General features: G+C 64.6%; 52 protein-coding genes. 28 read left to right on the top strand and 24 right to left on the bottom strand.

Annotation, left to right across the window (positions count from 1 at the left end):
• On the top strand, positions 1-954 hold a 954-nt coding region (locus tag J1M46_RS00365; RefSeq protein ID WP_206445784.1), incomplete at its 5' end, for a TetR/AcrR family transcriptional regulator.
• A 52-nt stretch (positions 955-1,006) separates the two neighbouring features.
• On the opposite strand, the gene J1M46_RS00360 is transcribed toward J1M46_RS00365, so the two are convergent.
• The 6 genes from J1M46_RS00360 to J1M46_RS00335 all read right to left on the bottom strand — a co-directional run bounded on the left by J1M46_RS00360 (position 1,007) and on the right by J1M46_RS00335 (position 4,402).
• Positions 1,007-1,198 carry a hypothetical protein gene (locus J1M46_RS00360; protein ID WP_206445774.1) on the bottom strand — a complete coding sequence of 64 codons (192 nt, stop codon included), beginning with the start codon at positions 1,196-1,198 and terminating at the stop codon, positions 1,007-1,009.
• 49 nt (positions 1,199-1,247) lie between these two features.
• Positions 1,248-1,400, bottom strand: a complete 153-nt coding sequence (locus tag J1M46_RS00355) for a hypothetical protein (RefSeq protein WP_206445772.1) — start codon at positions 1,398-1,400, stop codon at positions 1,248-1,250.
• A 37-nt stretch (positions 1,401-1,437) separates the two neighbouring features.
• A complete protein-coding gene (locus tag J1M46_RS00350; protein ID WP_206445770.1) occupies positions 1,438-1,992 on the bottom strand; it encodes a hypothetical protein in 555 nt (184 codons plus the stop codon).
• A gap of 180 nt (positions 1,993-2,172) precedes the next feature.
• On the bottom strand, positions 2,173-2,457 hold the full coding sequence (locus tag J1M46_RS00345; RefSeq protein ID WP_206445768.1) for a type II toxin-antitoxin system VapB family antitoxin: 285 nt from the start codon (positions 2,455-2,457) through the stop codon (positions 2,173-2,175).
• A gap of 293 nt (positions 2,458-2,750) precedes the next feature.
• Complete coding sequence (locus J1M46_RS00340) at positions 2,751-3,794, bottom strand: helix-turn-helix domain-containing protein (protein ID WP_206445766.1); 1,044 nt, start codon at positions 3,792-3,794, stop codon at positions 2,751-2,753.
• Complete coding sequence (locus J1M46_RS00335; protein ID WP_206445764.1) at positions 3,791-4,402, bottom strand: hypothetical protein; 612 nt, start codon at positions 4,400-4,402, stop codon at positions 3,791-3,793. The genes J1M46_RS00340 and J1M46_RS00335 overlap by 4 nt, the downstream gene beginning before the upstream one ends.
• Positions 4,403-4,538: 136 nt before the next feature.
• Between J1M46_RS00335 and J1M46_RS00330 the strand changes: the two genes are divergently transcribed.
• On the top strand, positions 4,539-5,516 hold the full coding sequence (locus J1M46_RS00330) for a DUF4349 domain-containing protein (RefSeq protein ID WP_206445762.1): 978 nt from the start codon (positions 4,539-4,541) through the stop codon (positions 5,514-5,516).
• Between the two features lie 335 nt (positions 5,517-5,851).
• On the opposite strand, the gene J1M46_RS00325 is transcribed toward J1M46_RS00330, so the two are convergent.
• Genes J1M46_RS00325 through J1M46_RS00315 form a run of 3 tightly spaced genes read right to left on the bottom strand, consistent with a single transcriptional unit; the run spans position 5,852 to position 7,046 of the window.
• Positions 5,852-6,265 (bottom strand): DUF6941 family protein, encoded by a 414-nt coding sequence (locus J1M46_RS00325; protein ID WP_206445752.1) that lies wholly within the window; start codon positions 6,263-6,265, stop codon positions 5,852-5,854.
• Positions 6,262-6,648 carry a hypothetical protein gene (locus J1M46_RS00320; RefSeq protein ID WP_206445750.1) on the bottom strand — a complete coding sequence of 129 codons (387 nt, stop codon included), beginning with the start codon at positions 6,646-6,648 and terminating at the stop codon, positions 6,262-6,264. The genes J1M46_RS00325 and J1M46_RS00320 overlap by 4 nt, the downstream gene beginning before the upstream one ends.
• Positions 6,645-7,046, bottom strand: coding sequence for a hypothetical protein (locus J1M46_RS00315; protein WP_206445748.1), 402 nt, complete (start codon positions 7,044-7,046; stop codon positions 6,645-6,647). The genes J1M46_RS00320 and J1M46_RS00315 overlap by 4 nt, the downstream gene beginning before the upstream one ends.
• A 14-nt stretch (positions 7,047-7,060) precedes the next feature.
• On the opposite strand from J1M46_RS00315, the gene J1M46_RS00310 reads away from it, so the two are divergent.
• The 3 genes from J1M46_RS00310 to J1M46_RS00300 all read left to right on the top strand — a co-directional run bounded on the left by J1M46_RS00310 (position 7,061) and on the right by J1M46_RS00300 (position 9,180).
• Positions 7,061-7,435 (top strand): DUF4349 domain-containing protein, encoded by a 375-nt coding sequence (locus J1M46_RS00310; protein ID WP_206448494.1) that lies wholly within the window; start codon positions 7,061-7,063, stop codon positions 7,433-7,435.
• A gap of 129 nt (positions 7,436-7,564) precedes the next feature.
• On the top strand, positions 7,565-7,789 hold the full coding sequence (locus J1M46_RS00305) for a helix-turn-helix transcriptional regulator (protein ID WP_206445746.1): 225 nt from the start codon (positions 7,565-7,567) through the stop codon (positions 7,787-7,789).
• A complete protein-coding gene (locus J1M46_RS00300; protein ID WP_206445744.1) occupies positions 7,786-9,180 on the top strand; it encodes a HipA domain-containing protein in 1,395 nt (464 codons plus the stop codon). Before J1M46_RS00305 ends, J1M46_RS00300 begins: the two co-directional genes overlap by 4 nt.
• Positions 9,181-9,520: 340 nt before the next feature.
• Here J1M46_RS00300 and J1M46_RS00295 read toward each other — a convergent pair whose 3' ends face one another.
• Positions 9,521-10,459 carry a hypothetical protein gene (locus J1M46_RS00295; RefSeq protein ID WP_206445735.1) on the bottom strand — a complete coding sequence of 313 codons (939 nt, stop codon included), beginning with the start codon at positions 10,457-10,459 and terminating at the stop codon, positions 9,521-9,523.
• Entirely contained in the window at positions 10,381-10,788 is a 408-nt protein-coding gene (locus tag J1M46_RS00290) for a hypothetical protein (protein ID WP_206445734.1), read from the bottom strand. Before J1M46_RS00290 ends, J1M46_RS00295 begins: the two co-directional genes overlap by 79 nt.
• 129 nt (positions 10,789-10,917) lie before the next feature.
• Between J1M46_RS00290 and J1M46_RS00285 the strand changes: the two genes are divergently transcribed.
• The 6 genes from J1M46_RS00285 (at position 10,918) to J1M46_RS00260 (ending at position 17,322) form a co-directional block, all read left to right on the top strand.
• Entirely contained in the window at positions 10,918-11,163 is a 246-nt protein-coding gene (locus J1M46_RS00285; protein WP_206445733.1) for a hypothetical protein, read from the top strand.
• A 114-nt stretch (positions 11,164-11,277) separates the two neighbouring features.
• Entirely contained in the window at positions 11,278-12,576 is a 1,299-nt protein-coding gene (locus J1M46_RS00280) for a trypsin-like serine protease (protein WP_206445732.1), read from the top strand.
• 309 nt (positions 12,577-12,885) lie between these two features.
• Positions 12,886-14,784, top strand: a complete 1,899-nt coding sequence (locus J1M46_RS15715) for an AAA family ATPase (RefSeq protein WP_206445731.1) — start codon at positions 12,886-12,888, stop codon at positions 14,782-14,784.
• 45 nt (positions 14,785-14,829) lie between these two features.
• The gene (locus tag J1M46_RS00270; RefSeq protein ID WP_206445730.1) at positions 14,830-15,309 is read left to right on the top strand and encodes a trypsin-like serine protease; all 480 of its coding nucleotides are present in this window, start codon (positions 14,830-14,832) and stop codon (positions 15,307-15,309) included.
• A gap of 334 nt (positions 15,310-15,643) precedes the next feature.
• On the top strand, positions 15,644-16,402 hold the full coding sequence (locus J1M46_RS00265) for an LCP family protein (protein ID WP_206445729.1): 759 nt from the start codon (positions 15,644-15,646) through the stop codon (positions 16,400-16,402).
• Between the two features lie 41 nt (positions 16,403-16,443).
• Positions 16,444-17,322, top strand: a complete 879-nt coding sequence (locus tag J1M46_RS00260; protein ID WP_206445728.1) for a maltokinase N-terminal cap-like domain-containing protein — start codon at positions 16,444-16,446, stop codon at positions 17,320-17,322.
• A 6-nt stretch (positions 17,323-17,328) separates the two neighbouring features.
• Here the strand turns inward: J1M46_RS00260 and J1M46_RS00255 are convergent, their stop codons facing one another.
• The gene (locus J1M46_RS00255) at positions 17,329-18,858 is read right to left on the bottom strand and encodes a hypothetical protein (protein WP_206445727.1); all 1,530 of its coding nucleotides are present in this window, start codon (positions 18,856-18,858) and stop codon (positions 17,329-17,331) included.
• Between the two features lie 463 nt (positions 18,859-19,321).
• On the opposite strand from J1M46_RS00255, the gene J1M46_RS00250 reads away from it, so the two are divergent.
• Positions 19,322-20,659 (top strand): maltokinase N-terminal cap-like domain-containing protein, encoded by a 1,338-nt coding sequence (locus tag J1M46_RS00250; RefSeq protein ID WP_206445725.1) that lies wholly within the window; start codon positions 19,322-19,324, stop codon positions 20,657-20,659.
• 83 nt (positions 20,660-20,742) lie between these two features.
• Here the strand turns inward: J1M46_RS00250 and J1M46_RS00245 are convergent, their stop codons facing one another.
• The 3 genes from J1M46_RS00245 to galU all read right to left on the bottom strand — a co-directional run bounded on the left by J1M46_RS00245 (position 20,743) and on the right by galU (position 23,339).
• A complete protein-coding gene (locus tag J1M46_RS00245; protein WP_206445723.1) occupies positions 20,743-21,078 on the bottom strand; it encodes a histone-like nucleoid-structuring protein Lsr2 in 336 nt (111 codons plus the stop codon).
• A gap of 87 nt (positions 21,079-21,165) precedes the next feature.
• Positions 21,166-22,332, bottom strand: a complete 1,167-nt coding sequence (locus tag J1M46_RS00240) for a nucleotide sugar dehydrogenase (protein WP_206445721.1) — start codon at positions 22,330-22,332, stop codon at positions 21,166-21,168.
• A gap of 113 nt (positions 22,333-22,445) precedes the next feature.
• Entirely contained in the window at positions 22,446-23,339 is an 894-nt protein-coding gene (galU, locus tag J1M46_RS00235; RefSeq protein WP_206445711.1) for a UTP--glucose-1-phosphate uridylyltransferase GalU, read from the bottom strand.
• Positions 23,340-23,534: 195 nt separating this feature from the next.
• On the opposite strand from galU, the gene J1M46_RS00230 reads away from it, so the two are divergent.
• The 9 genes from J1M46_RS00230 to J1M46_RS15710 all read left to right on the top strand — a co-directional run bounded on the left by J1M46_RS00230 (position 23,535) and on the right by J1M46_RS15710 (position 35,188).
• On the top strand, positions 23,535-25,421 hold the full coding sequence (locus tag J1M46_RS00230) for a nucleoside-diphosphate sugar epimerase/dehydratase (protein WP_342384203.1): 1,887 nt from the start codon (positions 23,535-23,537) through the stop codon (positions 25,419-25,421).
• Positions 25,422-25,435: 14 nt separating this feature from the next.
• Positions 25,436-26,551, top strand: coding sequence for a DegT/DnrJ/EryC1/StrS family aminotransferase (locus J1M46_RS00225; protein ID WP_241248963.1), 1,116 nt, complete (start codon positions 25,436-25,438; stop codon positions 26,549-26,551).
• Between the two features lie 154 nt (positions 26,552-26,705).
• Positions 26,706-27,917 carry a polysaccharide pyruvyl transferase family protein gene (locus J1M46_RS00220; protein WP_206445701.1) on the top strand — a complete coding sequence of 404 codons (1,212 nt, stop codon included), beginning with the start codon at positions 26,706-26,708 and terminating at the stop codon, positions 27,915-27,917.
• Positions 27,914-28,552, top strand: a complete 639-nt coding sequence (locus J1M46_RS00215) for a sugar transferase (RefSeq protein ID WP_206445699.1) — start codon at positions 27,914-27,916, stop codon at positions 28,550-28,552. Before J1M46_RS00220 ends, J1M46_RS00215 begins: the two co-directional genes overlap by 4 nt.
• A 27-nt stretch (positions 28,553-28,579) precedes the next feature.
• Positions 28,580-29,512 (top strand): ATP-grasp domain-containing protein, encoded by a 933-nt coding sequence (locus tag J1M46_RS00210; protein WP_206445697.1) that lies wholly within the window; start codon positions 28,580-28,582, stop codon positions 29,510-29,512.
• 11 nt (positions 29,513-29,523) lie between these two features.
• Entirely contained in the window at positions 29,524-30,201 is a 678-nt protein-coding gene (locus J1M46_RS00205) for an HAD family hydrolase (protein ID WP_206445695.1), read from the top strand.
• 466 nt (positions 30,202-30,667) lie between these two features.
• Positions 30,668-31,831, top strand: coding sequence for an IS30 family transposase (locus J1M46_RS00200; protein WP_206445693.1), 1,164 nt, complete (start codon positions 30,668-30,670; stop codon positions 31,829-31,831).
• Between the two features lie 679 nt (positions 31,832-32,510).
• Positions 32,511-33,773: an O-antigen ligase family protein gene (locus J1M46_RS00195; RefSeq protein WP_206445692.1), complete on the top strand. Its 1,263-nt coding sequence runs from the start codon at positions 32,511-32,513 to the stop codon at positions 33,771-33,773.
• Positions 33,774-33,943: 170 nt separating this feature from the next.
• The gene (locus J1M46_RS15710) at positions 33,944-35,188 is read left to right on the top strand and encodes a polysaccharide biosynthesis C-terminal domain-containing protein (RefSeq protein WP_206445690.1); all 1,245 of its coding nucleotides are present in this window, start codon (positions 33,944-33,946) and stop codon (positions 35,186-35,188) included.
• A 31-nt stretch (positions 35,189-35,219) separates the two neighbouring features.
• Here J1M46_RS15710 and J1M46_RS00185 read toward each other — a convergent pair whose 3' ends face one another.
• Together J1M46_RS00185 and J1M46_RS00180 are read right to left on the bottom strand one after the other, a co-directional pair.
• On the bottom strand, positions 35,220-35,495 hold the full coding sequence (locus J1M46_RS00185; RefSeq protein WP_206445688.1) for a hypothetical protein: 276 nt from the start codon (positions 35,493-35,495) through the stop codon (positions 35,220-35,222).
• 140 nt (positions 35,496-35,635) lie between these two features.
• Entirely contained in the window at positions 35,636-36,883 is a 1,248-nt protein-coding gene (locus J1M46_RS00180; protein WP_206445686.1) for an IS256 family transposase, read from the bottom strand.
• 247 nt (positions 36,884-37,130) lie between these two features.
• Here J1M46_RS00180 and J1M46_RS00175 point away from each other — a divergent pair, with 247 nt between their 5' ends.
• Together J1M46_RS00175 and J1M46_RS00170 are read left to right on the top strand one after the other, a co-directional pair.
• Complete coding sequence (locus J1M46_RS00175; protein ID WP_206445684.1) at positions 37,131-38,354, top strand: IS256 family transposase; 1,224 nt, start codon at positions 37,131-37,133, stop codon at positions 38,352-38,354.
• 535 nt (positions 38,355-38,889) lie between these two features.
• Positions 38,890-40,188 (top strand): ISL3 family transposase, encoded by a 1,299-nt coding sequence (locus J1M46_RS00170; protein ID WP_206445682.1) that lies wholly within the window; start codon positions 38,890-38,892, stop codon positions 40,186-40,188.
• Positions 40,189-40,419: 231 nt separating this feature from the next.
• Here the strand turns inward: J1M46_RS00170 and J1M46_RS00165 are convergent, their stop codons facing one another.
• From J1M46_RS00165 to J1M46_RS00145, 4 genes are all read right to left on the bottom strand, one after another.
• Complete coding sequence (locus J1M46_RS00165; RefSeq protein ID WP_206445680.1) at positions 40,420-41,688, bottom strand: glycosyltransferase family 4 protein; 1,269 nt, start codon at positions 41,686-41,688, stop codon at positions 40,420-40,422.
• A gap of 609 nt (positions 41,689-42,297) precedes the next feature.
• Positions 42,298-43,137 carry a hypothetical protein gene (locus J1M46_RS00155; protein ID WP_206445676.1) on the bottom strand — a complete coding sequence of 280 codons (840 nt, stop codon included), beginning with the start codon at positions 43,135-43,137 and terminating at the stop codon, positions 42,298-42,300.
• Entirely contained in the window at positions 43,137-44,549 is a 1,413-nt protein-coding gene (locus J1M46_RS00150) for a polysaccharide biosynthesis tyrosine autokinase (RefSeq protein WP_206445674.1), read from the bottom strand. The genes J1M46_RS00155 and J1M46_RS00150 overlap by 1 nt, the downstream gene beginning before the upstream one ends.
• Before the next feature lie 77 nt (positions 44,550-44,626).
• A complete protein-coding gene (locus J1M46_RS00145) occupies positions 44,627-45,298 on the bottom strand; it encodes an arsenate reductase/protein-tyrosine-phosphatase family protein (RefSeq protein WP_206445657.1) in 672 nt (223 codons plus the stop codon).
• 322 nt (positions 45,299-45,620) lie between these two features.
• On the opposite strand from J1M46_RS00145, the gene J1M46_RS00140 reads away from it, so the two are divergent.
• Positions 45,621-46,334: a hypothetical protein gene (locus J1M46_RS00140; RefSeq protein WP_206445655.1), complete on the top strand. Its 714-nt coding sequence runs from the start codon at positions 45,621-45,623 to the stop codon at positions 46,332-46,334.
• Between the two features lie 318 nt (positions 46,335-46,652).
• Here J1M46_RS00140 and J1M46_RS00135 read toward each other — a convergent pair whose 3' ends face one another.
• A complete protein-coding gene (locus J1M46_RS00135) occupies positions 46,653-47,549 on the bottom strand; it encodes an arsenate reductase/protein-tyrosine-phosphatase family protein (protein ID WP_206445653.1) in 897 nt (298 codons plus the stop codon).
• Here J1M46_RS00135 and J1M46_RS00130 point away from each other — a divergent pair.
• From J1M46_RS00130 to wecB, 4 genes are all read left to right on the top strand, one after another.
• Positions 47,548-49,263, top strand: coding sequence for a glycosyltransferase (locus J1M46_RS00130; RefSeq protein ID WP_206445651.1), 1,716 nt, complete (start codon positions 47,548-47,550; stop codon positions 49,261-49,263). The genes J1M46_RS00135 and J1M46_RS00130 overlap by 2 nt on opposite strands.
• A gap of 229 nt (positions 49,264-49,492) precedes the next feature.
• Positions 49,493-50,284 carry an ABC transporter permease gene (locus J1M46_RS00125; protein ID WP_206445649.1) on the top strand — a complete coding sequence of 264 codons (792 nt, stop codon included), beginning with the start codon at positions 49,493-49,495 and terminating at the stop codon, positions 50,282-50,284.
• Entirely contained in the window at positions 50,271-51,113 is an 843-nt protein-coding gene (locus J1M46_RS00120; protein WP_206445648.1) for an ABC transporter ATP-binding protein, read from the top strand. The genes J1M46_RS00125 and J1M46_RS00120 overlap by 14 nt, the downstream gene beginning before the upstream one ends.
• 22 nt (positions 51,114-51,135) lie before the next feature.
• Entirely contained in the window at positions 51,136-52,302 is a 1,167-nt protein-coding gene (gene wecB / locus J1M46_RS00115; protein WP_206445647.1) for a non-hydrolyzing UDP-N-acetylglucosamine 2-epimerase, read from the top strand.
• Here the strand turns inward: wecB and J1M46_RS00110 are convergent.
• Together J1M46_RS00110 and J1M46_RS00105 are read right to left on the bottom strand one after the other, a co-directional pair.
• Entirely contained in the window at positions 52,274-52,825 is a 552-nt protein-coding gene (locus tag J1M46_RS00110) for a glycosyltransferase (RefSeq protein WP_342384401.1), read from the bottom strand. The two genes, wecB and J1M46_RS00110, sit on opposite strands and share 29 nt — an antisense overlap.
• A 26-nt stretch (positions 52,826-52,851) precedes the next feature.
• Positions 52,852-53,042: transposase (locus tag J1M46_RS00105; RefSeq protein WP_206445645.1), on the bottom strand; the 191-nt coding region annotated here is incomplete at its 5' end.

Below are 53,042 nucleotides of genomic sequence, written 5' to 3'. Positions count from 1 at the left end.
GCCCAGCCCGAGACCCCCGACCTGCCGCACGCGCACGCCGTGACGTGGGGCGTCGCCGCGCTGCCGCACCGCGGACCCAAGCGCGAGCTGACGACCGAGCGCATCGTCGAAGCGGCGATCGCCCTGGCCGACGAGCACGGGCTCGAGGCGGTCAGCATGGGCAAGGTGGCGGCGGCGGTCGGCGTCGCCCCGATGAGCCTCTACCGCTACGTCACCGGCAAGGACGACCTGCTGCTGCTCATGTACGACACGGCGAGCGAGATCACGGTGCCGGGCGCAGCCGAGAGCTGGCGCAAGGGGCTGCGCGAGTGGGCGATGTTCGTGCGGGCCGCCTACGACGCGCACCCGTGGCTGGCCGATCTGCCGCCGAGCTCGACGCCGACGACGCCGAACCGGCTGGCGATCATCGAGGCGGGGCTGACAGCGTTCGAGGGCGTGCGGATGCCCGACGACGGCAAAGTGGCGACGCTGCTGTTGCTGCTCGGCTACATCGCGCTGTACGCGAAGGCGTCGAGCAACGCGGCGGTCGACGACGCGGTGCGCAGGGCGCTGCCGGAGCTCGTCACCGACGAGCGGTTCCCGCTGCTGGCGCCGGCGGTGCGGGCGGGCGTGTTCGAGCCGGCCGTCACCGACCGCGACACCGGCTTCGGCTTCGGCCTCAGCCGCATCTTCGACGGCATCGAGCGCTGGCTCGAGCGCACCGACAACGTGGCCGACGACATCGACCGGCTGCCGACCGCGATCACCAGTGACAAGCAGGTGCGCGAGGCGGCGAAGCTCGTCGAGAAGGCGCGCATCGAGCTGCGCCAGGCGGAGTCGAAGGCAGCGGATGCGGTGGCCAAGGTCGCAGAGCGCCTTCGGGCCGCAGAATCCAAGGCCGAGGCCGCCGCCGAGCGCGAGGCCGCGAGGGCAGCCCTGAAGGCCGCGAAGGCAGAGGCGAAGGCCCGCAAGTAGGTGTCCACCCACGCCGCGACGTCTGGTGCCTCTGTCGCCGTGCGGCGGCGTGTCAGAGCGGCTGCTTCGCGAGCTCTCGAATCCATGCAGGGGTGTCGACACCACGCTTCGGGTCGTACGTCACCCGAACCCGCGCGGCCAAAATGCGCTCCGCCCGAGTGATGATGCGGCCGGTCGTGCGCGAGCGATACAGTTCAGGCGCCTCCGCCGTCGTCTGCTCCGCAGTCTGCTGCTGCTCAGCCATCATCGCCTCCTGCTTGCATTCTGCCGTTCGCGCCCGATATTGAAGTAGCTCAGGCGCTCTGCTTCGCCAGTTCAACGATCCATTGCGGCGTCTCGACGCCCCGCTTCGGATCGATCGTGACTCGCGCGCGAGCGGCGGCGATCCGCTCTGCTCTCGTGACGGGCCGTCCGGTCAGCCGCGACCGGTACATGGGCTCGGGCACGGACGGTCGCACGGTGGCGGCAGGGTCCTGCTGGTGATCACGCATCGTCGTCTCCTGCTGGCATTGTCCCTGCGTCGACGCCGGAAGTCCAGCCGTCGTCAGATGTGTCGCATCCGCTGACATTGGTGGTCTCGGCTGGCGACGCTCCCACGTCAAGCGCGTAGTCGAGTGCAACGGCGACAATCTCCACCTCGTGCTCGTTTGCCCACTCGCTGGCGCCGAGAGCATCGAGCACTCCGAGTCCGATCACAGCAGCGCCCGCGTCACCGGTCGTGATCTGGTTGAGAGCCCACTCCGCTCGCGCCCACCACTGCGCCTTTCGATCGCGACGTTCCGCGAGTTCACGATCAGCCCGAGCATGGGCTGACGATGACCTGACCGATTGCCGAGTCGCCGCATACGCGACGATCGCAGCGACGACCGCGGCGAGCCCGGCGAAGCCGGACGAAGTGAAGAAGTCGCGCCGGAACGCAGCGTCATCGACGATCGGCGGCACGAGCAGCCCGAGCACGAGCCCGGCAAGGAGCGCGGCGAGCGCCGTCGTCGCGACAAGCGCGACAACGGCCTTTCGCGCACGTTGCCTGCTCTGCATGCGCGCAACGTACGCAATCGTCGAGTAGGGGCGCGCGCCGCTCGGCGCATCCTGTGGACAACCAACTCTGAGGTTGCAACGAGTCGACTGCGGCACAGCGCGTTCTGCGCCTACCGGCGGCGAAACCAAAAGCACCGGACTATTGCATCGCTGGCCGAGTCGGCCGCACCGCCTCGCCCGTCACCGAGGCCCGCTTGCCTCATCCTCCGGTACCCCACCGAGATCGTCGAGCTCCTCGTCGCTGAATCCTGTCAGCATGCGAACGGCGGCGCGATTGGATCCGTCGAGTCGTCGCATCGACTCCTGAATAGCCTCGTGTATCTCGTTACGATGCTTCTCGACGTATTCACGAATTGCGACGCTGACGAGATCCTTCTTCGTCCGCCCGAGGAAGTGAGCAGCATCGGTTGCGAGGCGGTCGGCCTCGGCGTCGACCTTCACGGGGTTCAATGTCGCGGCAGCCATAGGTACTACGGTACTCGGCTACCGGCCACTGGGCGACCAGTGCCACGCCCACGCTCTAGCTCGTCACCGAGAGCGGTTCCCACTGCTGGCCGGCGGTGCGGGCGGGCGTGTTCGAGCCGGCCGTCACCGACCGCGACACCGGCTTCGGGTTCGGCCTCAGCCGTCTCCTTGGCAGCATCGAGCGCTGGCTCAAGGGCACCGATAACGCGGCCGACGACCTCGACCGGCTGCCGACCGCGATCACCAGCGACAAGCAGGTGCGCGAGCGGCGAAGCGTTCACGAGCGCCGGCGATCACACCGCTCGGAGGATCTGCGCCGGCGGCAGGAACGGCGTCGCGTAGCCATCGCGTGCTCCGACCAGCCGCAAGATCTCCGCTCTTGTCAGTCCCGTCTCTCCCAGACGCCGGCCAACCGTGGCAGCCAGTTCAGCATGCTCGGGCGCCAGCAGGTCGCTGCCGGGTTCGCGGGTCTTCCACCCCCGGGCGTTCATCTGCCGATAGAACCGCTGGCGCTCCTCGCCAGATGCCTTTCCCAGTCGATAGGCACGCTCGAAGATCGCCTGCATCGAGACACCCCATTCAGATTTGAGGTCCGACAGCTTCCCAAGCGTGAGATTCATCAACTGGGGCGCGATGACATGCTCCGGCATCAGGAATTCGGCCGCGAACAGGTTGGCTTGCTCCTCCATGTCGCCGTCGACATAGTCGCCGTGCAGCACGAGGTGCCCGAGCTCATGCGCGATTGTCAGTCGCTTGCGATCCGTCGGCAACATCGCATTCAAGATGATGACCGCGTGGTCGCCTGCCCACTGCGACATTCCGTCGATTCGATGGGTCCCAAAGTCTTCTTCAATGACGATGATGCCTGCAGACTCGGTCCAGCGGGTGAGCTTCCGCACGGGGCCGACCGGCATCCTCCACGCGGCGCGCACGAACCCTGCAACCTCCGATGGGGTGTGCTCGTCGGGGTCGAGCCGCAGCACGCGGTTCTGCGGCCGCAGCGGCACACGATCCAATAGGTACGTCGAATGCATTCGAAATGCATTCAGCCGCGCCTCGACGCGCTTCCAGTCCGAGGGCTTGGTCGTCTTCTGCCGTCGCATATGCGCGTCTGCGGCGATGGCCCCCTGCATCCGAAACTCGTGGCGGAGAAACTCGGTGGTCACTCCGAGTGCATCGCCAAGGCGTTCCACGACCTGGTCGTCGGGTTCGCGCAGATCGTTCTCGTATCTCGAAAGCGCGGCTTGGGTGATGCCCAGTCGACTGGCGAGCTCCACCTGTGTGATGTCCGCGGCCCGTCGAAGCACCAGGATCACATCGCCGACACTGCCCGTCATGAGCCAGTCTCGTCCGCTGCCTCATCCATGACACCGCTGAGGTCGAGCTCCGGGAGATCGGGCTCGACAGGCGACCAGGAGAAGCCAGTGGCGTTGCCTGCGTCGCGACGAAGTCGGATCGCCCAGATCGGGTTGTCCTTGCCGTCGCGAAAGGACAGGATCGGGTCTCCGACGGCGTGCAGGGCGGCGTCCCAGAAGTAACCCACTGCGAGTCCGAACGACTCCAAGCCGTCGAGCGTCAGCAGACTGTTCGACCAAAAGGCGCTCGAGCCCTCCGTGGGATACGCCGAGATGCGGTCGCCCGGGTGATGACGCTTGATCCGGATGAGGTATCTGGTGCCGCTGCGGACCTCGCGCACGGGTTCGCGATCGACGATGTGAATCCCCTCCATGCCATGGACGGCCCGGATGAGCCGATCCCAGATCCGCTCGTGGAGGAAGTTGGCTGTGAATCGGCCCGTGAAGCTCGGAAACCATCCCGGTTGCCAATCCCTCAGTGCGACGAAGTCTTCGCGCGCACCGTCGACAGCCTCGATGAACGAGTGGACAAAGCCGTCGCCCAAGTCGGCCAACACGCGCTCGCTGTCCGGATGTCCTTCGGAATTCATACCAGGAAATATACCAGCATCCACCGACGCGCGGGAGAGACGCGCCCACACAACGGGACAGTCCAAACACCGCTGACGCCCAAGTCATCGCAAAGGTTGGGCTGTGCTTCAGAAAGTTTGCGCGCACGCTGGAAGCATGACCCGCAGACTCCTCTCGATGGCCGGCATCGTCATCGCCGGCACCGTCCTCCTCGCCGGCTGCTCCGCTGCGGGCACGTCCGTCTCCCCCGCCGCTGAACCCGGCTTTCAGTCCGCGCCCGACTGGCCCGTCGTCGAGATGCCGCAGGAAGAGAGCGGCGGCGACATGGGCGCCGCCGGCGACGGCTCCGATATGAGCGCCTCCGGCGGCGGCCAGCCCGAGGCCGCAGTCGACGAGGATCGCGCGGTCATCGTCACCGGCAGCGTCTCGATGCGCGCCGGCGATCCCCTCCAGGTGGCGGATGCGGTCTCTGACGCCGCGGTGGCACGTGGCGGCACGATCGACCGCCGGGCCGAAGGCGCCTCGACCGACTTCGAGCCCGCCTGGGCCATCCTCACCGTGCGGGTGCCGGCCACCGAGGTGCCCGGCATGCTCGACGCGCTGCGCGGCCTCGGCGAGGTCGCCACGCTCGACCTGGGCGAAGAGGTCGTCACCAACCAGGTGCGCGATCTCGAGGTGCGAGTGAACGCCTCACGGGCATCCGTCGAGCGCCTCACCGAGCTGCTGACGACCGCGGCCGACACCGAGACGCTGCTCGAGGTCGAGGCGCAGCTGACGCAGCGCACCAGCGAGCTCGAGAGCCTGCTCTCGCAGCAGCGCTCGCTCGAGGAGCTGGTGGCGATGTCGACGCTCGAGGTGCAGATCCGCTCGACGACCGTCGAGGGCCCGACCGGCACGCCCAGCTTCCTCGACGGCCTGGTGAACGGCTGGCAGGGCTTCCTCGCCTGGGGCGCCACCTTCCTGTTCGGCCTGGGTCAGGCGATGCCGACGCTCGTCATCGTCGCCCTCGCCGGCCTCATCGCCTGGCTCATCATCCGTCGCATCATGAAGCGGATGCCGGCACGCACCACCCCGGTCGAGGGCGCGAAGGTCGTCAACCCGGTGGGCGCGAAGGAGCCGGCGCCGGTCGAATAGATTGCTCCACGCCGTCCGGAGTTCCGCAACTGGTGAGCACACGTTGCCCGGGATTCCGCGCGGTGGCGCGGAAGTTGACGGTTGGGCGTGTGGGGGTCGTGTTACTACAGGGTCGGCTCGGACCGGCGTATCGGCCTCAGTTCCCAGTCCGACACTCCGACAGTCGTGTGCCTACAGAATCTGCCGCTCGTCGACGCCAAGAACCGCGGAATCACGCGAATCAGCCACCGCCGAGCGGCCGAAAATGCCTACCAGCTGCGGAACCCCGGGCCGTGGGCGAAGCAGCGCGGGCTAGTCAAAGTCTGACGGGATGCAGAACCGTTCGCGAGCGTCGACTACTCCTCGTGCGCTGAGCCAGGCCGCATAGTGAGCGGCACTGCGACGAGATCTACGCCTGGAATAGTGAGGACGAACTCGTACTCTCCGGGTTCCGACACAATCATGTATCGCGTTGGAAAGACCATCGGCACGTTCAGGGTCTCGGCTCCGGTTCGCTGAATCTCCGGAAAGTCGAGAGTGGCGCTGATCTCGCTCACTGGGACTTGGGTAGCGGCTTGACGCAGCGCAATGCTGATCTCGGTGGCCGACTGAGTGCCGATGCCCGAGACCTCGAGCAGCGCGAAGAAGTCGACACCGATGGGCACCGGGTACGTCTCGGGCCTGATACGACTCACACCTGCGCCGAGAATTTGCCCGAGATTCTCGCGAATGCTTGCGGCATCACAGACGAACGAAGCGAGAAGTCTCATCCTGCGATCCGTGTATGGGAAAGACTGCGCTCAGAACCGCTGGTCGATGCCCGGCCGATCAGGCGCAACGTCTTTCCTGATGCAACAAAGTTGATGTGTTTCAGCCCCGAAGCTTCCGACACCTGAAACGCGTCCTCTTGGAACGACTGCCAGTCAACATCCAAGTACACAAGCCCACGAGCCGCATCGATTTCGGCTACTCGTGCGACTCCCACGAAGTCGGGGCCGCGATCATCAGATTGCACCGCGGTGACACGCTGGTTTGGAGTGAGGCCGAACGGCGTGTGCTCCAAGGGCACGGGGAGCAAACCGGGCCGACGACGACTGTGCCGGTTTGGGTCAACCTCGACGCGGGGTCGAGTGTGCAGGTGAACGCTGGTCATGGCTTCCTCCTCTCCCTCTCATTGAACACTGACTCTAGTCGCAGTAGTTCTTCGTCATCCTCGACATCTGCTATGCGCACGCCGACATGACACGGCGGCGGTTCGTCGTGGAAGACTTCGAACCCAGCAGCCTCGAGCCTGGATCGCGAAGTGAAGGTCACCCAGTTTGCGCTTCGCTCTGCGAGCGCGGCCGCGAGCGCCATCTCTTCTGCAACCTCTCGCGACCGATCTGGCCCGAAGGGCATCGCGAACGCAGAGATTGACGCGATGGCATCGGCTCCGTCGTCTGCTCGATCTCGCTGGTCAGCGATCGCATCGATGCGCAGCCGGTCCGCATCCCAGCGCCAGAGGCGCACTATCGCCTCATCGTCTGCGTGCCCCGCCTCCACGAACGCCATCGTAGCCATGCGCTATCGAGGCGCAGCTGACGCAGCGCACCAGCGAGCTCGAGAGCCTGCTCTCGCAGCAGCGCTCGCTCGAGGAGCTGGTGGCGATGTCGACGCTCGAGGTGCAGATCCGCTCGACGACCGTCGAGGGCCCGACCGGCACGCCCAGCTTCCTCGACGGCCTGGTGAACGGCTGGCAGGGCTTCCTCGCCTGGGGCGCCACCTTCCTGTTCGGCCTGGGTCAGGCGATGCCGGCGCTCGTCATCCTCGCCATCGCCGGCCTCATCGCCTGGCTCAACATCCGTCGCATCATGAAGCGGATGCCGGCACGCACCACCCCGGTCGAGGGCGCGAAGGTCGTCAACCCGGTGGGCGCGAAGGAGCCGGCGCCGGTTGAGTAACCCCGCCGACGTCGCGGGTCGAGGAGACTCGAGAACCTGAGACTTGTGCTTGATCGTGCACATCCCGTAATGTGCATGAACGTACACGTGACGGTGTGAGTTCGATCATGCACATGCGAGGGAGCGGCGATGCGGATACCGACCACGAAGGCCGCTGGAGCTGCGGTGCGTCGAACCCGTCTCGAACGAGACTGGTCGCAGCAGCGGCTCGCAGATGAGGCCGGTGTCAGCAGAGAGTGGGTGTCGGCAGTCGAGCGCGGCAAACCGGCCCTCGATCTCCGACTCCTGCTCGACGTGCTCGACGTGCTCGGGCTCGAGCTCTCGGTGCACCCCGGCGCGGATGCTCGGTCATGAAGCAACTCGACGCCTACATGGACGGCGAACTCGCGGGCGCCTTCACCATGAGCGCTGGAGGCGCGGTGCGCTTCGAGTACACACCCGGGCGCGACGAGCATGCGACGCCGCTCAGTTTGTCGATGCCGACGTACACACGCGAACACTCCGGCAAGGCACCGCTCGCTTGGCTCGACGGCCTGCTGCCCGACAACGACAAGGCACGGGAGGCGATCGCGCGCGAGCACGGCGTCTCCCCGCGGAACCCGTTCTCGATGCTGCAGCACATCGGCCGCGACACCGCAGGGGCGATGCAGCTCGTCCCGGCAGGCGAAGAGCCTGACGACGACCCGTCACAGCGCCCCGGCGGTGATCCCGTCGACGACGAGCGCATGGCCGACGCACTGCGCCGGGCGGTCGCCACATACGAAACTGGCGCACCGCCCCCCGAACACGCCTTCCGACTCAGTCTGGCTGGTGCGCAGCCAAAGATCGCACTCGCCCGCAGTGCAGGCGGTTGGTACTTCGCCGATCGGGGCGTGGCCACCACGCACATCCTCAAACCCGACACCTCGGCGAACGCGCAGCTCTACGCACTCGACATCCCCGAGCGGCTCACGATGATGGCGGCCGCGAGCCTCGGCCTCGACGTCGCGCGCACCGAGCCTTGGCAGAGCCCCGACGGCGAACTCCGCGCGCTGGTCATCGAACGCTTCGACCGTCGCACCGATGGGAAACTGGTGCGGCGAATCCATCAGGAGGATCTCCTGCAGTCGCTGGGGCTACCAACGTCGAAGAAGTACCAGCGCGAGGATGGCGGCCCCGGCGTCGCCGCCATCGGCCAGCTGCTGTCGGCGAGCCTGCGACGCGATGACCGGACCCGCGCCGCCGAGGCGTTCTTCCAGGGACTCGTGTTCAACGTGGCCGTGCTCGGGACAGACGCGCATGCGAAGAACTACTCGCTGCTGCTCGAGGGCCCCAGCGCACGCCTCTCGCCGCTGTACGACCTCGTCTCCACGGCGGGCTACGACCCCGGCTCGAAGCGACGGCTGTCGGCGATGTCGGTCGACGGCGAATACGCCTTTCACAGCATCAATGCCGACGGATTGGTCAAAGAAGCTCGTCGGCTTGGCATACGCGAGGAACATGCTCGGCTCCTGATCGCCAACATCGTCGAACCGCTCGGCGATGCCCTTCTCGATGCACAGCGGGCGCTCGGCGAACAGAACCTCCGCCATCCGCTGATCGCTTCCACTGTGGATGGCATCATGCAGTGGTCGAATCTCGTCATCACGCACGAGCCGAACACGGTCGATCGGTCTGGCTCGGATGACCACGCGGCGCTCCGGCGACGGTCTCCAGCAGGCACACCGTCGGGCGGCCGCTTCACGCGCGGCTCGCAAGACACCTGAGGCCGGCCCGCTCTCGCCCGCGCCACTCGCGGGGGTACCGGGGCTGAGTCGCCGAGCCGCTGACGACCGCGGCCGAGACGCTGCTGCTCGAGGTCGAGGCGCAGCGACGCAGCGCACCGGCGAGCTCGAGAGCCTGCTCTCGGAGCAGCGCTCGCTCGAGGAGCTGGTGGTAATGCCGGCGCTCGTCATCCTCGCCATCGCCGGCCTCATCGCCTGGCTCAACATCCGTCGCATCATGAAGCGGATGCCGGCACGCACCACCCCGGTCGAGGGCGCGAAGGTCGTCAACCCGGTGGGCGCGAAGGAGCCGGCGCCGGTCGAGGAGCGCACCTGCACGCGTCTACTCCTCAGCCGGCGCTGCGGAATCGCTGCTCGACTTGGGGTCCGCATCCTCTGCTCGTCTGTTGCGCCTGAAGAGCGACGCGGCCTTTCCTCCGACAAGGCCCGCGGTACCGGCAATTGCGCCGCTGACGCCCTTGACAGCCGTCAACGCCTGAGGCTCGTCCGGCACACCGTCACCATCGAGGTCGACCGAACGGAACACTCCCGCGGCCTTGCCGCCCGCGGCACCGGCCGTGTCGGCGATTGCTCGACCCGCGCCTTTGACCGCTGTCAGGGCTCTCGCTTCGTCCGGAATCCCGTCACCATCGAGGTCAACCGAGCGGAATGCCTCCGTCGCCTTGCCGACCTTGTCCCAGACCTCCTCTCCGAAGTCTTTGGCGGTGGCTCCGGCGCTCTGCAGTGCAACCAGTGCTCGAGGCGGCTCCGCTGACACTCGGTCGGGCTTCTCGAAGTCATTGAGCCACTCCGGGAAGGCAGTCGGCCGTTCCGGGAATGCCAGGTGCGATGCCTTCACGACGTCCCGACCGAACGTGAAGCTTCCGACTCCACCGATGACGGCACCGATGCCGAAGGGGATCGCCTTGCCGAAGGTTCCGGCGGCGACCTTGCCTCCTGCCTTCGCCGACTCGCGACCCAGCACCAGGGTCAGCGGTGCGAGCGACGATTCAGGCAGGTGCTGCGTGAGCACCTCACCCCAACCATTCGGAATCTTCTTGCCGACGGCGCCGGCGGCTTTCGCGCGAGCCTGATCTACGGCGCCGACACCGGCAGCGGACATGACGATCTTGCTCACCTGGCTCTGCGAACGCTGACCAAGCAGCATTCCGAGCACGAGCGGTTGTGCGCGCTCAGCATCCGTCACGGGAATGTCGTGCATCTCCGCCACGGCGAGCACGTAGAGGGCACTCGTCTCGTAGAAGAAGAGCAGGTCGGCCACGCCGAGACCAGCGCGACCGGAATACCGACACCGGGGATCATCGCGGAGGCGCCGACCCCAGAGCTCGCCAGCGTCACACTCGCGACATAGCGGTTGTCGAGTTCTTTCAGCACGTCTGCGGGCGAAGCGTCGGGCTTGTCGCGGCGCACCGACCGCAGGTACTCCATGACCAGCGGTCGCTGAACTGCGATCGCTTTGAACATCTGGGCTTGGAAGCCCTGCGACTTGGCTACGTCCTTCGCGTGCTCGGCAACGGCAGCTGGCAGATTGCCGCGCTCGGTGGAAGCACGTTCAACAGCAGTTTCGTCAGCGTGGATCTCTTCAGACATGCGACAACCTCGTCTCAGGCATATGCCAGTTTTCCTCACATCATGCCAGTCTGATCAGCGCCGGCGCCCTCAGCGTTCACCCACCGACTTCCCAGCCATTGGGGTACACGTTCGGGGTACGTTCCGAGCATGCAGACCGATCTCCCGCGGCCAGCCGCCTACACCAGCACCGACATCGCCGCGATCCTCGCCGACCTCCAGTCCACCGTCAACGGCGCCACGAGCCTGCACGAGTGGGCCGAGACCGCCACCGTGCCGGTCGACAAGATCGTCGCCGGCGCTGACCTCACCTATCTGCGGCTGCGCGCGCACGACCATGAGGGCGCGCCCATCGTGCTGATGATGCGCGATCAGGTCTGGCAGCGCGCGATCTGAGTCCGCGGGCTCGGACCCGAAACCCTCTACCGTCAGTTGAGACTCCGGGGTACACTCTGCAGAGTCCCCCACCCCAGCCGAACCGTCACGAGGTCCCGCTTGCGCCGCCGCTCCATGCTCCTGTCAGCCATCAGCGTCTTCGCCTTCGGTTCGGCAGTCGCCCTCGCACCCGTCGCGCCCACCGCCGCTGCCGACGACCTCGCCGAGGTGCAGGAGGCGCACTTCGCGGTCATCGACCAGATCGCCCAGTGGGATGCGCTGACGCCCCACCCGCGCCTCGGCGCGATCGAGGGCGACCCGGTGGCGGGCACCATCGCGATCGGCTGGGCCGGCGCTGTGCCCACCGAGGTACAAGAGATAGCGGATGCCGCCGGGGACCAGGGCATCGACGTCACGTTCGTGCCGCAGCGCTCGAGCGAGCAGGAGATGCTCGACATCGCTTACGGCATTGCCGCGAGCATGCCGAGCGACGGCGCCTTCGCGATCGCGCTGAACGCCGACGAGCTCGCGGTCGAGGTGCCCACCGAGCAGGTGGCTGAGTCGGTCGGCACGGAGCACATCCCGCTCGAGGGCGAGGTGCTCGACGTGATCAGCGCGGCCGAGCAAGCTGCGGAGGGCCTGGGCGCGACCGTCACGGTCGAAGAGACCGACAGCGCCCCCGTCAACACCGCGCAGACCCAGCTCCACGCAGGCGCCGCGCCCTTGACCGCGGCCGCCAACCTCCACGCGGGCCGCTCGAACGACACATCCGTGCTCTCCGGCGGCATGCGCGTGCAGACGCAGTGGTCGAGCGGCTGGGTCAACTGCACCTCGGGCTTCACGGGCGTCTACGGCCACCGCCCGCTCATCATCACCGCCGCGCACTGCAGCGACTACGCCGACGGCCGCGCGGTGCGCAACGTGAACGGCACCCGCATCGGCACGAGCGATCTCGTGCGCGAGCTGAACGACGGCGCCCGCCCCTACGACCTGGGCGTCATCGCCGCCTCCTACGACGCGCGCACCCTCCCCCGCATCTACACGGGCGAGACCTCGACGGTCAACATCGTCGGCACGCAGACCACCTGGCCGCCGTCGGGCTACCGCCTCTGCTCCTCCGGCCAGGTCACCGGCTGGAAGTGCGACCTGACCGCCGGCGAGGCCTATGTCACTTGCTACGGCACCAGCCGCGGCAGCGAGTGCATGCATGTGCAGATCGTGCGCTCGAGCGGCACGAGCGCGTTCTGCCTGGGTGACTCGGGCGGCCCGGTCGTCAGCCTGCCGACCGCCCAGGGCGCCATCGCTGTCGGCGTCGTCTCGGGCATCAAGTCGAAGATCAGCGTGCGCTGCTCGCGGGAGGGACTCATCGCGCCCGTCTCGCAGCTGCTGTCCACGGTGCACGGCCTGCAGCTGCACCACGCGCCCCGCCCATGACACTGGTGAGGCGCTCGCCAGGCCCGAGCAAGCGGGCCGACGGCCCCGGGGCGCCTGTCATCGCGGTCCATGTCTACGACTACAGCCAAGTCCTCGTCCTCCGGGCCTTGATTTGGTAGCCGCGCTCCTCGCTGGTTTATACCTCGTGAGGCAAAATTGCGTGAACTCCTCCGAGCTTCGTCGAGCTCCGCTGTGAGGCGCGCGCCCGTCACGATCCGGCTCAATCGGAGTTTTTTTCCCTCCGACTTCATAACAATCCGGACCCGGCGCAACAATCGACTCGAGGGCGTCAGCATTGAAATGGCGACCGTGGACGACACCCTTAAGGCCTTTGGTGCCGCCGGCGTCGGGAGCTTGCGCCTGGGCCCCTCTAACAGCATTGATGTCTTCGTCCGCGATACACGCCTTGAATCCGCGCGGCACGCGCCGCTCGAGCATGCACATTGCATCGAGATCGGGCCCAACCAACCCGGAGTCATCCGGATGGTGTGGGAGCGAGTCAACGGCCAACCCGCACCTGGCGAGGTTTGGGTTGTTTGGACGCACGAAGACCGTGCTGCCGGGTTGGCGCCGATCATGGCCGTTGGCACGGCTGCCCGTGCACTCGCTGCCTACGTCCACGACTCTGCCCAGCCTATGACCGCAGGCCTACTCTCTATGCGTCGACGAGTGCCCCGGCTGAATCGCTGGGACATCCGACAGCGTCTGCGTTCAGAGCGGGAAGGAAATCGCACAGCCATGGCGACAGAGCAACAGGTCTGGTTAGAGAGCATCTCCGTCGAAGGGTTCAGAGGATTCCGTGAGCCAGCCCTCTTGAAACTCGCGCAGCCAAACGGAGAAGACGGTAGCGGGCTGACATTCGTTGTCGGAGCGAACAACACTGGGAAATCGACGGTTTGGGAGTCTTTCGACGCCATAGCTCGCAAACTGAAATCTGACGTCTCGTTCTCTGAGGGCCGTCGAAACCGGGCCACGTCCGGCGGGATACGAATCGAGTTATCCCGGGCGGACGGCTCGCGCTACTGCGTGCAGAGTCGCCATGCGGAGACTAGCGAAACGAAGGGCAGTTGGTCGACGGAAGAGCACCCAACGGCGCTCGAGATCATTACGGTGCCCTCCCGTCGGCAGTTTCAGGCCAGCTTTGGCAGGGGAGGAGGCGCGCAACGCGACTGGATGCACGATGGTTCGGACTTCACCAGGTTTCGGCAACACGACCAGTTCACTGGTCGCCTCTTCGACCTTCACAACAACGAACAGAAGAAGGCAAAGTTCGATGAGCTCATGGCGGAAGTGCTCGGGCATCGCCTGGAATGGGCGATCGAACTAGGCGAGGGTCAGCAGGGCCAGTCCTACTATCTGAAAGTCACAACCGGCGAAGGAGTCCAACACACGAGCGAGGGACTGGGTGACGGGATCATCAGTCTCCTGTACATACTCAATGCACTTTACGACTCGGAGAGTGGCACGCTCCTAGTCTTCGATGAACCCGAACTCTCGCTCCACCCACAACTTGTACGACGTCTCCGCGAGGTGTTCGCGAGATTTGCGGCTACCCGCCAGATCGTCGTCTTCACTCATTCTCCCCAACTAGTGTCATGGGCCGACATCCAGTCCGGCGCAGCGATCGCGCGAGTCTTCAAGGACGGGACAGACTCGAAGCTTGCGCAAGCTACCCGCACAACGATCGACCAAATTCCAGCGTCTCGTGGTGGATGGCGTAATCCGCACACGTTGGGAGTTGACGCCAACGAGGCGTTGTTTCTTGACGACGGCATCATCGTCGTTGAGGGGCAAGAGGACGCCGCCCTTCTGCCCTCCGCATTCGAACTATCCGGGGTGCAGCCGGCCGGCACAGTTTTTGGTTGGGGTTCCGGCGGCTCGGGCAACGTTCTGAAGATCACGAATCTCCTGAAGGAACTCGGATTCCGTCGCGTAGCGGTAGTTCTCGACAATAACGTACCTGACATCGCAAACAAGATCCGCGATGCGCATTACGATGTCTTCGTCGCTGAGATTCCGGCGCCGGACATTCGTGACAAACCAGCGTTCAGTTCGAGATCAGTTAAGGGCCTGCTAACCGAAGACGGGAAGGCCATCAAGGACGAATTTAAGGCTGACACTCGGACCTTACTTGGCAAGGTCGCAGGCTACATCCTCACCGGCGAGGTGCCCATTCGGGACAGCATTGCCCCCGAGTCGCAGGAGTAGGAGTCGCTCCAGGCCAACGGCACCCGCATCGGCACGAGCGATCTGGTGCGCGAGCTGAACGACGGCGCCCGCCCGTACGACCTGGGCGTCATCGCCGCCTCCTACGACGCGCGCACCCTCCCCCGCATCTACACGGGCGAGACCTCGACGGTCACCATCGTCGGCACGCAGACCACCTGGCCGCCGTCGGGCTACCGCCTCTGCTCCTCCGGCCAGGTCACCGGCTGGAAGTGCGACCTGACCGCCGGCGAGGCCTACGTCACCTGCTACGGCACCAGCCGCGGCAGCGAATGCATGCACGTGCAGATCGTGCGCTCGAGCGGCGCGAGCGCGTTCTGCCTCGGCGACTCCGGCGGCCCGATCGTCAGCCTGCCGAGCTCCCAGGGCGCCATCGCTGTCGGCGTCGTCTCGGGCATAAAGTCGAAGATCAGCGTGCGCTGCTCGCAGGAGGGGCTCATCGCTCCCGTCTCGCAGCTGCTGTCCACGGTGCACGGCCTGCAGCTGCACACCGCGAACCGCCCATAGCCAGCACGCACTCCAGACGCGGCTCCAGACCACCGTCGATTCAGCGACATCAGATACGTTTGAGCGCAAGCACGCCGACCCGAGAGCTCATCACATGCCACGACGCCGCACGCGCGCCAATCTGATCGCCATCTCTTTGGTAGTCGCACTCGCGATCACCGGCTGCGGTCCCCAAGAACCGACACTGAGTGCGACGCCGACGCCAACGGCCGCAGCACCGTCCCCCGTCGCCACGTCGACGCCGACGCCGACGCCCACCGGCCCCGTCGACCCCTTGCCCGACGGCGCGGTCACGGCCCTGCTCCTCGGCACCGACTCACGCACGCCCGGCAGCATGACGGGCAATGCAGACGCGATCATGCTCGCGCAGATCTCTGCAGACAGGGAGTCGCTCACGCTCGTCTCCATCACCCGCGATTCGTGGGTGGAGATCCCGGGCTGGGGTTCGGGCAAGATCAACTCCGCGTTCGCACGCGGCGGCACCTCGGTGATGCGCGACACCGTCTCCCACATGTTCGGCGGCCTCGAGATCGACTACGTGGTGCAGACCGACTTCGAGGGCTACATCGGCATGACGCGTGCGCTCGACGGGTTCGACGCCGAGAACCAGTACCCCACGCAGGTCACGGTGATCAGCACCGGCCGCGTCGTCGACTTCACCGCTGACCCCGTGCACCTTGCTGCTACCGACGGGCTCATCTACGTGCGGCAGCGCAAGGGGCTGCCTGCCGGCGACCTCGACCGAGCTGAGCGCCAGCGGGCGGCCGTGGCCGGCATGCTTGAGCGCATGGATGAGATCGCCTCGAGCGGCGATGCCGGCGCGCTGCTCGAGCTCTTCACCCATATCGCGAGCCGCACGAAGATCACCGGCGATCTCTCGATCGACGACATGATCGCGCTCACAGCGCTGAGCCAGAACCTCGAACGCGACGACGTCGTGAGCCTGATGGCGCCGATCACAGGCTTCGGCAATCAGGGCGGGCAGTCGGTCAACGTCGTCGATCAGGCGCAGACCGCAGCGCTCGGCGAAGCGCTGCGCGCGGGCGACATCGCACCCTACGTCGACGCCAACGGCACCGACTACGTCCCGTAGCCCATAGCCAGCACTCACCTGCACGCGGCATCATGGCCCCCATGAGCGCAACCACCCCGACTGACGCTCCCGACTTCGGCGACCCGCAGGTCATCGACGCGATCGCCGCCTGGATGCCAACCACTCGCTGGTACCCGTTGAAGGGCCTGGTGGTCGACGTCACGCTCGAGCGCTCCTACGACCTGGGCGACGCGGCCATCCTGCTGCTGCGTGCGGGCGACACCTTGCTGCAGGTGCCGGTTGCCTGGCGCGACGAGCCGGGTGCGGCAGGCATCGCGCAGCTCGACCTCCGCTGGCTGATCGATGCGTGTCACGATGCGGATGCGGTGCAGGCGCTCATCGACGTCGCGTCAGGCAACCGCGCGGTCGAGGGCCTCAGCGGCGAGGCGACAAGCACGCCGGAGCTCGCGGGCGACATCCGCGTCGTCTCGGGCGGCATCGAACACGTCGATCATCGGCGGTGGCGAGCACCCGTGGATCGCGAAGGTCTTTCGCGTCGTCTCCCCCGGCGACGACCCCGATGTCGTCGTCACCGGCTGCTTCGGCGACTCGGGGGGTCGGGTCGTCAGCAAGCCGACCACCGAGGGCGCGATTGCTGTCGGCGTCGTCTCCGGGTTGCACTCGCCGCTCACCGGCAACTGCTCGACCCAGGGCCTCATCGCGCCCATCTCTCAGCTGGAGTCCAAGGTGCACGGCATGCAGCTGCACACCGCGAATCGCCCGTAAGGCGAGCGCATGCGTTGGCTCACCATTGCGTCCTGATTGTCACGACCGAGCATGGCGGGTTGCTGCAACATCTGCCTTGCATCAAGCCGACAAGGCTCGAGGCAAAACCACGCGTCGCAAGTTCTGCAGGGCACTCACCGCTCGCTTGCCGATGCGACTGTCAGCGCGGTAGCAACCTCCATTCGAGGAACTAAGTCAGGCTAAGGCGCGACATTCGCACCGGACACTGTTCGCGGAACGTCCTGGTAGGCGTGTTCCTGCAACTCAGATATCGCCCACGGGAAGAGGAACGACGGCGCGAATGGACTACATGTAAGTTTGGTCGGCCATCGGTGAGGACGAAGAATTGGGCGGACGAAGGGTACCCGTTGAGACGAAACAGTCGCAGCCAGGAAGGCCAGATATACCGCGCTTCGGAAGTGCCATTGAAGCGTGCGTCGCCGAGTCCTCTTGGCTGTCGTCAGATATCGCTCGAATCGGTCCCAACTGCCGCGCGGCATGACTCTTTTCACACGCCACTTGTTTCCGAAGCGCAAGCTACTCGCCGCACCGCCTGGCTTCGCGAGTCCGAACAGTTCGCGGGGCACGCCAGCTTCCTCCACGATGCGCCGCGGGAGCGGGCGATCGTAATCGTTGCCCAGGGTCCAAGAGGCCATCTCCGGCGCGTTCGATAATGCATTTATTGCAGGCTGGACGGTTGCGGTGAGGAACGCCGGTGGGATATTCACGTAGCCCGCTGCGAGCCGAAACTCGGTCCTGGCCATGTCAGGGACGAAGGAGCGGACAATCGGCCCGCCTTGTTCTACATAGTGGCGGTCCCACATCTTATCGCCGTGGACGCCACTCAACAGAGCCTTCCCCTTGAGTAGCGGCTGGGCGGATGCGAAAAAGATCGACGTGCCGAGTTCACCATTCGCGGTAAACAGATGCGCCACCGGGTAGTCCAGGTACTCCAACTCATCCTTCTCGTAAATCACTGGGTAGCCGAGCGCGCGTGCAACCGGGGAACCCGAGTCAGAGCGACCCGCGCGTTTTGACTCGTATGCGACTGCCTCCTCGCATCCGAGTTCGCGCCCGATTGTTGCGCAAAGCGTGGAATCGTAGCCATTTGAACAGAACACGATCGGCGAGTAGGAGGCACGCCGCGAGACGCGAGCAGCGTTTGCGAGGATTCCCCCAACCTCGGTGAGCAGAAATGACTTGTACTCTGCGAAGTCAGTAGGTACCGGCGGGTTTGGTTTCGGAGACTCGCTGATTGATCCGTCGTACCCGATTCGCACATTACAATAGGCATGCAAATTCAACTTGCGGTTGTCCGCGAGCGGGATGCTCTTGGCCAGCGTCCGCAGGCCGTGCGAGATGCTCAGAGCATCCCGTTCATAGTCAAGATAGTTAATGTCCAACTCTGCTCCGCATGCTTTCAGGAGCAGCGCGATGGAGTTCGAAACGTGCGTTCCGTGAGAAGGCGTCGTGACGGAGTACAAGATTTCTGTGGTGTGGCACGGCGTTACGGCGAGGCCACCCCACTCATGCTCAATGATACCCGAACCCATAAATGAATAGGACGCATCGAAACTTGCGTCTTCGAGGGCGCCGTTCCATGCACCCTCGAAGACGGCATTGTCCTTGGCTTCGACCCACTCGCCTACGTACGTCTCGATGGAGCGATCGGGTCTTACGTGCGCCACCCAAGCCAGTAGCGGCATGCTTTCCAAGCGCTCGACCTGCACGATGTCGCCCTCTCCTCATTGATGTATGTCGTACAGATACTACTGGAGACGATCGGCACACGAGTCGCGTGCCGGCGCTGCAGTCCGACGATGCCGCCGGGATCGCATTCCGTGACCGTAGCGGCCGGAGGGTCGATCCGTCATCGACTCGCGCCCGATACCGCGCTGCCCAACGGCGGAAGGTGCCGCAGCCGCATTGCAACCGGTCAGCGAACCGCTCCACGGGCCAGCCGTGGTCGCCGATGAGCTGCACGCGCGTGAGTCTTCCCGGTTCGCAAAAGGGACGGTCGCGTGAGTCAGGAAGGTCTCCGTGGCTGCACGAGCGTGTGGTACCTGCACCATCCATCTAGGATTTCGCTCGGCTCTCACCCTCAGTACCTCCGGGGTAGAGCAACTTGTTGGAACCGAAGGCGGTGACACCGCCCATAGCCAGTACTCACCTGCGGGCGGCATCATGGCCCCCATGAGCGCAACCACCCCGACCGACGCTCCCGACTTCGGCGACCAGCAAGTCATCGACGCGATCGCCGCCTGGATGCCCACCACCCGTTGGTACCCGCTGAAGGGCCAGGTGGTCGATGTCACGCTCGAGCGCGCCTACGATCTCGGCGAAGCGGCCATCCTGCTCCTGCGCGCGGGCGACACCCTGCTGCAGGTGCCGGTCGCCTGGCGCGACGAACCGGGCACTGCGGCCATCGCACAACTCGACGGCCGCTGGCTCGTCGACGCGTGTCACGATGCGGATGCGGTGCAGGCACTCATCGACGTCGCCTCCGGCAACCGTGCGGTCGACGGCCTCAGCGGCGAAGCGACGAGTCCGCCGGAGCCTGCGGGCGAGATACGTGTGATCTCCGGCGAGCAGTCGAACACCTCCATCATCGGCGGCGGCGAGCACCCGTGGATTGCGAAGGTCTTCCGCGTCGTCTCCCCCGGCGACAACCCGGACGTCGTCGTCACCGGTGCACTGACACGCGCCGGCTGCAAGCCGGTGCCGAACTTGCTGGCGGCGATGACGGCCACCTGGCCGGCAGGCGACGCGTTTGTCAGCGGGCACCTGCTGGCGGTCTCGTCCTTCGTCTCCGGCGGCGAGGACGGCTGGGAGCTCTTCCGTCAGCACGCACTCGCCACCCTGCGCGGCGAGCAGCGCGACCTACCCGATGCATCGGCGCTCGGCGCAGCGGTCGCGACCGTGCACAAAGATCTGGCGGATGCACTGGGCACGGCCGACGCGACCGACGCCGACACCCTGCGCTTCATCACCGGCCTCGAGCAGCGGCTCGCGTGGGCACGCGAGCAGGGCGCGAGTGTGCTCTCGGAGCTCGAGGGCGACCTCTCCGCAGCGGCGGAGCGTCTCCGGGAGATCCATGCGCTCGGCCAGTTGCAGCAGATCCACGGAGATCTCCACCTCGGCCAAGTGCTGCGCGCGACCGACGGCAGCTGGGCGCTGATCGACTTCGAGGGCGAGCCACTCCGGCCCCTCCACGAGCGCATGGTGCGCGAGCCCCGCCAGCGCGACATCGTCGGCATGCTGCGTTCGTTCGACTACGCGGCGGGCTCTGCCCTGCAGGAGAACCCCGGCGGCGACCCCGCGGCAGCCGGCGACTGGGTGGCCCAGCGCCGCGCCGAGTTCCTGTCGGGCTATGCGGATGCGCTGGGTCCCGTCGATGAGCAGGACCCAGTCTTCAGCGCGCTAATGCTCGACAAGGCCCTCTACGAGGTCGTCTATGAATTGAGCAATCGGCCTACCTGGGTTTCTGTACCCCTAGAGGCGATCCGCGCAATGGTCCATCCCGCTGGTTGAGTAGCGCTCGGGCAAAGCTCGACCGCAAATCGAAACCAAAGAGCGCCGCCCTTTCGGGCGACGCTCTTCAGCGTTCCAATAGATCAGCGAGCCTTGTACTGCTCCACAATGTCAGCGGAGATCCGGCCACGCGAGGCGACCTTGATGCCCTGCGACTCAGCCCACTCACGAATAGCCGCGGTCTCCGAGTTCCCGCCGCTGCGAGCAACGCTGGCGCCGCCCTTGCGACGTCCGGAGACCCGACGTGACGCACGCACGTAGCGCTCGAGCACGTTCGAGAACTCCTCGACGTGCTCGTTGGAAAGGTCGATCTCGTACTCTGCTCCATCGAATGCGAAGCGCACGGTGCGGCCTGTGCCGTCCGCAATGCTCTCACCCGAGAAGTCATCGACGAGCTGAACGAAAGTCTTCTTTGCCATGGCAGAGAATGTAGCGCAAGTTCCTCTGAGAATTCACCGCGAGTTCGCCGGTTGCAACACGTCGACGGTCGAACAACTCGCTGATCGTCAGTCGCGACCGTAGATGTCACGGGTGTACACCTTGTCGGCGATATCGTCGAGTTCCTCGGAGCGTCGATTCGCTACGATGATATCCGCGCGTCGCTTGAACTCGTCGAGGTCGCGCAGCACCTCAGATCCGAAGAATTCGTCGTCCTCGAGTGCCGGCTCGTAGAGGATGATCTCGACGCCCTTGGCACGGATGCGCTTCATGACGCCCTGGATCGACGAGGCCCGGAAATTGTCGGAGCCTGACTTCATGATCAGCCGGTGTATGCCGACCACCTTCGGCTGGCGACGCAGGATGTCATTGGCGATGAAGTCCTTGCGCGTCGTGTTCGCCGAGACGACAGCGCCTATGAGGTTCTGAGGCACGGACTCGTAGTTGGCGAGCAGCTGCTTCGTGTCCTTCGGCAAGCAGTAGCCCCCATAGCCGAACGACGGGTTGTTGTAGTGGGAGCCAATGCGGGGGTCGAGGCCGACGCCCTCGATGATCTGCGCCGCATTGAGCCCATGGGTGGCCGCGTAGGTGTCGAGCTCATTGAAGTACGCAACGCGCAGCGCGAGAAAGGTGTTGGCGAAGAGTTTGATGGCCTCGGCTTCGGTGGCGTCGGTGAGCAACACGGGGATGTCTTCGTCTTCGGCCCCCTCCACCATGAGATCAGCGAACTGACGACCGCGCTCGCCAGCGTCACCGACGACGATCCGCGCTGGGTGCAAATTGTCGTAGAGAGCACGGCCCTCGCGCAGGAACTCGGGCGAGAAGATGATCTGGCCGCCTGGGTGGAGTTCTCGCATGCGCGCAGTGAATCCGACGGGCACGGTCGACTTCACCACGATGGTGGCCGTCGAGTTGATCGCGAGGACTTGCGAGATCACCGATTCGACCGACGAGGTGTCGAAGTAGTTCTCGTCGGGATCATAATCGGTCGGTGTCGCAACGACCACAAGTGCCGCCCCGTCAAAGGCTGCCGCAGCCTCCGTCGTCGCAGTCAGCTTCAGGCTCCCAGTCGCGAGATAGTCCTGAAGCTCCGCGTCGATGATGGGCGATACACGGCTGTTCACGAGCTCGACCTTACGCTCGTTGATGTCGACAGCGACCACATCGTGGTGCTGTGCGAGCACCACAGCGTTCGAGAGCCCGACGTATCCCGTCCCGACGATGACGATCTTCACTGTTTCTCTCATTCCCTGCTGACACGACATCAGCAACACGATCGGCGCAGGTCGAACGCCTGCATAACCTTAACCGTTGACCGAAAGTCGCCGACCCGGTCCCGGCCCGCAGCTCAGTCGCCGAAGGTGCCGACAAACTCCTTCAGCCAAGCCCGCAGCCCTGGTCCGAGGTCCTCGCGCTCCACCGCCAGCTGCACATTCGCCTTGATGTAGTCGAGCCGGTCGCCCGTGTCATAGCGGCGACCGCGGAACACCACTCCGTGCAGGCCGCCCTGCGCATGATGGTCCGCCATCGTCAGCAGAGCGTCCGTCAGCTGGATCTCACCACCTCGCCCGGGCGCCGTCTGCTCCAACACCGGGTAGATCTCGGGCTTGAGCACATACCGACCCACGATCGCCAGGTTCGACGGCGCCGTGCCCGGCTCGGGCTTCTCGACCAGCCCGCGCACGCGCACGACGTCCTCCTCCTCGGTCGCGTCAACCGTCGCGATGCCGTAGAGATGCGCCTGGTCCGTGTCGACCTCCATCAGCGCCACTACGCAGGTGTCGCGCTGATCGTGCACCTCGAGCATGCGCTCGAGCAGAGGGTCGCGGCTGTCGATGATGTCATCGCCCAGCAGCACCGCGAAGGAGTCGCCCCCCACGTGCGCCTTCGAACGCAGCACCGCATGGCCAAGCCCCTTCGGATCACCCTGCCGCACGTAATGGACGTTCGCCAGATCCGTCGACTCGGCGACGCGTAGGAGCTTCGCCTCATCCCCCTTGCGCCGGAGGATCATCTCGAGCTCAGTCGCCCTGTCGAAATGGTTCTCCAACGCATTCTTGTTGCGACCCGTGACGAACAGCACGTCGCGGATGCCGGCTCGAACCGCTTCTTCCACCACGTACTGAATCGCCGGCTTGTCGACGACCGGCAGCATCTCCTTCGGAAGCGCCTTGGTCGCGGGAAGGAACCGGGTGCCGAGCCCCGCCGCAGGGATTACAGCCTTGGTGACGGGATGCCGCATGGAGATCAGGCTAGCCCGGGAGGGTTGAACGCCCTCCCTCTTCCGAGATGATTCACTGTCTGTTCAGCGACCGCAAGACGTCGCGTGCCGCCCCCTGGCGGCGGTCAGGACTACCATTGAACGCAGAGAGACGACAGACGCGCATGTGAATCCGATGATCGGTGCGCGCCTGCGCACAAGTGCACGGAGGAATGAGTGGCGTCGAACGCACCTGGACGAACCGCGACATTTGGGTCGATCCGCGCGGGCATGCGTGTCTATCAGTACCTCTTCGATGCCATCGCGTGGATCGTCGCGATCATCGTGGCCATCTGGCTGCGCTACGAGTTCGCGTTCGGTAACACGAACTGGATCAGCCTGTTGGCGATCGTCGCAACCGCTGTCTTGGTGCAGCTCGGCGCGGGCCTCATCCTTAACCTCTACCGGCGTCGCTATCAGGTGGGGAGCTTCGACGAGGTTCTCAGCCTGGTCGGCTCGGTGGTGCTGACGTTCATCGTGATCGCTATCCCGATCGTCATCTTCGGCGCTGAGATCGGCATCCCCCGCAGCACTCCGTTGATCGCTGCGCCCCTCGCCTTCCTTGCGATGGCCTTGACCCGCTACTTCCGTCGCGTGGTCACTGAGCGGTCGAGTCGCCCGACAGATGATGCGGCACCGGTGCTGGTCTACGGTGCAGGCTTCGTCGGCTCGAGCCTCGTCAAGCGGATGCGCACAGATTCCAAGTCGCGCTTCAACCCCGTCGGCATTATCGACGATGCGCCCGAGCAGGCAAATGCCGTCCGTTCAGGCGTCCACGTGCTAGGTAGCGGCGTTGACCTCCCACGGATCGCGCAGGCTACCGGCGCTACTGCAGTCGTCATCGCGATCGCCCGGGCCGACGCGACGCTGTTTCAGCGCATCACCGATTACGCAGTCGAGGCTGACCTGCGGGTGCTCGTCATGCCCCCCCTTGATGACATCCTCGACGGTCGTCGCGGCATGGGAGATCTGCGCGAAATCTCCATCGAAGACATCATCGGTCGCCACCCAGTCGACACGGATGTTGCAACGGTTGCCGGATATCTCACCGACAAGCGCGTGCTAGTCACCGGCGCGGGCGGCTCGATCGGTGCCGAACTCTGCCGCCAGATCGCCAAGTTCGGGCCGGCTGAGCTTATGATGCTCGATCGCGACGAGTCGGCGCTGCAGGCGGTGCAGATCTCCATCGCCGGCCACGGGCTGCTGCATACCAAAGATGTCCTGCTGGCAGACATCCGCGACGCCGAAACTATGCGTGAGGTTATGGATGAACGCCGCCCGCAGGTCGTCTTCCACGCCGCAGCGCTGAAGCATCTGCCGATGCTCGAGCAATACCCCGACGAGGCATGGAAGACGAACGTTCTCGGCTCACGCAACGTACTGGAAGCCGCGTTCGCCGCAGACGTCGAGACCTTTGTCAACATCTCAACCGACAAGGCAGCGAATCCGACGAGCGTGCTTGGTCACTCGAAGCGGCTCGCCGAGCGCCTCACCGCATCGGTCGCAGAGCGCGGCAAAGGCCGCTACCTCTCCGTCCGATTCGGCAACGTGCTGGGCAGTCGCGGCTCGATGCTCCCCACGTTCACCGCGCTCATCGAAGCCGGTGGGCCGTTGACAGTCACGCACCCGGACATCACGCGATACTTCATGACGATCCCAGAGGCATGCCAACTGGTCGTCCAGGCGGGCGGCATCGGGCGGCCCGGGGAGGTGCTGATCCTCGACATGGGTCAGCCAGTCAAGATTCTCGACGTAGCCAAGCGCATGATCCGCATGTCGGGCAAGCCAATCGAGATCGTGTATACCGGGCTACGGCCGCACGAGAAGCTGCACGAGGAGCTCATCGGCGCTGGCGAGCATGACGACCGACCGTTCCATCCAAAGATCACGCATGCGCAAGGAGAGCCGGTGGACTCGGCAGAGCTGAACAAGTCGCGTTGGGACGCCCACTGGGCAAGCGAGCACGAGCGCAACCTGCGCGAGCACAGCAGCAAGGAAGGAAACGTCGCCGGCGCGACCGCACCCGTCATGCGCCTTCAGTCCGGGCAGGGGTCGGCACAGTGAGCGAGAGGATCTACATGTCTTCGCCCGACATTGGCGAGGCAGAGAAGCTGGCAGTCCGCGCGGCGATGGATTCCGGCTGGATCGCACCGCTCGGTCCGGACGTTGATGGGTTCGAGCAGGATCTTGCGGCGCGCGTCGGCGTTGCTCACGGCGTGGCGCTCTCCACCGGGACCGCGGCACTGCACCTAGGGCTCTTGGGCCTCGATATCGGTCCAGGAGATCATGTACTCACCTCCTCGATGACGTTCGCCGCTACTGCGAACGCGATCAGGTACACGGGGGCGAAACCGGTCTTTGTGGACAGCGAACTCGCCTCCGGCAATATCGACGTCGAACTCCTCCAGGAAGCGATTGAGACGCTTGAGGCGGAAGGCACCCCCGCGAAGGCAATCGTCCCAGTCGACCTACTGGGCAAGACAGTCGATTACACCGCTGTCGAGGCAATCGCCGCGCGGCACGGGCTATTGGTGCTGGCCGATGCGGCCGAGTCGCTCGGCGCGACACACCGAGGCCGCGCAGCTGGATCGTTCGGGAATGCATCCGTCGTTTCCTTCAACGGCAACAAGATCATGACAACGTCAGGCGGCGGCATGCTGCTTACTAACGACGAAATATTGGCGCAACGCACGCGCTACCTCGCCACGCAAGCCCGGCAGCCCGTAGCACACTACGAGCACGTTGACATTGGATTCAACTACAGGCTTTCGAATCTACTTGCTGCGCTAGGACGAGCGCAGCTGTTGCGGCTTGACGAGATGATTGCGAAGCGACGCGCGCTACGGTTGCACTACTCCGAGAAATTCGCGAGAGTCGCCGGTGTTTCAATCTTCGGCGGTAGCGCCGCCGAAGACAACTGCTGGCTCACGGGAATCATCGTGGATGAGACCCGCGCTGGCTTCTCTCCCACCGAACTGCAAACCTATTTGGCTGCGCACAATATCGAAAGCCGGCCGCTATGGAAGCCCATGCATCTCCAGCCCGTGTTCGCTATGGAGCGCGCATTCACGAACGGAAATGCACAGGCTCTTTTCGAGACCGGCCTCACACTGCCCTCCGGATCGGCGCTTGAGGAGCCGCAGATCCGACGAGTCACTGGCAGGATCGAGGAATTCCTGAGCAACCTCCGATGAGCGAGCGAAGCGGTCAAGCCCCGCGACGAAGTCACGCTGCCGTTGTTGCCAGCAGCTTGTTCTCAGAGGCGACCGACACTATTGAGAAGCCGCTCACGCTACCGACGTTCAATCGGGTCTATCACGAAACACACGAAGTCGGAGAGGCCCAATAGTGAAATATGCCATCGCGGGACCCTATTGTGACGTGAATTTCGGCGATTATGCGATGCTGCCCAACAACCTGGCTGCGTTCCCACAGCCGCCGGCCGTGATCTTTTCGTTCGATGATGGATTCCTGCGAAGAATGCTTCGCGACTACGATCTGGCGCCGGATGCACAGATAGTCCATGTTGAGGTTGCGCAGGAAGCGGCCGACTTGTCCCCAAACCTACCGCTAACTCCTATTGAATTGATTCGACACATTGGTAACATTGACCATCTCAGAGCGATCGTGTCCGGACTTGACGTCGTCGTAGTGAACGGTGGCGGCTACATGAATGATCTTTGGGCACGCCCGCATCGCATGCGCCGTTTGTTAGCGATTCTTGCACCTGCCGTTGTCGCAGTCGAGCAGGGTAAAACGATTCATTTCACGGCCAACGGTTTCGGACCGTTTTCCGAGAGTGCGGAGATGTTTGCGTCCTTGTTCGCGAGAATGCACTCAGCCAGCTTCACTTGCCGCGACGCGCTAGGGTCTCCGTCTTGGCTGCGACGGATAGGCGTGGCCGAGAATAGCATTTATCTCGCCCCCGACGACCTATTGCTGGTCGAGCGCGACCTCGCTTGCCGACCGTCGCGCCTGAACATTCCGACGTCGAAAGACTATCTCGTGGTGGAGACGTACCGACCAGTTCAAGAGCTCGAGATCAATATGAAATCGTTGCTTGCGCTGCAGGACTCGATTGGTGCCGAGGTAGTTCTCCTACCCATGAATCGGGCGCATGGTGGCGAAGATCAGGCGGAGGCTTTGAGTCGAATCCTCCCAAACTCTCATCTTTATCCGATCTCTAGTGAAGGCTACCTCCCGGTCGAAGATGCGCTACACCTAATTAGTGGCGCGCGGCTGACCGTGACCGATCGGTACCATGGCCTAGTCGCAGCACTCGGTTTATCGGCACCGGTAGTGAGCATCATCCGACCAGTTCGTGGTTCGTTGGACTACTATTACCGCAAGAATGCAGGCGCTCTCGAATGGCGACTCGCCCCGGGTTCTTACACAGAGACTGACTTTATCGCTCTGGAATGGGCAAACGTGCCGTCGAACAAGAATGAGCTGGACCTGCTAGTACAGCGCCAGACGCAATCGTACGCAGCGTCGGTTCAGCATTTCGACCGGACACGCGTTGCGCGGATGAACATGGTTGAAAGGATATTCGCAGCATGAGGAATATGTACGCCCGCCGTGCTAAGCGGCCGCTCGACATGATCGTCAGCGGGATCGCGGTCCTGGTGTTCTCACCGCTGTTGGCAGCTATAGGAGTCGCCATCAAGGTTGAGTCTCGGGGATCCGTGCTATTTTCTCAATCGCGTGTTGGTAAGGAGGGCGAGGTTTTTCGGGTGCTCAAGTTTCGGAGCATGTTGGATCCGCAGCAGAGCATCAAGGCGGACGGCACTGAGATGACTAACTCGGAGCGCGTTACGAATGTGGGTCGAATACTGCGCCGAGTGAGCCTTGACGAGCTCCCGCAGTTGTGCAATGTGTGGCGCGGGGAAATGTCGCTCGTTGGGCCACGACCAGCTCTCCCCTACCAGGTCGAGAGATACACCGACCAACAACGCGTTCGATTGACAGTCCGACCTGGTCTCACCGGGCTAGCGCAGGTCAGCGGACGCAACAGCCTGACCTGGGACGAAAAGATTGCCCTAGATGTCGAGTACTGCCGCAATCTCACGCTTAAGACAGATCTGAGGATCCTGCTGCGGACTGCTCATGCCATCCTCTCGTCCGACGGACAAGTCTTCACTCAGCATGACGCCCTTAGCGAACACGGTGACGTCGGCTATCTGAAGCATATTTGATTGGGGAAGCACGCAATGACTGCCGCCTTGACCGTTCTCTTCACATCTGTGGGGCGACGAGTTGAACTGATTCGCCACTTCTTGGAGTACGCAAGCGCGCATCCTGAGGATCTGTCTGTCCTGGGAACTGAAATTGATCCTTTTTCGCCCGCCGCTCAAGTATTGAAGCACGCAGTCATCAAAGTGCCGCGAGCCGACGATCCAGCGTATCTGCAGGTGATTTCCGACATCTGCCACGAGCGGGGTGTAAACGTGATCTTCCCTCTCATCGATCCGGACGTATATACGCTTGGAACCGCGTCGCGTTTACCCCTGGCGTCTGTCGGTCCTGATGCTGCCGTAATCGTTTCCGACAAGTGGCTTACCTATCAATGGCTAAACGAGCACGGGATACCTACCGTGGAATCGTGGCTTCCGGGGTCTATAGGCGAAGTGGATTTTCCGCTTTTTATTAAGCCACGGCGTGGCAGCGGTGGCGTCGATGCTTTTCAAGTCAACTCCGAGAATGAGTTTGCTTTCTTTTCGAGTTTCATCGATTCGCCGATTGTTCAGCGCTCGCTTTCCGGATCTGAAATCACAGTGGACGTCGTGGTCGGCGCACGTGGCGAGGTTCTCGCGACAGCTCAACGCATGCGCCTGGCCATTCGAGGAGGCGAAGTCAGCCGCGGCATGGTCGTCGACGACCCCGAGGTGACACAAATCGTGGGCAAAGTCGTCACAGCCTTGCAACCATCGGGTCCGATAACGGTCCAGGGAATGTACGCGAGCGACGGCTCCTTTCGCGTCACCGAGATCAATGCTCGCATGGGAGGCGGCATCCCGCTGGCCGTCGCTGCAGGCGTGCCAGTCGCCAGGCTTCTGGTCGACAGCTGGTTAGGTCGAGAACCTGAGGCCGTCAAGACCCTAGATGTTGGTCTTCACATGGTTCGTTTTGACGACTCGTTGTTCTATAGGCCGTGACAATCCTAAAGGTGCGCGCAGTCGTCTTTGACATCGACGACACTTTGATGCCAGAGCGCGAGTACGTTCGGAGTGGCTACGAGCACGTTTCCAATTGGTTGGCGCCCAGAATTTCGCTGAAAGCGAACCAGCTGCAAGGTGAGTTGTGGGCTATTTTTGACTCGGAGCACCGTGGTCGAGCCTACAATCGGCTATTGGAGATCCATGGAATTGACGACGCTCTTCTGGCGCAAGAGTGTGTGCAGATATACCGAGAGCATGCCCCTGATGTGAAGCTCGCGGAATCTGTCCAGGACGTTCTCGCCTGGTGCCGCAGCCAGGGGCCGGTTGGAGTGGTTTCGGATGGTCCACTAGGGATGCAGTCCGCAAAGGCTCGTGCGCTTGGACTGGCAGAGCAAGGGCTCCATGTCGTTCTGAGTGATGAATTAGGTGGTCGTGCTGCGTGGAAGCCCTCTCCTGCAGGGATGCTGGAGGTATGCCGCCGGATGCGAATACTCCCTCGCGACGCGGTGTATGTGGGCGACAATCCTGCCAAGGATTTTCTAGCTGCACACCTCGCTGGCATGGCCGCTATCCGTTTTCGCACGGCTGGCCAATTGCACGCTAGCAGCGAGCCCGAACCCGGCGCCGAGGCCGACATCGAGATTCGCGAGTTGAGTCAACTCCGATCAGTTCTCGAGTACGTATGACGCATCGGCGATGTCCCCCCTCCCCCCCCGGATCGGGTCCTCTCGGGCCGGTATCAGGTCGTGAATCGGGCCGTGTGTCCGCTGGCCGTTGAACCAACGCACCCAGTGAAGGGTTTCGAGCTCGACCTGCCCGACGTCGCGCCAGGATCCCTTACGGCGGATGAGTTGGGTCTTGTTCGCGACTACCTGCAACCCAGTCGACGCGGCGTCTCGTCGGCGTCGCCCACCGAAGCCGTAGGAACGGTAGGCCCCGCCGGAGCGGCCAGGGACCAGATCCAGCAGCCTCGCCCGCGTCCGGCCGTGGACGTCGTGGGTGAGATCGACCATGCCTTGGGGCCGCGTCCGCGGTGATGACGGCGCTCACTGAAATTCCCCAGTTCTGCTCGGCGGATTCCAGCGGTCGTAGCTACACCTGAGGTAGGTAGGTATGCGATCTGGTTCAACACGTCGTCCTGGACGACAGCCGATGGTGGACAAGCAGCGCGCATTCGCGAAGTTGCTGCAGCAGGGTGTCTCGATCTCGGAAGCGTGTCGGCGTCTCGGGATCGACCGCAAGACCGGGCACTGGTGGAAGAACGGCGGAGTGATCGTCACGGAGACCGGCTCTCGCGTCGTCGAACCCGTCGTCGGACGCTACCAGCGTGCGCCCGACTCTGGCCGGTATCTGAGCGAGGCGGAGCGAGTGCTCATCGCGGATGGCACCCGGCTTGGCAAGTCTGCCCGCGCGATCGCCGCGGAACTCGGCCGGGCCGTCTCCACGGTGGCGCGTGAGTTGACCCGCAACCGCGCCAGCGACGGCGCTTACCACCCGTACACCGCGCAGGCTTTGATGCGGGCACGTCGGCCACGTCCCAAACGTCGACGGCTCGAGACCGACGACCGGCTGCGGCTGCTGGTGCTGGCGTATCTGGACAAGCGCTGGAGCCCCGAGCAGATCGTCCACGACCTCGCCGCCCAGCATGGTGAGCGCATCGCGGTCGAGACGATCTACCAGGCGCTCTACTCCCCGAGCAAGGTGATCGCCCGCGATGCAGGCGCGGTGCTACGCACCGGGCGGCTCCATCGACGTCCGCGTCGTCGTGGCGATCAGCGTCGACCACGGTTCGTGGTGCCGATCACCCCGATCGACCAGAGGCCCGCAACGGTCCTGAATCGCATCGAGCCCGGCCATTGGGAAGGCGATTGCATCGTGGGCGCGTTCAACCGCTCCGCAATCGGCACACTGGTCGAACGCACATTCCGCTACACGATCCTGCTCCACCTCGATGGCGACTCACGCGCTGGCGCGATTCGCGACCAACTCATCGCGACGTTCAGTGCGTTGCCGCCGTCGATGCGGAAGTCGCTGACCTGGGACCAGGGCAGCGAGATGAGCCACCACCACACCGTGGCGCAAGCCGTCGGCATGCCGGTGTTCTTCTGCGACCCCGGGAAGCCCTGGCAGCGGCCCACCAATGAGAACACGAACGGCCTACTGCGCGACTACTTCCCGAAGGGTACGAACCTCCGCGTGCACAGCGTCGAAGGCCTTCAGAGAGTGAGCAACGAGCTCAACCGTCGCCCCCGGAAAACGCTCGGCTGGCACACACCCCACGACCTGTTCGCTAACCTTCAGGCCACGGCCGTGTAGCTACGACCGCTGGAATCCGCCGAGCAACTCTGGGGAACTTCGCTGAGCGCCGTCACGTCACGGAACTCACTCGGGTAGGGCTTGGCACGATGGCATCCTTCCAGGCTCGCCCATCGGGCAGGCCAGATCAGATGTCATCTACACGTGCAGCAGACCCGCGACCCGACCTCCTCGGTCAGCGCGTTCAGGACTACTGCGGCCTTCTTTGTTGGCGGCCATGTGAAACTGCCCGTAGGCGGTCACGAGAACTGCCCGTAGATGGCCAGCAGATCTGCCCGCTGGTGGCCACGAGTTCTGCCCACGTCTGATGGTTCCGCTCCGCGCGTCGTCGCGCGCCCTACGCGGCCAGGGCCACCACAACCCGGTGGGCAGAACTCCTGGCCGCGAACGGGCAGTTCTCATGGCCACCAGCGGGCACTTCTGCTGGCCGCCAATGGGCAATTCCTACTGGCCGTTGACACTTCTTCTCCACTGACACCACGAGCGTCTTCCCGTCTCGGCCCCTTCGTCTAGGGCTCGGTCAACAGTCGTGGGATACAGGCTGACGCGTAATCGGATCGATTCAGTTGGCCCGCACGCCATTGAGGAGCTCCATCACTCACTGGGACGGGATTGTAAGCCGGTCGACCACGCGGCGGTGGCAGGTCGCGGTGAGCCATCATCCGATAGATTCGGCACAATGACTGCGACGACCCAGCAAGCTCATGTGCCGCCCGCACCGCTCGCGCGTGAACCCTTCCACGTCCACCTCGGGACAGCACTGCTGTTCGGTCTCTACGTCGCACTACTGGCGGGTAGGTTCACGCTCGACCGGATCAGCTCTTCACTTCCAGCGCTCGACCTTCGTTTGGCGGCAATCTACGCAATCGGCCTGGCATGGATGTGGTGGTTTGCGGTCGCACACCGGTACGTTAAGACGCGGTTGCCGCATACGAGCATCGCGTTCTTCCTCGCTTGGCTCTCATGGATGGCGATGTCGGCCGGATGGGCGCCTGCTGGCGCACGCACCGCCGACAATCTGCTCGACCTCGGACTGCTCGCGGGTTTCCTTTTGCTCGGGTTCCACTTGATGGCCGCGTTGCCGGCACAGGTCGTTGCGCGGCTATGGACGTGGGTGTTTTGGACTGGAGTCATCTACTTTGCCGCAGCAATGCTTGAGGGGCCCGGGGCGCAGGGCCGTTACTCGGCGTTCGGTGGCGGCCCCAACGTGTTCGTGCGAATCATGCTGCTCGCTGCCATCGCTGCGCTGTTCCTGACCGCCAGCCGCAAGAAGTCATGGCCTCTTTTCGCAGTCCCGTTGTTTGCGGTTGGCGCGGCGCTTTCCGGTAGTCGTGGCGGGCTACTGTCGGCCGCCATCGTCGTCGTTCTCTTCTTGATCCCGATCGTACAACGGCTCGGCGGCAAGCGTTTCCTGCGCTTCGGCCTTGCAGCTGGCGTCGTTGCCGCGATTGCTGCCGCCTCGGACGGCGGCGCGATTTTTCGGTTCGTACAGGACCGCTACATCCAGCAAACCATCGTCGAGGGTTACACGTCGGGGCGCACGAGCATCTTCGAACAGATCCTCGTCCTCTACAACCAGAACCCGGTCGGTGGCGTCGGGCTTGACGGATACTACGCGTTGCAGCCCAGAGGGAGCGTCTTCGAATACCCACACAATCTGCTCCTCGCGACTGCAGGAGAAGGTGGTTCAATCGGGGCAGCCCTTTTGATCGGCACACTGGCCGCATTCGCGATCGCCGCCACCAGAGTGCGCCCGATGCAGCCCGCAGCGTTCACTGCGCTCCTCGCCGGTGCATACCTGCTCTTCGCGTCAATGTTCTCGGGCGACTACTACGACTCACGGTTCATGTGGTTCTTCCTCGCTGTCGCGGCGACCGTCACAACCAGTCAACGCGACCACATCGAAGACAGGCTTGAGGAGCGCGATCTGCAACGAACGTAGGCGCCGAACCGAGATCGAGCTCGGTACGCCGAGGCTGTGTCTGCAGCCTTCACTTGACCATGTCCGAGCCCGGAGCCTTAGCGCGATACGCTGTTTAGCGGCCCCGGCGAGGAGTGACATCTCGAGGGCTAGGAATCGAAATTTCACTCGATGGGACGACAATGAGTAGCGTGAGGGGCGCTTCGATCCCTACAGCCCTGCTGTTCGCGTCGCAGATGGTAGCAGCCGTTGCAGCGTTCGGCGTCAGCTTCCTCGCTGCTTTCGTGATGACACCAGCGGAACGCGGGGATCTCGCTCTATGGCTGCAATTGGGCTATCTCGCGACTACTCTTGCGATGCTGGGACTTGAACGACCCGCAACAGTGCACATCGACGGCAACTTCCACGCTGTCAATCGATTGCAGATACGGCTTCTCAGTCCCTCAATCGCCACACTTGCGGCGTTGGTCCTATCTGTGGGCATGCTGGCAGTCCTAACGGGAGTCAACTACACACTTCTGGCGCTGATTGCGCTTGGAGCTGTCTTCGCTTTGGTGAGTCTTTGGGGACGGACCGCGCGAGTCAGCTACATAATTAGCGGTCAATGGAAGCCCTTTGTAGGCATTACGGTTCTGATTCAGGTATGCCTCCTTCTGGGTGCCGGTGTCTTGGCGATGGCGGATGTCTCGGGTGTCACAGCTTGGGCGACCGTATATGTCACGAGCGCGGCCATCACTGCGTTGGTTTTGCTCCTGAGTGGAGCAGCAGGTCGCGCGGCGCCCGCCAGCCTCGATCTTCCGCCCGGCAAACTCTCGCGGCTGGGTCTCGAACTGTTGCCGGCAAGCCTTGGCAATACCGCCATGCTTCGCTCTGACCGGCTGCTACTGCCGTTTCTTAGTTCTAGTTCGCAACTAGGGCTTTACGTGCTGGTCGCGACAGCGACGGAGCTGGCTAGTGCCCCAGTAAAGCAGTACGCTGACGCCGCATTGCGTCAGTGGAAGAGGAATCCTCCGACGCGCTCCAGGTTTCTTTGGTCTATTTTTGTCGCGGGTCTGTTTGGTGCAGCAATGGCGACCTGTGCCGCGCTTGTGTGCTGGCTGGTAATTTCACGGTGGCTGCCGGATTATCGTGAGTCACTGGCGCTACTTCCGCCGCTCATCGTGGCTGCAGCAATTTACAGTTGCACGCGGGTGCAACAGGGTATGCTTATCGCTGAAGATCGCACACGATCTGCGTCGTTCGTCGAGGTCACTGGCATGGTAGCGTCCGTGATCTCCTATGTCGTCCTGATCCCAATTTTCGGAGCATTCGGAGCGGCTTGGGGATCAGTGATCGGATACACTTTCGCGCTATTGGCTGGGATCACAGCGGGATTGCGAGGTCGAAGTGGCGGACGCCCTCTCGGCCAAAGCGCTCCGGATGAAACTAACGGGTAGTGACGAGCGAAGGCTAGGCCGCAACGGCCGGTCATTGAGCACCGCAAGTGGAACGAGCAGTATCCACTTCACAAAGATGAGGCTCGGATACTAGGATCGTCACGTCGTCGAACCGGGCAGGGTCCGCCTCGGCCGCTTCCAGTAGCGGCCGCTGCCAGACGGTCCGCCAGGCGGTGCCCAGCTGCCGCCGGATGCCGCTCACAGACGCGTGCTCAGAGCGGATCTGCTCGATCGCCCACCACGAAGCCCGCCTCATCAGCTTCGATCGCGGCGCCGCGATGCGCTCGTCCTGCTCGAGGAACGTCACCACTTCGCAGGTGAGCTCTTGGCAGCACCATTGGCGCTTGCGCTAGAGCAGCCTCACCGGCCGCCCCATCGCTGGGTGACGTCCCGCTGAGTGGGTCAAGTCCCCGGTAGTGGTGTAGCGGTGTCCTTCGTTCTGGCTGGTTAGGCGGAGAGCTGGAGGGCGGGTTCGGTGGTCACCTCGCTTCCGGTGTCGGCCACGAGTGTGAGGCGGCTCTTGGCGAGCATCTCGAGGCCGAGGTAGCGGCGCCCTTCGGCCCATTCGTCGGTCTGCTCCGCCAGGACCGCGCCGACCAGGCGGGTGATGGCGTCGCGGTTTGGGAAGATGCCGACGGAGTCGGTGCGGCGACGGATCTCGCGGTTCAGGCGCTCGTTCGGGTTGTTCGACCAGATCTGCTGCCAGAGGCCTTCGGGGAACTGCGCGAAGGCGAGGATGACGGCGCGCGCCGCGTCGAGGTGCTCGAACGCGTCGGGCAGCTTCCCGTCGACGTAGTCGAGCAGTCGATCGAACTGAGCGTGGACGGCGTCTCGGTCTGGCTGATCGTAGACGGAGTGCAGCATCGCCTTCACGGCTGGCCAGAGGTTCTTGGGCGTGACGGACATGAGGTTCACCGCGTAGTGCGTTCTGCAGCGCTGCCAGCTGGCCCCTGGGAGGTTCGCGGCGATCGCCTCCACCAGGCCCTGGTGGGCGTCGGAGGTGACCAGTCGCACGCCGGTCAGGCCGCGGGCGACAAGGTCGGCGAAGAAGCTGTTCCAGGCCGGCCCGGTCTCGCTGGTGGCCACGCGCATGCCGAGCACCTCGCGGCGCCCGTCGGCGTTGACGCCGGTAGCGACCAGCACGACGGCATTGATCACGCGCCCGCCTTCGCGGACCTTCATCGTGAGCGCGTCGGCGGCGACGAACGTGAATGGTCCCGCCTCATCCAGCGGCCGGTGCCGGAACTGCTCGACGTGCTCGTCGAGATCGGCCGCCATGCGCGAGACCTGCGACTTCGACAGCGAGTGGATGCCGAGCGTCTTCACCAGCTTGTCCATCCGCCGGGTGGAGACGCCGGCGAGGTAGCAGTCGGCGACGACGGTGATCAGCGCGGTCTCGGCACGCTTGCGCCGCTCGAGCAGCCAGTCAGGGAAGTAGGTGCCCTGCCGCAGCTTCGGGATCGCGACATCGACCGTGCCGACGCGCGTGTCGAGCGGGCGGTGCCGGTAGCCGTTGCGATGCGTCGTGCGGTCGGGGCTGGGCTGGCCCCATTCGGCGCCGACGACCGCGTCGGCGTCGGCAGACAGCAACGCGTTGATCATCGTCTGCAACAGCGAGCGCATCAGATCCGGCAACGCGTCGGTCAGGGCTTCTGCCAGCACGCCGGCAGGGTCGACAATATGAGGAGCGGTCATCGTGATGACTCCATTCGAGTGGGTTGTAGGAGATTCCTCGAAGGATCACACGGTGACCGCGTCTACGTCATCGTGACGAGCCGCGCCACCGGCGTTACACCACTATGCGGGACTCAACTCTCCGCGGTGACGTCCCCTGGGGTGGTGTAGTTCTCGGTGCTGAGTGTCACGTCGTTGACGTGGTGAGCCATCGTGCGATGGTCAGTGAGAACCGACTAAAGCTACTCACAGAAAGACACAACGCACGATGGCTCTTGACCAGTCTGCCCTCCTCGAGCTCCTCGGGGAACTGAAACTCACCGATGTCACCGATCGGATCCGGTCCGCGACCGAGACGCTCTACCAGGAGCTGATCGATGCGGAGGCGGCCGCGTTCATCGGCGCTGCCCCGTTCGAGCGCAACCCCGACAGGGTGGCGCAGCGCAACGGCACCCGGCCGCGCACGCTCACGACCACCGCCGGCCAGTTGGACTTGCGGATCCCGAAGTTGCGGCAGGGGACGTTCTTCCCGTCGCTGTTGGAGCGGCGCCGCCGCGTCGACCAGGCGCTGTTCGCGGTGGTGATGGAGGCGTACGTGCACGGCGTCTCGACCCGCAAGGTCGACGACCTCGTCAAGGCGCTCGGTGCCGATACCGGGATCTCGAAGTCCGAGGTGTCCCGCATCTGCGCGAACCTCGACGAGGACGTCGCCGCGTTCCGCGACCGGCCGCTGGCCGACCAGGCCTACCCGTACGTGTTCCTCGACGCCACCTACTGCAAGGCCCGTGTCGGCCGGCGGGTGGTGTCGCAGGCGATCGTCGTCGCCGTCGGCGTGGCCGCGGATGGTCGCCGCGAGATCCTCGGTTTCGAGGTCGGTGAGACCGAGTCGCAGCCGTTCTGGACCGCCTTCCTGCGGTCGTTGAAGGCGCGTGGCCTCGGCGGCGTGCAGCTGGTCATCTCCGACGCGCACACGGGCCTGATCGCGGCGATCGAGACCGTCTTCGCCGGCGCCTCCTGGCAGCGCTGCCGCGTCCACTTCATGCGGAACGTGCTCACGAACGTGCCGAAGACGGCCGGGCCGATGGTCGCCTCGATCATCCGCACGATCTTCGCCCAGCCCGACGCCGAGCACGTGCTTGGCCAGTTCGACGAGGTCGCCACGATGCTCACCCGCTCGCATCCGAAGATCGCCGCGATGCTCGACGACGCCCGCGACGACCTGCTCGCGTTCACGCAGTTCCCGGTCGCGCACTGGCGACAGATCTGGTCCACGAACCCGCTCGAGCGCGTCAACAAGGAGATCAAGCGCCGCACCGACGTCGTCGGCACCTTCCCCAACCCCGCCTCGCTGCTGCGCCTGGCAGGCCACGTCCTCATCGAGCAGCACGACGAATGGGACGGCGCAGACCGCCGCTACTTCAGCGAACGCTCCATGGCACTGCTGACCGCCCAAGACGAGGAGGTGGCCATCCCCGAACTCGCCGCTGCATAATGAACCAACTGACCCGCACGGTGTTGAGAAACTCCACCACTCAGCGGGACGTCACCCGGGATGTTGGCAACCGGGTAGGTGGCCGTAGCCTTTGTGATTCCGGTCGCGCGCCGACTCGGAACAAAACGGGTTGCTGTAATCGTGGGAACATTCGTCGTCGCTGTATCACCCTTCCCCGACGCGATACGCGCCGCGCTCGTGGACCACCTGTGCACCCGATTCTACAAGCAGCTGTTGCCTGAACAGCATTCGTCAGGCCGCGACCTGAACACTTCGCAGGCGACTGTTTTCGCTCGGAGTAGGCGTCGACGGATACTGTCCCACTTCAGGACGGTCACCAGTTCAAGCATCCCCACAACTTGGTCTTGGTAACTGCCGCGGAAGGCGGCATTGCCGGGAAGGCGGCATTGCCGGGGAAGTGCGGCGCTCCTGACCTACCTGTGGGCGGATTGAGCGTGCCGTGACGGCCGCACGCCGCTCCCTGCCTAGTTTCTGAACTGTCAAAGGAACGGAAACGAGTGGTCAGGAGAACGGCGTGCGTGATGTCAGCCTATGGCGGTGCCTGCTGGGCGTCGAGAAGACGGTGATCGAGCGAGTCGAGTTCGACGAGGACGCCGACCTGTTGGTCGCGCACGTGCGGCCGACGAAGCGGCAGCGGGGCCGGTGCGGCATCTGCCGGCGCCGCAGCCCTGGCTATGACGCCGGGCCGGGTCGGCGTCGCTGGCGGGCGCTGGATCTGGCCACGGTGCGTGCCGAGCTCGAGGCGGAGTCGCCACGGGTGCGGTGCCGCACGCACGGGGTGGTGGTGGCCTCGGTGCCGTGGGCCCGTCACGATGCCGGCCATACGTACGCCTTCGACGAGACCGTCGCCTGGCTGGCGACCCAGTCGGCGAAGTCCACCGTGACCGCGCTGATGCGGATCGCCTGGCGCACGGTCGGCTCGATCATCACTCGCGTCTGGGCCGACGTGGAGGCCGGCACCGACCGGTTCGCGGGTCTGCGGCGGATCGGGATCGACGAGATCAGCTACAAGAAGGGCCACAAGTACCTGATGGTCGTCGTCGACCACGACCAGCGCCGGCTGGTGTGGGCCGCGCCCGGACGCGACCGCGCCACGGTGCGGCAGTTCTTCGACCTGCTCGGCCCCGAACGGTGCGCGCAGATCACCCACGTCTCCGCTGACGGCGCCGAGTTCATCGACGCGATCGTCGCCGAGAAGTGCCCGGCCGCGGTCCGCGTCGCTGACCCGTTTCATGTCGTCTCGTGGGCCACCGACGCGCTCGACGAGATCCGCCGGGAGACGTGGAACGACGCCCGCGAGCTGGCTCGCAAAGAGCCGAAGCGGGGTCGTGGACGTCCCCGCGCCGATGCGCCGTCGCGGCCGGGCAGCGAGCGCGCTACGGCGCTCAAGGGCGCCCGCTACTCGCTCTGGAAGAACCCGGAGAACCTCACCGAGCAGCAGCAGGTGAAGCTCGCCTGGGTCGCCAAGACCGACCCGAGACTGCACCGCGCGTACCTGCTCAAGGAGGGGCTGCGCGTCGTCTTCCAGTTGCCCTACTCGCAGGCCGTCGAAGCGCTGGACCGGTGGATCAGCTGGGCTCGCCGCTGCCGCATCCCCGCGTTCGTGAAGCTGCAGAAGCGGATCGTCAAACACCGGGCGAGGATCCTCGCCGCGATCGAGCACAAGCTCTCCAATGGCCTGATCGAGTCGACCAACACCAAGATCCGGCTGATCACCAGGATGGCGTACGGGTTCAAGTCACCCGAAGCGCTGATCGCCCTCGCGCTGCTGAACCTCGGCGGTCACCGACCCGCCCTCCCGGGCCGGACATGACCCACAGGTACGTCAGGAGAGCCGGAAGTGCTGTTGCAGCTCGGATTATGGATACTCACAACAACGGCATTGGGTTACGGCTGCAGCACCGCGTCAACTCTTGCGGTTGCCACGGGTCTATACGTCTGCGTAGCGGCGATGTCCTCAGGCGGCTACTGTGACTCTCTTTGTATCTCGTTCTTCCTTATAATGGCGGCTGTCGTACCGCACAGCACGTTGAGGAATCGGAATTCAGCCTTGACCGGGCCTTTCGGTGACAGCCTGCAAGGCCGCGATCAACTTTGCCGCAAGCACGTCACGGTCAAACTGAGTCTCGGCGAGCCGGCGAGCATTCGACCCCAACCGTCTCGCTCGGTCGGGATCGTTCGCAAGCGACACAATCGCCCTCGCTGCGGCCTCGAAGTCCGTCGGCGAAACTACGATGCCGGCTTCATTCTCCTCGAGGAGATCACGTTGCCAGCCGCCGTAGTTGATGGCGACAGGGCGCCCTGAAGCCAAACCATCGAAGAACTTGTTCGCACTGTTTGCCTCCATCTCGGGCACTGGGAGGAAAAGAGACGTGGTGATTGTTGATGCAGCGAATGCCTGGGCCACGACTCGTTTAGGTACGGGGTCGTACATATAAAAGTTGTTGTTGAGGACCTGCAGGTCAATTGCCCTCTTAGTGATCGTGGCGCGCTCTCGACCCTTCCCGACTACGACGAACGCGACGGTTGGGTCGATCGATCTTGCCCTGGCAGCGACTTCCGCAAGGTAGCCGACACCGTTGATCCTTCCTAGCGTCCCGCAATAGAGGATGATCTTGCGATCATTGAGTTCGGGCTTGCTTTCCAGCCATGGGTTCGGGTCGTTATGTGCTGCACCAAAGAGCTGTAGGTCCGCCGAGTTGGGGATCATGTCAATCCGCTCCCCATCGATTCCGGTGCGGACGATGCCATCTCGCATGCCTGGAGACAATGCGACAATGCGTTCAGAGGAGTGATATGCGACACTCTCCATCCGTCGTGCAAGCCAAATCATTGGCTTGCTTCGAAGTGCCCCAATGGCGATTGGCAACTCCGGCCAGAGGTCGCGGACCTCAAAGACCAATGGCGTGTTGCGGAAAGCCTTGGCCGCGATTGCAGGCATGATGATCGTTAGAGGTGTGCTTGTCGCGAACAATAAATCGGCTCGCAAGCGCCTTGCTTTGAAAGAGGACAACCACGCGAATGCTAGAAAGGCCCAAATGCGCTTGGCATAAGTCATCTGGTTTGAATACGGCACTCGGACTGAATGAACGACGTAGCCGTCCCGCTCTATCGTCGTCCAGCCTGGTTCGGATTCAGGCGAGCGACGGCTTGTTACTATCTGCACGTCCAGTCCGGATTGCGCCAGCCGCTTGGCGAATTCGTGGGTTCGAGTACCTCCTCCGGATTCCGGTCCAAGGTAGTACTGGTGCAGGTAGACAAGTCGAGTGCGAGATCTCTTCACAGTAGTGGTCTCTCCGTCATTGAGGTCCATGTCTCAGCCATTAGTATATCGTGTTCCCCGACCTTGAGAGGCTCTTCGGGCATTCTGTGACTCGCGGGGCCGTTTGAGCGTGCGCGGTTGTCTCGAAAGCGTTCACTGACCGCCCTAGGCCAGATCGGCTGTCCAGATCGGATCGTCCCGGGACAGGCGACCACGCCGACCCACGTTCGATGGCAGTAGCGGCGCGATCCGCGCCCACTGCGCATCACTCTCGATCGACGAGAACGAGCATCGAAACCGCAGCAGTCATCCCGGCGGAATCGCGCGTGAAACGGCTCACGTATGGAAGGCACACCCTAGGTCGTAGTCATCCTTCGCTTCGTAGCGTCCGCTCCTACTCGCGTCGCACAGTTCGGCGTCGCTAGTGTCGTGGACGCACAACCTACCATGAGAGAGCGCCGCGACCCTGCACGAGTCGAGGTCGCAACCCGCGACGTTGAAGCCCTGCTGCACCGCTCGCGTGGCTACCGGAAAACCGACGCACCCTGCCCGACGACGACGAGTTTCCTTTGCATTCTCATCGATGGCCCCTCGTTATAGCTACAGGTTGGAGATTGACGCTCAGAGCGGCATTAACTGCACGCCATCAAGCGACCAGATTCAGACAACGCTATTAAATGCACTGACCGCCACGACCGTGTCCGCAGGCACATCGCTGCACGTGGTCCGAGTCTCGCCTCCAGTGACGACGCCGATCTCAAGACCCTCGCAGGCTTCAGATCTCATCGCGATGGCTACGCCAGCCGATGACGGTCCGAGCGCGGTCACATTCTGTGCGACAGCAACCCAAGCACCCGCGCCGGTGCGAGCCTGCGCCATGTCATCACACAGAACGACGCCGCCGCCCGCACCAGCCAAAGCAACTGGCTCGTCGCAGGGCGAATCCGCCCGTTGCCCCTGAAGGACGAGTTGCCCGTCAGGCGCGATACAGTTGCCAATGCCCTGGTCTGGCGATTCTTCCCATCCGACGCCAGCTGTGAACGTGCGGTGGGCAACGGGCTCACAGTCGGCGTTGCCGACAACGGCCACGCCACGCCGACCATCAGGATTCGGCTCGAGTGACAGCACCTCGCCCTGCACTTGGAGGCCAGCCGCGGTCCACGTTCGTCCAGAATCGGAGGTCACCTCGACCGAGCCCGGCTCGCCGCAGATTCCGGAGACCGCCCGCCACGCGACTGAGCCTGAGACCGCGCTCAGCAGCCGGACGGACGTGCTTGCGGTCTCGGCCGTCCCTGATGGCGCTGGGATGGAAGTCTCGCCGACGGGCTGTGACTCCGAGGGCGCCGGAGTTTGCGGCGCTTCGCCCAACTCCCCGGATTGACGATGCGCGCCGAGCGCCCAAAAGATCAGCACCGCATCGACGACAAGCAGGACGGCGATCGCGATAACTCCGAGCAGCAATCTGCGCCGGTTCCTCCCCTGGCCGATGAGCTGACGCATCACCGCACCTTGGGCAGGGCGAACCGCGTCTTTCGTTGCTGCTCCTTGCGCTCGACATAGCCGTAGTGGCCGTAGCCGTAGTTGCCATAGCCGTAGGCGTCGGCGCCGCGCGTGGGCACCATCGTAAGCACAACCCCTGAGATCTCTGAATCGGCCGTCTCGAGCAGCTGCATCGCGTTCTCCAGCTGCCCCTTCGTCGCCTTACCAGCCGACGCAACCACGATGACGCTCTCGACGTGCTTGGAGAGCACAGCGGCATCAGTCACCGGGAGCAACGGTGGCGCGTCGAACATCACCCAGTCGAATTCCGCCTGCAGATCCTTGATCAGCGTCGCCATTGCCTTGGAACCCAGAAGCTCGGACGGGTTCGGGGGAATCCGCCCCGCGGGGAGCACGTAGAGCGACTTCGTGCCCCACTGCTGCACGGCGTCGACGAGCTCGACCCGACCGATGAGGACGTCGGTCAGACCGACACCGCCGTCGAGGTTCATGTAGTCAGCGATCTTTGGCTTGCGGAGGTCTGCGTCGACGAGGATCACTGTCTGACCGGCGTCAGCGAGCGCCAACGCGAGGTTCGCGGTCGTGGTGCTCTTGCCCTCACCGGGCATCGAGGAGGTGACAACGAGTGTGCGCGAACCGTCATCGACTTCGATGAACTGCAAGTTGGTGCGCAGAGTTCGGAACGACTCCGAGCGCGGGCTTTGCGGGTCAGAGTGCACGATCAGCGGACGCTGCTTCGCCTTCGGGTCGAAAGCAATGGCACCGAGCAGCGGGGCTGGTGTCACAGCGCGGACGTCGCGCTCGTTGCGAATGCGGGTGTCAAGCACTTCCCGCAGCAGCGCGAATCCCGCAGCGAGTGCGAAGCCGATCAGAGCGCCAAGCGCCACATTGATCATCGTGCGAGGGCTGATTGGCGCAGTCGGGACCGTCGCCTGCTCGACCACCGCGAGCTGCACAGGGCTTGCGAGTTCGGGGCGAGCTTCGATCGAGCTCACCGTCTCTGCAAGGCTCGCCGCCGTGGCATCCGCGAGCGCAGCAGCTTCGGCCGGCTCGTCGCTAGTGGCGGTGATCTCGATAATCGTCGTCTCCGGCACCGTCGAGGCGCTGATGCGGGAGTCGAGGTCTGCATTGGTCTCGTCCAACTGGAGAGACTGGACGACGCCGTCGAGCACTCGCTGCGAATCGACCAGATTCGCGTAGGTCGCCACGCGGGAGAGTGTGTAGGTATTGCCCTGTGCCAGCTCAGCGGTCGTGTCGCCAGACTGCACCGAGACGAACACCTGCGTCGAAGCCGAGTATGTCGGCGTCTGCACGAGCGAAGCGACCGCTCCTGCCCCGACGCCGACGAGCGTTGCGGCCACCAGCAGCACCCAATACTTCCTGATGATGCGGATGTAATCCGAAAGCTCCAACTTGACTCCCTACGCGTGGCTGGGCGCGACAAGAAAGGGCGCACGCCCCAGATATCTTGTCACACTGAGGATTGCGCTCAGTGGGTGCCTCTTGCAAGCGAACGCAGGCCGACGGCCATTCGCTCGATGTGCGCCTCGACCGCATCCGCCGATCGGCGATAGACCTCCGGCTCGAGGCGGTAGGGGTCCTCGACGTCGAGCTCGAGCGGGTCTTCGGGTACGGGCATGAGGCCACGCGCCGTCACCGCTGCCGCGACGACCCTGCGCATGAACGCCGCGAAGCCGTCGGCACCGAGCGGCGTCACCTCGATGTCGACGCCGCTCCCGCTCGCCAGTGCCTCCACGATGCGCGCGAACTCGACCAGCGTGAAGACGCGACGGTTCGCGCTCGGCACGAGACTCGCAGCCGCGCCGCGATGCTCGCGCGCCATGCCGAGGATCAGATCCGCCTCGGCGACGTACTGCTCAACTATGCGGCGCGCACGATGATCGAGCGAGTCTGCGACACCGAGTCGCACCGCTTCTGCAGCGGCATGCTTGTCCATGGGATCGCCGTCGCGGGCCTTCGTGCCGGCGCTCGCCACCGCCAGCGCAGGAATCGCGCTGCGGCCGAACGCCGCGGCAATCCGCGCGCGCAGCAGCTGCTCGGCCTGGGGGGAGCGGCACAGATTGCCAGAGCACACCGTGAGGATGCGGAAGACGCCGTCGACTATCGTCGGCTCAGAGGACGGACGGCTCGGCAGCGGCATGCAATCACACTATCGAGCGTCGCTTCGACACTAGCCAGGTAGCCTGTCAGGCGATCTCCGCACCGAACGAACGAAAGGTTGCGCCTCCATGCCGATCGAAGGCACCCGGCTCTGGGCATTCATCGGCCTGGGCGCGGCCGCGCTCTTCGCCATCGGCTCGGTTGTCGCCGTCACGCTCGTCTCCCAGCAACGCGAGGTCGGCGCTGAGAATGCGGGCAGCTCGAGCACCGCGTTGCAGGAGCGCTACTCCGCTGCCGCGGGAACGATCGAGTCCTGGGCGACCGACCACCAGCAGTCGCTCTGTGAGGTCGATGGCCGCATCGTGAGCGCCGTCGGCGTCGAGCAGCGCATGGACGCCGCCCTCGAGAACGCCGCCCTCGTCGCCGATGCGTGGCTCATCATCAATCCGGCACCGCGCGCGGCATTCGAGGCCGAGCGCGTAGCGACCGTCGAGCTCTTCGGAAGCGGATTCACCACTCCCGAAGACGAGGCCATCGCTACGCAATACGAAGGCGTTGAGGATGTCGTTGCTGCCTGCATGTCGGCACCGCGCGACACGGTGCCGCCATCGATTAGCGCACCGACCCAAGCAGACGTCGACGCGATCGAGGCGGAGGTGACAGGGTTGGGTGACGCATCCGCACCCGACACCGCTCGCCTTGACGCCCTCGACGCCGCGATCGCCGCCTTCTCGCCCGCTGTCCTGGCAGCGGCGGACGAGGTCGTGAACGTCAATCGGCTTGCCGCGACACAAGAGCCAGTGCGGACGACGGCTGACGCGCTGCGGTCAGCCGCAGATCCGTCGGCAACGATCGACGTGCTTGAGGCGCTCACTGCGCATGCGAACGCGGCCCTCGGACGGCAGGCGGAGATCGCGGCCGAAGACGCTGCGCAGGAGCAGCAGGCTCCTGCGCAGCAGCCGCAACCGGCGCCGGATCCGCGACCGGCGCCGCAGCCGGAGCCGACTCAGTCCGACCCGACTGAGCCTGGAGCCGGTAGCGAAGCCGACTCGCCCGTCGACCCAGAGGTACCGTAGCCTTACTCCGCCGCCCGGAGCTGGTACCACTTCATCTCGCTGCTCTTGCAGTGCAGCAGGCCACCCCGCCAACGGCTCGCTTACATCGCAGGCGGAGGCCGAAGCCGCAGAGACACAGCCACTCGGATGGCGCGCCACCCGCACGCTCCACGACGCGGTGCGGGATGCGTGGCGGCGGCAGGAGCAGAACCCGCGGGGGTACTCAGGCTGAGGCGCTACGCGACTCGAGCGGTGCCCAGTCCGGGTGGCTGGACGACCGCCTGCGCGACGTGACGGGCGCACGGGGCGCGAGCCGGCACATCCGCGACCTTTGTTCCGCTACTGCGGCGACAGCGGTCGCGGCCGATGGCCGGGCAGCGGTTTATGTTGTGCGAGCGCGCCCTCTGCCAGGCTTGCGAGCGCGTCGGCGAGCCGCCCCGTCTTGCGGTCGATCGTCTCGGCTGAACGGCGGTAGACCTCGATCGGGTAGCCGTAGGGGTCGACGACATCGAGCAGCATGGCGGGTTTCGGCATCTCGACACGCGCGCGGACACGCGCGGAAGCTTGCACCACGCGACGCATGAAAGCGGCGAATCCGTCAGTTCCGAGCGGATCGATGCGCTCGGCGGCGCTGCCGTCGGCTAGCGCCTCGACGATCATGGCGAACTCGACCAGCGTGAAGGTCTTCGCATGACCGCGGCGCGAGAGGGAGGCGACCGCCCGTCTGTGGTCGACGGTCATGGTGATGATCAGGTCCGCATCGGCGATCTGGGCGCGACGCAGTTTCCGGGCACGATGCGCTGCCGCGTCGGGCACTCCGAGACGTACCGCCTCGGCGGCGGCGTACCGGTCCATCGTGTCGCCGTCGATCGCCCGAGTGCCCGCGCTCGTGACCTCGAGGTTAGCGATCGCCGTGCGATCGAACGCCTGCGGGATGCGCAGGCGCAGCAGCTGCTCGGCCTGCGGCGAGCGACAGATGTTGCCGGTGCAGACGGTGAGCACACGGAATGCACCTGAAGGAGGGCGCGCAAAGAGGTGGCGCCGGCTGGGGATCGGCATGGTCGAAAGACTAGAGCGGCCGGCAACCGGTATCAGACTCCAGGTGCGTGTCTTCAGCCAATGCTGAGTGGGCGCCATCAGTGTCAGACTCGGCACTATGCCCACCGCCGCTTCGCAGGTTCGATCCCACGGTTCTCGTGCGGCAGCCGCGCCCCGCCTACTGGGGAACATATCCATGGCGGCCTCGACCGCACTCCGGTCGGTGGCAGACGACCCGCTGACGTTCGGCATCCAACTCGCCCGGCGATTCCCAGGTGCCCGTCCTGCGCTGCTCGCCCTCGCCCGATCTACGCGCGCTGACGACCGCGAACTCCTTGAGACCTGGCTAGGCGGCGATCTCGGGGCGACGCGCGACCAGTTGGACGAGCACGCCAGGCGCGGCAGCTTCAGCCGTCTCGCCGCTGAAGTGGCTCAGGCGGCCGGCAGGCCCGAGCTGGTCGTCGACGACGCGCGTGTCCACCCGGTCTCACGTGCACGTGCAGCGTGGCAGCTCGGTCAGGCCTCCTCGGCGATCGCGTTGCTCGCAACGCACGCTCCCGGCTCTCGACTGCATCGCGCCCTCCGCGCGGAACTCGCGCTGATGACCCCAGGCACGCGCCTCCGATGGACCCCCGACCGCGACGCGCGACCGAACGCATCCGCCTCTGGTGTACTGCACCTGCTGACGAACTCGCTCCCCCACACGCAATCGGGCTACACCGTGCGCTCCCACGAGGTACTGAAGGCGCAGCGCGAAGCCGGGCTCTCCCCCACAGCCATGACGCGCGTCGGCTACCCTGTGGTCGTCGGAGGGCTCAGGGCCGCAGCGCTCGACGTGGTCGACGGCATCGAGTACCACCGCGCGCTTCCCGCCCGCCTCGCCTCGACACCCGATGGTCGACTTGTGCAGCAGGCGGATGCGTTGGCGAAGCTCGCGGGACGCGTCCGCCCCGCCGTCCTCCAGACCACGACCCACTACCCGAACGCTCTCGTGGTGCGCGAGGTTGCGGAAGCCCTCGGGCTGCCGTGGGCCTACGAGGTGCGCGGGATGCTCGAGCAGACGTGGGTGGCTGGGCTGGGCAGCGATGAAGCCCGCGAGCGCGCGATGGCCAGCGAGCGGTTCCTCCTGACGCGCGAGCGAGAGGCGGAAATGGCGAGCGCCGCCGATGTTGTCTTCACGCTGTCGCGGAGCATGCGCGATGATCTCTCGGAGCGCGGCGTGCCACGTGAGCGCATCCATCTCGTGCCCAACGGCATTGACCCAGCACTCCTCGAGCGCGCGCTCCCGACGCCAGCCGCCGCGCGCGCCGCCGTCGGCTTGCCTCAAGAAGGGTTCTGGGTTGGTTCGACATCATCCCTGGTCGACTATGAAGGCTTCGATGTGCTGCTGGATGCGGTGCGGCTCGCTCGCGCGGATGGGCACGATGTGCGAGCCCTGCTCGTGGGAGACGGTGCGGCGCGGAAGGCGCTCGAAATGCAGGCGCAGCGCTCAGGGCTCGAAGGAACTGTGGTCTTCACCGGCCGTGTGCCCACGGACGCGGTAGCGGCCTACCGCGACGCACTCGATGTCTTCGTCGTCCCGCGCCACGATAGAGCCGTAACTCGAACTGTGTCGCCGCTCAAGCCCATCGAAGCGATGGCGAGCGGCCGGCCGCTACTCGTCAGCGCGTTGCCGCCGTTGCTCGATTCGATCGGTGAAGAGCTGCAGACGTTGGGCGCCTCGGTGCCCGCGGGCGACGCTGGCGCCCTTGCCGCGCGGATCGTCGAACTCTCGGTGGACGAAGCCGCACGGCTTCGCCTCGCGGCTCTCGGCAGGACGCGAGCGGCGGCGCGGACCTGGCGCTCGGTGGGCACGACGTATCGCGAGCGTTTCGACGCAATCGGAGCAAAACTCGGAATGTGGGAAGATTGACGAGGCGCGCTCTCGCACGTCGCCTCCCTTCTCTGAAAAGGAACGCCCAGGACCGCGAATGGCATCCCCGTCACAGCGCCCTGAGCCCAGGGGACTCCGAAAGAAGTGGCGCCGCGCGTGGTCGACGCGCGACGCCGGTGCCGACTTGCTCTCGGCCTCCCTTCGGAGTGAGCTGCAGGAGCAGTACGGCGACCTGAGCCACCTTCGCCGTGTCGGCAGCCGACCGCCGTTGCGTGAGTACTTCACCGAGCTGTTCGACCGCCGGCACTTCATTTGGGCTGGTGCACGCGGTGAAGCGGTCACGCGCTACGCGAACGAGCGATTGGGCGTCGCCTGGTACGTGCTGCGGCCCGTCCTCGATGCGGCCTTCTACTGGGTGATCTTCGGCGTCGTGCTGCAGATGGGGCTCGGCATGGACAACTTCGTCGCGTTCATCATCATCGGCGTGTTCATGTTCCAGCCGACCTCGAGGGCGATCACTTCGGGGTCCTCACTCATCCGCAACTCGAAGTCGATGATCCGGGCCTTCGCGTTCCCACGTGCGTCGCTCGCCGTCTCCCTCGTGCTGCGTGACCTGCTCAGTTCCATCCCGGCAATGGGCGTGATGTTCATCGCGATCGTCGCGATCCCGCCGCACGAGATGCCGTCGGCAGCGTGGTCGTTCTTCCCGATCATCCTGTTGCTCCAGCTCATGTTGAACCTCGGGTTCGCGCTGCTCTTCGGATGGCTCGGGTCGGTGATGCCCGACCTGTCGCAGGCCATGAGCTTCGCCTCGCGGCTATTGATGTACGCGTCGGCGGTCATCTTCCCAATCGAGCGCTTCATCGACCACCCTGTCGCGTTGGGGATCGTGCAGGCGAACCCGCTCTATGTCGTGCTCGAGATGTACCGCACCGTGCTCATCGACGGGGCTGCACCGGCCGCCGGTGATTGGCTCGAGCTCATCCTCTGGGCGGCGGGCTTGCTGCTCGTCGGCTTCACCCTGTTCTGGCGAGACGAGGAACGCTATGGCCGCGAGTGATACAGCCGCGGGCTGGCGCCTGAGCGGTGAACCCAAGCTCACGATCGCCGCTGAGAATGTGAGGCTTCGCTACACCGTGCAACGCACCTCCGGCGGCCGCTGGTGGCGTCGCGGGCAGGCGACGGCGGTCACCGGACCGGTGCTTCGCGGGGTGACGCTTGCCGCTCGCGAAGGCGAGATGGTCGGCCTCGTCGGCTTGAACGGTTCGGGCAAGAGCTCGTTGCTACGTGTCCTCGCGGGCCTGCAGCCGGCGACCTCCGGCACCGTGGTCGCTTCCGCGCAACCGCAGCTCTTGGGCGTCAGCGCCGCTCTGGTGCCCGAGTTGTCGGGGGCGGAGAACATCTGGCTCGGCACGCTTGCGATGGGCATGACGCCCGATGACGCCTATTTCGCCAAGGAGCGTGTAGAGCAACTCGCCGGCCTAGGGGCGTCGATCAATCAGCCGATGAAGACCTATTCGTCAGGCATGGCGGCAAGGCTGCGCTTCGCTATCTCGGTTGCCGCCGACCCTGAGATCCTCATGATCGACGAAGCGCTGGCGACCGGTGACGCATCGTTCCACGAGCGTTCGAAAGAGGCCATGCACGGGCTCATCGCTCGTGCCGGCACGGTCTTCTTGGTCAGCCATGCTGCGCAGACGATCGAGGAGATGTGCACACGAGCGCTCTGGCTCGATGCGGGCACACTCATTGCCGACGGACCCGCCGGCGAGGTCGCAAACATGTACCGCTACTACGCCCACAGCATTGCGATCGGCAAGAACGAGGCAGCCAAGCGGGCGCTGGTGAGCGCGACGGAAGCCCATCCCCCGAGACTCTCGACCAACTAAACCCACGCAGCACAGGAGCTCCATGTCCCAGCTCAAGATCATGACCGTCTACGGCACTCGACCGGAGGCCATCAAGGTGGCCACCGTGATCGACGCGCTGGAACGCGATGATCGCTTCGAATCGTTGGCAGTCGTCACGGGTCAGCACCGCGAGATGCTGGATCAGGTGAACGAGATGTTCGGCATCACGCCAAAGCATGATCTCAACCTGATGGCTCACGGCCAGCCGCTCAATCTCCTGGTATCTCGTGCGATAGCTGGCCTAGATGAGCTACTGGAAATCGAACGTCCTGACGTCGTGGTGGTGCAAGGCGATACGTCAACAGCGATGGCCGCAGCAATCGCGGCGTTCAATCGGCAGGTGGCGGTCGTGCATCTCGAAGCGGGGCTGCGAACCGGCGACCTCGATTCACCGTTCCCCGAAGAGGCGAACCGCCGGCTCATTGGGCAGGTCGCACGCCTTCACCTTGCTCCGACACGGGGCTCCCGAGCCAACCTCCTGCACGAGTCGTTCGACCCGGACACGATCGTCGTGAGCGGCAACACGGTGATCGATGCCCTGCTTGAGGCGTCTCGCTGGGACACGGTGCCATCGGATCCTGCCGTCGCAAAGGCGATCGCCAGCGGCCGGCCAATCATCCTCGCCACCACGCATCGTCGCGAGAGCCTCGGCGACAGCATGGATGCCATCGGCCGTGCGCTGACGACACTCGCCGACCAGCATGCCGACCACATCGTCTTGCTCCCGATCCATCGCAACCCTGCTGTTCGGCGGACCATCGTGCCTCACCTTGCGGACAAGCCAAACGTGGTCGTCACAGAGCCGCTGCCGTACGCCGAATTCACGAAGGTGATGGCTGCATCCCGCATCATCCTCACGGATTCCGGCGGTGTGCAAGAAGAAGCGCCCAGCCTGGGCAAACCTGTGCTGGTCTTGCGCGACAACACCGAGCGGCCCGAGGCAGTCGAAGCCGGGACGGTGCGCTTGGTCGGAACCGACTACGAGCGGATCCTCTTCGAGGCGAACCACCTACTCTCGGATCCGGACGCCTACGCTGCGATGTCGAGCGCCGTGAACCCCTACGGCGATGGGCAGGCGTCTGCACGCAGCGTGGCTGCAATCGCCGAGTTGCTTGGTGTCGGTGAGCGCCTGCCCGAGTTCACGATCGAGGATGTCGCGCAGCCGTGAAGTTGGCGAGCGCCTCCTGGATGACTTGCAGGTATCGCTTCGCGATCACGTCGTAGTCAACGTTCGCGGCGACCCAGGAGCGCCCGCCGTCTCGGCTGGCGACGCGCGCGCGATCGGCAGCGAGCTGCACCCAGAGTTCCGCGATCCCCTCCACGTCGCCCGGTGCTACGACATCGCCGCTACAGCTCTGCCGGACCAGCTCGGCCGCCTCTCCCGCGACTGCCGCTGTGACGTGCTTGCCCGTCGCCATGAGCTCATACAACTTTGACGGCACTGTCCATTGGAACGGCTCCCAGTCTCGAAGGGACACGACGGTCGTATCGGCCCATGTGTAGTGGCCGAATACTTCATCAGCTGCCACATGGGGCAGCAACTCGACCGGCGATCCGAGCGCTTCATTCAACGCGACTAGGCGGCGCACATCCGCTCCGTGACCGACGATGCGAGTCCTGACATCCACTCCCCGCTGGCGAGCACGCTGTGTGGCTCGGATCAAAACTTCGAGACCCTGGCTCCTGCCAATTGTGGCTCTCCTGACGTACCTGTGGGTCAGTTTCGGCCTGGGAGGGTGGGGCGGTGGCCGCCGAGGTTGAGCAGGGCGAGGGCGATCAGTGCTTCGGGTGATTTGAAGCCGTATGCCATCCGGGTGATGAGTCGGATCTTGGTGTTGGTCGACTCGATGAGGCCGTTGGAGAGGTTGTGCTCGATCGCGGCGAGGATCCGTGCCCGGTGTTTGACGA

Source organism: Agrococcus sp. KRD186 (genome assembly GCF_017168255.1).
Classification (GTDB): Bacteria; Actinomycetota; Actinomycetes; order Actinomycetales; family Microbacteriaceae; genus Agrococcus.
Note: the sequence above shows the minus strand (reverse complement) of the source record. Positions and strands in the feature narration are given on the sequence as shown.

What these genes read in the sequence shown, in the direction of transcription:
- J1M46_RS00180 (WP_206445686.1), bottom strand. Translation starts at nt 36,883, where the DNA reads ATGACCGCTCCTCATATTGTCGACCCTGCCGGCGTGCTGGCAGAAGCC.
- J1M46_RS00165 (WP_206445680.1), bottom strand. Translation starts at nt 41,688, where the DNA reads ATGGACCTCAATGACGGAGAGACCACTACTGTGAAGAGATCTCGCACT.
- J1M46_RS00300 (WP_206445744.1), top strand. Translation starts at nt 7,786, where the DNA reads ATGAAGCAACTCGACGCCTACATGGACGGCGAACTCGCGGGCGCCTTC.
- J1M46_RS00345 (WP_206445768.1), bottom strand. Translation starts at nt 2,457, where the DNA reads ATGGCTGCCGCGACATTGAACCCCGTGAAGGTCGACGCCGAGGCCGAC.
- J1M46_RS00280 (WP_206445732.1), top strand. Translation starts at nt 11,278, where the DNA reads ATGCTCCTGTCAGCCATCAGCGTCTTCGCCTTCGGTTCGGCAGTCGCC.
- J1M46_RS00260 (WP_206445728.1), top strand. Translation starts at nt 16,444, where the DNA reads ATGAGCGCAACCACCCCGACTGACGCTCCCGACTTCGGCGACCCGCAG.
- J1M46_RS00195 (WP_206445692.1), top strand. Translation starts at nt 32,511, where the DNA reads ATGACTGCGACGACCCAGCAAGCTCATGTGCCGCCCGCACCGCTCGCG.
- J1M46_RS00315 (WP_206445748.1), bottom strand. Translation starts at nt 7,046, where the DNA reads ATGGCGTTCGTGGAGGCGGGGCACGCAGACGATGAGGCGATAGTGCGC.
- J1M46_RS00200 (WP_206445693.1), top strand. Translation starts at nt 30,668, where the DNA reads ATGGTGGACAAGCAGCGCGCATTCGCGAAGTTGCTGCAGCAGGGTGTC.
- J1M46_RS00320 (WP_206445750.1), bottom strand. Translation starts at nt 6,648, where the DNA reads ATGACCAGCGTTCACCTGCACACTCGACCCCGCGTCGAGGTTGACCCA.
- J1M46_RS00250 (WP_206445725.1), top strand. Translation starts at nt 19,322, where the DNA reads ATGAGCGCAACCACCCCGACCGACGCTCCCGACTTCGGCGACCAGCAA.
- galU (WP_206445711.1), bottom strand. Translation starts at nt 23,339, where the DNA reads ATGCGGCATCCCGTCACCAAGGCTGTAATCCCTGCGGCGGGGCTCGGC.
- J1M46_RS00335 (WP_206445764.1), bottom strand. Translation starts at nt 4,402, where the DNA reads ATGAATTCCGAAGGACATCCGGACAGCGAGCGCGTGTTGGCCGACTTG.
- wecB (WP_206445647.1), top strand. Translation starts at nt 51,136, where the DNA reads ATGTCCCAGCTCAAGATCATGACCGTCTACGGCACTCGACCGGAGGCC.
- J1M46_RS00120 (WP_206445648.1), top strand. Translation starts at nt 50,271, where the DNA reads ATGGCCGCGAGTGATACAGCCGCGGGCTGGCGCCTGAGCGGTGAACCC.
- J1M46_RS00305 (WP_206445746.1), top strand. Translation starts at nt 7,565, where the DNA reads ATGCGGATACCGACCACGAAGGCCGCTGGAGCTGCGGTGCGTCGAACC.
- J1M46_RS00330 (WP_206445762.1), top strand. Translation starts at nt 4,539, where the DNA reads ATGACCCGCAGACTCCTCTCGATGGCCGGCATCGTCATCGCCGGCACC.
- J1M46_RS00325 (WP_206445752.1), bottom strand. Translation starts at nt 6,265, where the DNA reads ATGAGACTTCTCGCTTCGTTCGTCTGTGATGCCGCAAGCATTCGCGAG.
- J1M46_RS00340 (WP_206445766.1), bottom strand. Translation starts at nt 3,794, where the DNA reads ATGACGGGCAGTGTCGGCGATGTGATCCTGGTGCTTCGACGGGCCGCG.
- J1M46_RS00215 (WP_206445699.1), top strand. Translation starts at nt 27,914, where the DNA reads ATGAGGAATATGTACGCCCGCCGTGCTAAGCGGCCGCTCGACATGATC.
- J1M46_RS00265 (WP_206445729.1), top strand. Translation starts at nt 15,644, where the DNA reads ATGACGGGCAATGCAGACGCGATCATGCTCGCGCAGATCTCTGCAGAC.
- J1M46_RS00350 (WP_206445770.1), bottom strand. Translation starts at nt 1,992, where the DNA reads ATGCAGAGCAGGCAACGTGCGCGAAAGGCCGTTGTCGCGCTTGTCGCG.
- J1M46_RS00360 (WP_206445774.1), bottom strand. Translation starts at nt 1,198, where the DNA reads ATGGCTGAGCAGCAGCAGACTGCGGAGCAGACGACGGCGGAGGCGCCT.
- J1M46_RS00245 (WP_206445723.1), bottom strand. Translation starts at nt 21,078, where the DNA reads ATGGCAAAGAAGACTTTCGTTCAGCTCGTCGATGACTTCTCGGGTGAG.
- J1M46_RS00290 (WP_206445734.1), bottom strand. Translation starts at nt 10,788, where the DNA reads ATGTCTGAAGAGATCCACGCTGACGAAACTGCTGTTGAACGTGCTTCC.
- J1M46_RS00225 (WP_241248963.1), top strand. Translation starts at nt 25,436, where the DNA reads ATGTCTTCGCCCGACATTGGCGAGGCAGAGAAGCTGGCAGTCCGCGCG.
- J1M46_RS00135 (WP_206445653.1), bottom strand. Translation starts at nt 47,549, where the DNA reads ATGGATATGTTCCCCAGTAGGCGGGGCGCGGCTGCCGCACGAGAACCG.
- J1M46_RS00155 (WP_206445676.1), bottom strand. Translation starts at nt 43,137, where the DNA reads ATGCGTCAGCTCATCGGCCAGGGGAGGAACCGGCGCAGATTGCTGCTC.
- J1M46_RS00175 (WP_206445684.1), top strand. Translation starts at nt 37,131, where the DNA reads ATGGCTCTTGACCAGTCTGCCCTCCTCGAGCTCCTCGGGGAACTGAAA.
- J1M46_RS00130 (WP_206445651.1), top strand. Translation starts at nt 47,548, where the DNA reads ATGGCGGCCTCGACCGCACTCCGGTCGGTGGCAGACGACCCGCTGACG.
- J1M46_RS00285 (WP_206445733.1), top strand. Translation starts at nt 10,918, where the DNA reads ATGCAGACCGATCTCCCGCGGCCAGCCGCCTACACCAGCACCGACATC.
- J1M46_RS00145 (WP_206445657.1), bottom strand. Translation starts at nt 45,298, where the DNA reads ATGCCGCTGCCGAGCCGTCCGTCCTCTGAGCCGACGATAGTCGACGGC.